The sequence below is a fragment of the Thermogutta terrifontis genome (assembly GCF_002277955.1).
Taxonomy (GTDB): domain Bacteria; phylum Planctomycetota; class Planctomycetia; order Pirellulales; family Thermoguttaceae; genus Thermogutta; species Thermogutta terrifontis.
In genome coordinates, this window is the sequence record NZ_CP018477.1 from 288,357 (window position 1) to 346,027 (window position 57,671).

General features: G+C 59.2%; 39 protein-coding genes (2 of these 39 cut by a window edge). 16 read left to right on the forward strand and 23 right to left on the reverse strand.

The window, feature by feature from the left end:
- The 4 genes from feoB to THTE_RS01105 form a co-directional block, all read left to right on the forward strand.
- Positions 1 to 1,443, forward strand: partial view of a ferrous iron transport protein B gene (gene feoB / locus THTE_RS01090; RefSeq protein WP_095413692.1) — the 3' portion only. 864 nt of this gene lie to the left of the window's left edge; 1,443 of the gene's 2,307 nt are visible here — the last part of the coding sequence; its start codon lies beyond the left edge, outside the window; it ends in the stop codon at positions 1,441 to 1,443.
- Between the two features lie 41 nt (positions 1,444 to 1,484).
- Positions 1,485 to 1,658, forward strand: coding sequence for a hypothetical protein (locus THTE_RS17790; protein WP_157731586.1), 174 nt, complete (start codon positions 1,485 to 1,487; stop codon positions 1,656 to 1,658).
- 612 nt (positions 1,659 to 2,270) lie between these two features.
- Positions 2,271 to 3,962: a HEAT repeat domain-containing protein gene (locus tag THTE_RS01100; protein ID WP_095413694.1), complete on the forward strand. Its 1,692-nt coding sequence runs from the start codon at positions 2,271 to 2,273 to the stop codon at positions 3,960 to 3,962.
- A 10-nt stretch (positions 3,963 to 3,972) separates the two neighbouring features.
- Positions 3,973 to 4,584, forward strand: coding sequence for a hypothetical protein (locus THTE_RS01105; RefSeq protein ID WP_157731588.1), 612 nt, complete (start codon positions 3,973 to 3,975; stop codon positions 4,582 to 4,584).
- Positions 4,585 to 4,638: 54 nt separating this feature from the next.
- On the opposite strand, the gene THTE_RS01110 is transcribed toward THTE_RS01105, so the two are convergent.
- On the reverse strand, positions 4,639 to 5,964 hold the full coding sequence (locus THTE_RS01110; protein WP_095413696.1) for a Gfo/Idh/MocA family protein: 1,326 nt from the start codon (positions 5,962 to 5,964) through the stop codon (positions 4,639 to 4,641).
- A gap of 484 nt (positions 5,965 to 6,448) precedes the next feature.
- Here THTE_RS01110 and THTE_RS01115 point away from each other — a divergent pair, with 484 nt between their 5' ends.
- A complete protein-coding gene (locus THTE_RS01115) occupies positions 6,449 to 7,303 on the forward strand; it encodes a coiled-coil domain-containing protein (protein ID WP_095413697.1) in 855 nt (284 codons plus the stop codon).
- A gap of 33 nt (positions 7,304 to 7,336) precedes the next feature.
- On the opposite strand, the gene scpB is transcribed toward THTE_RS01115, so the two are convergent.
- The 10 genes from scpB to THTE_RS01165 form a co-directional block, all read right to left on the reverse strand.
- Entirely contained in the window at positions 7,337 to 8,101 is a 765-nt protein-coding gene (gene scpB, locus THTE_RS01120; protein ID WP_157731590.1) for an SMC-Scp complex subunit ScpB, read from the reverse strand.
- Between the two features lie 43 nt (positions 8,102 to 8,144).
- Positions 8,145 to 13,586, reverse strand: a complete 5,442-nt coding sequence (locus THTE_RS01125; protein WP_095413699.1) for a hypothetical protein — start codon at positions 13,584 to 13,586, stop codon at positions 8,145 to 8,147.
- Between the two features lie 187 nt (positions 13,587 to 13,773).
- Complete coding sequence (locus THTE_RS01130; protein WP_095413700.1) at positions 13,774 to 15,015, reverse strand: type IV pilus modification PilV family protein; 1,242 nt, start codon at positions 15,013 to 15,015, stop codon at positions 13,774 to 13,776.
- 1 nt (position 15,016) lies between these two features.
- On the reverse strand, positions 15,017 to 16,231 hold the full coding sequence (locus THTE_RS01135; RefSeq protein WP_095413701.1) for a pilus assembly FimT family protein: 1,215 nt from the start codon (positions 16,229 to 16,231) through the stop codon (positions 15,017 to 15,019).
- Positions 16,228 to 17,388: a prepilin-type N-terminal cleavage/methylation domain-containing protein gene (locus THTE_RS01140; protein ID WP_095413702.1), complete on the reverse strand. Its 1,161-nt coding sequence runs from the start codon at positions 17,386 to 17,388 to the stop codon at positions 16,228 to 16,230. Before THTE_RS01140 ends, THTE_RS01135 begins: the two co-directional genes overlap by 4 nt.
- Positions 17,385 to 18,335 (reverse strand): type II secretion system protein, encoded by a 951-nt coding sequence (locus THTE_RS01145; RefSeq protein ID WP_237260177.1) that lies wholly within the window; start codon positions 18,333 to 18,335, stop codon positions 17,385 to 17,387. The genes THTE_RS01140 and THTE_RS01145 overlap by 4 nt, the downstream gene beginning before the upstream one ends.
- 357 nt (positions 18,336 to 18,692) lie before the next feature.
- The gene (locus THTE_RS01150) at positions 18,693 to 20,027 is read right to left on the reverse strand and encodes a type II secretion system F family protein (protein ID WP_095413704.1); all 1,335 of its coding nucleotides are present in this window, start codon (positions 20,025 to 20,027) and stop codon (positions 18,693 to 18,695) included.
- Between the two features lie 143 nt (positions 20,028 to 20,170).
- Positions 20,171 to 21,886, reverse strand: a complete 1,716-nt coding sequence (locus tag THTE_RS01155; protein WP_095413705.1) for a GspE/PulE family protein — start codon at positions 21,884 to 21,886, stop codon at positions 20,171 to 20,173.
- 145 nt (positions 21,887 to 22,031) lie between these two features.
- Entirely contained in the window at positions 22,032 to 23,171 is a 1,140-nt protein-coding gene (locus tag THTE_RS01160) for a type IV pilus twitching motility protein PilT (protein WP_095413706.1), read from the reverse strand.
- Positions 23,172 to 23,327: 156 nt separating this feature from the next.
- On the reverse strand, positions 23,328 to 25,046 hold the full coding sequence (locus THTE_RS01165; RefSeq protein ID WP_095413707.1) for a GspE/PulE family protein: 1,719 nt from the start codon (positions 25,044 to 25,046) through the stop codon (positions 23,328 to 23,330).
- Between the two features lie 1,171 nt (positions 25,047 to 26,217).
- Here THTE_RS01165 and rpmG point away from each other — a divergent pair.
- From rpmG to THTE_RS01185, 4 genes are all read left to right on the forward strand, one after another.
- On the forward strand, positions 26,218 to 26,388 hold the full coding sequence (gene rpmG / locus THTE_RS01170) for a 50S ribosomal protein L33 (RefSeq protein WP_095413708.1): 171 nt from the start codon (positions 26,218 to 26,220) through the stop codon (positions 26,386 to 26,388).
- A gap of 79 nt (positions 26,389 to 26,467) precedes the next feature.
- Positions 26,468 to 28,216: a single-stranded-DNA-specific exonuclease RecJ gene (gene recJ / locus THTE_RS01175; RefSeq protein WP_095413709.1), complete on the forward strand. Its 1,749-nt coding sequence runs from the start codon at positions 26,468 to 26,470 to the stop codon at positions 28,214 to 28,216.
- A 550-nt stretch (positions 28,217 to 28,766) separates the two neighbouring features.
- Complete coding sequence (locus tag THTE_RS01180) at positions 28,767 to 29,258, forward strand: ATP-binding protein (RefSeq protein WP_095413710.1); 492 nt, start codon at positions 28,767 to 28,769, stop codon at positions 29,256 to 29,258.
- 1,060 nt (positions 29,259 to 30,318) lie between these two features.
- Positions 30,319 to 30,660 carry a tetratricopeptide repeat protein gene (locus THTE_RS01185; RefSeq protein ID WP_237260178.1) on the forward strand — a complete coding sequence of 114 codons (342 nt, stop codon included), beginning with the start codon at positions 30,319 to 30,321 and terminating at the stop codon, positions 30,658 to 30,660.
- 57 nt (positions 30,661 to 30,717) lie between these two features.
- Here THTE_RS01185 and metG read toward each other — a convergent pair whose 3' ends face one another.
- From metG to THTE_RS01210, 5 genes are all read right to left on the reverse strand, one after another.
- Positions 30,718 to 32,781: a methionine--tRNA ligase gene (metG, locus tag THTE_RS01190; protein ID WP_095413712.1), complete on the reverse strand. Its 2,064-nt coding sequence runs from the start codon at positions 32,779 to 32,781 to the stop codon at positions 30,718 to 30,720.
- A gap of 242 nt (positions 32,782 to 33,023) precedes the next feature.
- Positions 33,024 to 34,232 carry a cobalamin-independent methionine synthase II family protein gene (locus THTE_RS01195; protein ID WP_157731592.1) on the reverse strand — a complete coding sequence of 403 codons (1,209 nt, stop codon included), beginning with the start codon at positions 34,230 to 34,232 and terminating at the stop codon, positions 33,024 to 33,026.
- Positions 34,233 to 34,550: 318 nt separating this feature from the next.
- Positions 34,551 to 35,015: a type II secretion system protein gene (locus THTE_RS01200; protein ID WP_095413714.1), complete on the reverse strand. Its 465-nt coding sequence runs from the start codon at positions 35,013 to 35,015 to the stop codon at positions 34,551 to 34,553.
- Positions 35,016 to 35,390: 375 nt separating this feature from the next.
- Complete coding sequence (locus tag THTE_RS01205) at positions 35,391 to 36,794, reverse strand: hypothetical protein (protein WP_157731594.1); 1,404 nt, start codon at positions 36,792 to 36,794, stop codon at positions 35,391 to 35,393.
- Between the two features lie 105 nt (positions 36,795 to 36,899).
- Positions 36,900 to 37,349, reverse strand: a complete 450-nt coding sequence (locus THTE_RS01210) for a hypothetical protein (RefSeq protein ID WP_095413716.1) — start codon at positions 37,347 to 37,349, stop codon at positions 36,900 to 36,902.
- A gap of 241 nt (positions 37,350 to 37,590) precedes the next feature.
- Here THTE_RS01210 and THTE_RS01215 point away from each other — a divergent pair, with 241 nt between their 5' ends.
- Together THTE_RS01215 and THTE_RS01220 are read left to right on the forward strand one after the other, a co-directional pair.
- Positions 37,591 to 38,409: a tetratricopeptide repeat protein gene (locus THTE_RS01215; protein WP_168175766.1), complete on the forward strand. Its 819-nt coding sequence runs from the start codon at positions 37,591 to 37,593 to the stop codon at positions 38,407 to 38,409.
- Positions 38,410 to 38,562: 153 nt separating this feature from the next.
- The gene (locus THTE_RS01220) at positions 38,563 to 40,302 is read left to right on the forward strand and encodes a prenyltransferase/squalene oxidase repeat-containing protein (RefSeq protein WP_095413718.1); all 1,740 of its coding nucleotides are present in this window, start codon (positions 38,563 to 38,565) and stop codon (positions 40,300 to 40,302) included.
- Positions 40,303 to 40,360: 58 nt separating this feature from the next.
- Here the strand turns inward: THTE_RS01220 and THTE_RS01225 are convergent, their stop codons facing one another.
- From THTE_RS01225 to THTE_RS01250, 6 genes are all read right to left on the reverse strand, one after another.
- Positions 40,361 to 41,446: a D-alanine--D-alanine ligase family protein gene (locus THTE_RS01225; protein WP_157731596.1), complete on the reverse strand. Its 1,086-nt coding sequence runs from the start codon at positions 41,444 to 41,446 to the stop codon at positions 40,361 to 40,363.
- A 19-nt stretch (positions 41,447 to 41,465) separates the two neighbouring features.
- A complete protein-coding gene (locus THTE_RS01230) occupies positions 41,466 to 42,479 on the reverse strand; it encodes a D-alanine--D-alanine ligase family protein (RefSeq protein WP_095413720.1) in 1,014 nt (337 codons plus the stop codon).
- A gap of 547 nt (positions 42,480 to 43,026) precedes the next feature.
- Complete coding sequence (locus THTE_RS01235) at positions 43,027 to 43,725, reverse strand: YkgJ family cysteine cluster protein (protein WP_095413721.1); 699 nt, start codon at positions 43,723 to 43,725, stop codon at positions 43,027 to 43,029.
- 18 nt (positions 43,726 to 43,743) lie between these two features.
- Entirely contained in the window at positions 43,744 to 45,069 is a 1,326-nt protein-coding gene (locus THTE_RS01240) for a KamA family radical SAM protein (protein WP_095413722.1), read from the reverse strand.
- A 547-nt stretch (positions 45,070 to 45,616) separates the two neighbouring features.
- The gene (gene asnS / locus THTE_RS01245) at positions 45,617 to 46,999 is read right to left on the reverse strand and encodes an asparagine--tRNA ligase (protein ID WP_095413723.1); all 1,383 of its coding nucleotides are present in this window, start codon (positions 46,997 to 46,999) and stop codon (positions 45,617 to 45,619) included.
- A 158-nt stretch (positions 47,000 to 47,157) separates the two neighbouring features.
- Positions 47,158 to 48,216 carry a thioredoxin-disulfide reductase gene (locus tag THTE_RS01250; protein WP_095413724.1) on the reverse strand — a complete coding sequence of 353 codons (1,059 nt, stop codon included), beginning with the start codon at positions 48,214 to 48,216 and terminating at the stop codon, positions 47,158 to 47,160.
- A gap of 743 nt (positions 48,217 to 48,959) precedes the next feature.
- Here THTE_RS01250 and THTE_RS01255 point away from each other — a divergent pair.
- The 5 genes from THTE_RS01255 to speB all read left to right on the forward strand — a co-directional run bounded on the left by THTE_RS01255 (position 48,960) and on the right by speB (position 56,565).
- Positions 48,960 to 51,152, forward strand: coding sequence for an arylsulfatase (locus THTE_RS01255; protein ID WP_095413725.1), 2,193 nt, complete (start codon positions 48,960 to 48,962; stop codon positions 51,150 to 51,152).
- A gap of 145 nt (positions 51,153 to 51,297) precedes the next feature.
- Positions 51,298 to 52,602, forward strand: coding sequence for an outer membrane protein assembly factor BamB family protein (locus THTE_RS01260; RefSeq protein ID WP_095413726.1), 1,305 nt, complete (start codon positions 51,298 to 51,300; stop codon positions 52,600 to 52,602).
- A gap of 17 nt (positions 52,603 to 52,619) precedes the next feature.
- Entirely contained in the window at positions 52,620 to 53,912 is a 1,293-nt protein-coding gene (gene aroA / locus THTE_RS01265; protein WP_095413727.1) for a 3-phosphoshikimate 1-carboxyvinyltransferase, read from the forward strand.
- 286 nt (positions 53,913 to 54,198) lie between these two features.
- Positions 54,199 to 55,101 carry an OmpA family protein gene (locus THTE_RS01270; RefSeq protein ID WP_157731598.1) on the forward strand — a complete coding sequence of 301 codons (903 nt, stop codon included), beginning with the start codon at positions 54,199 to 54,201 and terminating at the stop codon, positions 55,099 to 55,101.
- A gap of 537 nt (positions 55,102 to 55,638) precedes the next feature.
- The gene (speB, locus tag THTE_RS01275) at positions 55,639 to 56,565 is read left to right on the forward strand and encodes an agmatinase (protein ID WP_095413729.1); all 927 of its coding nucleotides are present in this window, start codon (positions 55,639 to 55,641) and stop codon (positions 56,563 to 56,565) included.
- A 50-nt stretch (positions 56,566 to 56,615) separates the two neighbouring features.
- Here speB and THTE_RS01280 read toward each other — a convergent pair whose 3' ends face one another.
- A protein-coding gene (locus THTE_RS01280) for a glutaminase family protein (protein WP_095416717.1) crosses the window boundary here: on the reverse strand, positions 56,616 to 57,671 show its 3' portion. It continues 1,074 nt past the right edge of the window; only the last 1,056 of its 2,130 coding nucleotides appear in the window; its start codon lies beyond the right edge, outside the window — the gene reads right to left on this strand; the stop codon is at positions 56,616 to 56,618.

Consider the following 57,671-nt stretch of genomic DNA (forward strand, 5'->3'; position numbering starts at 1 on the left):
CGTCAATTGCTTGAGGGAGTCGTCAAAGCACCGGAGCAGCCCCGCATAACGTTGACGGACCGCCTGGACGCCGTGCTCACCCATCGTGTTTGGGGGCTGATGATTTTTGCCGCCGTCATGCTGCTCATGTTCCAGGCGGTGTTTCGGCTGGCAGAGCCGTTCAATCGGGTCATTGATTTCGGGGTGCAAAGCTGCGCTGCTCTGGTAAGATCGCAGCTCCAGCCGGGGGCTTTCCGGGATCTGCTGGTGGACGGGGTCATCAGTGGGGTGGGAGCGGTGCTCACCTTCATCCCTCAAATTGCGATCCTGTTTATCTTTATTGCCATCCTGGAGGATTGCGGTTACGTGGCGCGGGCGGCGGTACTCATGGACCGTTTCATGTCCCGCATCGGCCTGAGCGGCAAATCGTTCATCCCAATGCTTTCCAGCTTTGCATGTGCGGTGCCCGGCATCATGGCCACGCGGACCATCGATAACGAGCGCGACCGCCTGACGACGATTCTCGTCACGCCGCTTTTGACGTGTTCTGCTCGATTGCCGGTGTATGCCCTGTTGATAGCCGTCTTTATTCCGGATTATCGATATCTGGGTGGTGTCGTGGGTTTGCAGGGGCTGGTTCTGGCGAGCCTGTACGTGCTGGGGGTGGCGACTGCGGTGACAGTGGCTCTGCTCCTTAAGCGAACAATCTTCCGCGGTCGGTCGCCCACCTTCGTGATCGAACTTCCCAGCTATAAATGGCCGTCTCCGCGGACGGTTATTTTGCGGGTATGGGAGCGGGTGGTCGTCTTCCTGCGCAATGCCGGGACGATCATCGCGGCGATTTCGGTGCTGGTTTGGGCAGCGCTGTATTACCCGCATGATTCCGCAAGTATCGATAGGAATCTGCTCAACCGCCAGGCTGAATTGCGGGTCTTGATCGAGACGCTTCCCCCGGAATCACCACAACGTGAGGCCTGGGAGAAGGAACTCGATCAAGTCGGTGCGGAAATCGCGGCAGCCTACCAGCGCAATAGCATCCTGGGACGAATGGGACGGGCGATTGAGCCGATCTTCCGTCCGTTGGGTTGGGACTGGCGAATTGGGACGGCGGTTCTGGCCTCGTTTCCCGCCAGGGAAGTGGTGGTTGCGACTTTGGGGGTGATGTTTAATTTGGGAGATATTTCCTCGGACGATGTCACGTCCAGCCAGGAACTCCATGCTCGGCTGCGCTCCGCTACTCGGGAGGGAAGCAATGAGCCGGTATTCAATATCCCTGTGGCCCTGTCCCTGATGGTCTTTTACGCTTTGTGTGCCCAGTGTGCTGCCACTTTGGCGGTTATCCGCCGGGAAACGAATAGCTGGCGCTGGCCGGTTTTCACATTTGCCTACATGACCACGCTGGCCTATCTCGGAGCACTTGTCACATATCAATTGGCCAGTAGAATTTTAACAGGTGGAGCCTGACAAATTTGCGGCATCCTCCTTTGCGGTGGAGGTCCCGAATTGTGAGCGAGTTGGGTACTCATCTGAACATCATGTGGCAGGACGTGGCGGCCTGGCTGACGGTCGTCGTGGCGGCTGTGTATGTCATTTGGTATTTCCGCCGCGGCGAAGGTGGCCATTCAGTGGGGTGCAGCGGTTGCAGCCACTGCCCGATGCTGAGCGAGATCCAGCGCTGAGCGCGCTGAAGCGAGCTTGTCTTCGATGCCAGCGAAGCCTCTTTGGTTGCTTCTCCCATTCGGAGGGACCCGCCTGTCTCCGTTTTTCGACGTTGGATCATCTATTCCCTTGCACCGGGCACGACAAGCGTGCCCCTCCGTTCCGAAGGAACGTCATTCGGAGGGACCTGCTTGTCAGGTCCGGTTCCCAAGCTTGGATCATCCGCTTGACCAATCAAGCCCCGACGGCTCAGTTCGGTTGCGGGTTAAACGGTAGGGGCAATTCATGAATTGCCCCTACGATCTCGGAGGGACCTTTTCCGGAGGGACCCGCTTGTCGGGTCCGTTTTTCGACGTTGGATCATCCATTTCCTTGCCTCGGGCACGACAAGCGTGTTCCTCCGACCTTTCGGAGGAACCTGCCTGTCGCGTCCGCCTGGTGCGAGAGCCGGCTGGCGGATGTGTGATCTGTACGGAATTTGCGGAGGCGGCGAGCCTTTCCTTTTCGCGGAACAAGGCCAATGAAGCAGCATGGGCAGGCAGGATGTTCTAAACTCTTTTGGATCGCCTTCCCGCACGGGGGAGGGACACAAACCAACCAGCGGAACTGGCCCGAGGTCTGCCTGAAGCCGAATGCATCCTCCGTGGGAAAAAACTTTTGATTGGCTGGGAACGACTGGAAACCGCGCGGCGGTTGAGCTCCTCCTTCGCGCACTGAAGTCCGAAACCCTGGGGATCCGCCGGGCGGCTCTGCTGGCCCTGATGCGCAGGCCCGAGAAAGACGCCCACCTCGTGGTGCTCCAGGAGATCGACCGCACCGACGACGGCTGGCGGGATTGTTTCAAGACGCTTCCCAGCGCTTTCCAGGAATTCCTCCGCGACCAACTGGTTCACGGAGATCCCAATCGGCGGCGAGAAGTCTGCCAGTTTCTCGTGGATACAGATCAATTTGACTTCGTCCCGCTACTCGCTCATCTGCTCGAAAACCGCAAGGTGGAGCCACGGGATGCACTTGCCAGCACACTTCACGCCCTGTGCCGCAAACTGGGGACGCTGGTGGAAACCTCGCCGGCGGGGAATGAAGCAACGCACATCATGCGGACCGCCGAGCAGGTTCGTCGGGCTCTCAATATTGCGGCGGATCGCTATGCCAAGCATGAAGCCCCCGAAATCCTGGAGAGTTTGCTCTTGCTTTCGACGGGCTATTCTCGCCTGTTTTTGGAAATCATTCGGCAGCCGGGCCATGCCGCGCGGGGTGTGTTACTGCATCTGCTGACGACCGACACGTCCTCGGCAACGCTGAAAGTGCTGTGCGATTTTCTCAACCAGCCGGACGCCCCCCAGGAAGTATTGCGGATTATTTCGCGGCGGGCAGATCTGCCGTTCCTCCGCCATTGGCTCCACACGGTAAGCAGACCTTTGCCCGCCACAGTTCGACGGCACCTGAAGTCTTTGCGGTCTTTGAAGTTGCTGGAAAACCTGGAGGGCTTGCTGCCAATTCTTGACGAAACGGAGCAGAGTGCGCTGGTGGAAATAGTCGTCCATTCTGGAGTGTCGCGACAGGAGGCCCTTCGCGTTGTTGGCAAGGTTTTGACCGAGGGCCTGCCAGGGGCACGTCGCGCCGCGGCCGAGGCGCTGGCGGATTTCCACGGTGCCGAGGCCAATGAACTGGCATTGCGGGCGATGTCAGATCCCGATCCGCTGGTGCAGGCGGCCATTCTGCCTCAGTTGCGCCAGCGCGGGGTGGTGGGGGCTTTGCCGCACATCATTCGGCTTCTGGAAAGTCCGCACCCTGCCGTTAGGAAGGCCGCCCGAAAATGTCTCCGCGAATTCAGCTTCTCGCGATTTCTTCAGGTCTGGGACCTTCTGCCTGCCGATATTCGGCAGAACACGGGGATGCTGGTGAAGCGGGTGGACGGCCGAACCTCGCTCCTGTTGAGGGCGGAGTTGCTTTCGCCGTTCCGGTTGCGGCGGTTGCGGGCGCTTTCTGTCGCCCAGGAACTCAATTTGGTGCCGCGGGTGGAGTCTGCGATCATCCCGCTGCTGAAAGACGAGGACCACGCCGTGCGGGCGGAGGCAGCGGCTGCCCTCGCCCAAAGCGACTCCGTTTGGAGTTACCAAGCCCTGGTGGATGCCCTAGAGGACCCCAATGCGGTGGTTCGGGCAATCGCTCAGCGGAGCCTGGAGCTGCGGCGACAGCGACAGGAATCGGCAGAGCGGTCTGCCAAGGAAACGGAAAAACCCTCCCCTTCTCAACCCACGGCGACAGCTCCCTCCTCAATGGATGCCGCCAGAGTTGCCCCGGAGAACGCTCCCAGTCCATAGGGTGGTCACCATGTTGTGGAAGCACAAACTCTTGTCATCGAGAATTTGCCGCCTGAATAGCGTGATGCGGCGCTGTGCTGCTCTCCTGTGGCATGGCGTTTTAGCGCTTCTTTGCGCACTCTGGGTGTTTGAACCCGCTGCGTGGGGTCAACGGACGGCCCCCCTGGAATTCCTGCGGCGGGAGTTCCAGCGGCGGCAAACGGGAGAGGTGCTGCCCACAAGCCATTGGAGATGGTACATCCTGGGAGCTCTGGCGTTGGTTGCCGTGCTGGGTGTTGCCGTGTGGATGGTGGAGCGGTTTCGCAGTCGCCGCCCCTACACCAGCCGCTGGCTCCTCTTTCTGGAACTTTGCTGGGTTCACCGATTGCGATGGCGCGAGATTTGGGAGTTGTGGGGTTGGATTCGGCGGGAAAAAATCCATCCTCCCGCCCGAATTTTCTGTGAACCCGAACTGTGGGAGGACCGTGTCGATTTTATGACCCTGGCCGCTGGTGGTCGGGATGGTTCCCCGTGGACGGCGCTCTACGAGCGGTGTTTTGGGCGGCTTACCCCGACGGCGCGAACTCTTGCCCAGGCCAGCCCGGGCAGCGCGGAACCACCGCCGAGGACTGAGGGAAACTGAGCGCGCAGGTGCAGGTCCAGCTCCCGCAGGACGCGCGGCAATCCAGGGACGATGTTAAAAGGCTTTCGTCTGGCCAGGCATCGCGCAGGGATAGATCCCATCTGGCCCTGGTTTGGGTTGGGGCACGCTGTCCCACGTGTAGCCGGACGGTGACAGATCCACCTTTGAATTGATCGCCTCGTCCCAGGTGACGATCTGGCCGGAGTACGTCGCCATGCGCCCCAGGATGGCGGTCATGGTTCCCAGGACGGTGTGATCCACTTCGTTGTAGGGCTGTCCCGCTTGAAATGCGGCGAGAAAGTCGTCCCATTCCAATTGATGTCCATCTGGCCCGCGCTCCACTCTCACAGGTTCCTTGCCTTCCACGTGGATGATGGCGTGGCCGTGGCCTTCAATACTGACGTAACCCTTCGTGCCGTGAGCGTGCTCGGAGAAGCTGTCCCAGCAGCCGGGAATGTGGCGGCAGTAACTGTAGGCGCGGGTGCCGTCTTCATAGGTGAATTCGACGGCGTGATGATCGTAGATTTCGCCGTAATCTTTCCCGATTCGGAACTGGCGGCCGCCCATCCCCTGCGCCGAGACTGGATGCTTGTTGCCCATCATCCAGTTGAGGACGTCCAGATCATGGACATGCTGTTCCACGATGTGGTCACCGGAGAGCCAGGTGAAGTAGTACCAGTTGTTGACCTGGTACTGCATCTCGGTCTGCCCTGGTTTGCGTGGGCGCACCCAGACACCGCTGGAGTTGAAGTAGGCCCGCATGTACTTGATGCGTCCGATTTCGCCATCCCAGATACGGCGGATCATTTCCTTGTGTTTGATTTCGTGTCGGAGGTGGTGTCCCACTGCCACGCGGAGACCTTTTTTCTTGGCTTCTTCGTTGGTGGCGATGATGCGGCGGACTCCCGGGGCATCCACCGCCAGGGGCTTTTCCATGAACACATGTTTTCCGGCCTTAACGGCGGCCTCGTAATGCATCGGCCGAAATCCCGGCGGACTGCACAGAAGGACGATGTCGGCATCGGTTTCCATGAGCTTTTGATAGCCGTCCAGGTCGGTGAAGCGGCGCTCGGGTGGGACATCGACCCGATCGCCGAACCGGCCTTTGAGGGCCTGATAGCTCGCTTCCAGGCGTTCGGGAAAGGCGTCATGGAGGGCGATCAGCCGCACCTGGACGCCCACTTTGTTCGACATCGCGTCCGCCGCCGCGCCTGTTCCTCGGCCGCCGCATCCGGAGAGGGCAATCTTGATCACATCGCTCCCCGCGGCATGAACCGCCGGTATGTGCTGCGATAACAAAACCAAACCCGTGGCAAGCGAGCCCTTCTTCAGAAAATTCCGCCGCGTGTCGTGTTTGCCCAGGGTGGGAAACTCGTTCATGGGTACGCCTCCTCAACATGTTGGAAACGGTGGGTCATAAGGCTGGCACAGCACAGGATGTGCTGGTAGTTTTAACACTCCCACGGGAGAAAATCAAACGGCCCGCATTTGCCGTGCCATCTTTTGTGACCTAGATTACTCATAGCGAGTGGTGCGGTCCTCGAATTTATGGGGAACCAAAAACCCGCACGCGGATCCCGCATGTTCGATGCGAATATGATCCCTTCAATTTGCCGGGTTTGCCGTGGCATTTTGAGCGCGACCCGTTAGGACTGCGCCTGAGAGAAAGCTGAGGGTTAGCAACAATTCGGCCGAAAGGTCTTTTCCAACGGGAGGTTGCAGCGACCGGGTAGTCACACAGTTCTGTCCATTGTGGCCATCCTGAAGGCCAGAACAGATGGCGTCCAATTCCCTCAAGCGGTTTCGCCACCTGTAAAACAACGTCCGATTTCCCATGGAATCCCCTCGGCACACCCCTGGCAGCATGGAGCCCCGCGAGGCGGTGGACCGCTGGCTCAACGAAATGCTCGCCGGCCAGCGGGAGCTCCAAACCGTCCTGGAGGACGCCTTTCGAGAACTGGGGACAGCGGTCGAGGACTGGCTGAAAATCCAGGCGGCGTGCGACGCAGAGCTGCGGGACCGCGAATCGGCACTGGTTCGCCGGGAGCAAGAACTTGCGGCGGCGCTGGCACGTCACCGGGAAACAGAGGAGCAACTTGCGCGTCTGCGGGAGCAGATTGAAAGTCGGGCGGCCGAAGTCGATCGCCGTGCCCGGGAATTGCAGGCGCGGGAGGAAGAGTGGCAGCGGCGTCTCGCCCAGTCCGAGGACCGCGACAAGGAACTTGCCAGGCTCCGCGAGTTGATCGGCGAGCTCCGCGCTTCCCTACAACCGGTGACCACCACGTCCTCCTCCGAACAAACAGTCTCGCGGCAGGAACTGGTTCACTGGCAGCAGAGAGCGGAAGATCTTGAAAACCAACTGGCCGAGGCCGAGCGTCAGAAAGAGCTTTTGGAGGCAGAGGTCAACGTCCTCCGGCATCGCGCGATGGAGTGGCTGGAGATGCTGGCCGATCAGCGGCGTCAGCTTCTTGAAGAACGAAACCGCTGGGCCGGTGAGATCCGTCAGTTCCGTCGCCTCATCGAACTGCTGCTCGACCGTCACCTGGAGCCCGTGCCGGAGGGACACGATGAACACGAGTCCACGACACCACGGGTCATTCCCTACGAACCGCTGGAGGCCCGTTTAACAGGGACCGGCGACGCCTTTCTGGATTCCCTTTCCGCACAATTTGAGCAGCTTCGCAAGGAGTTTGATCACCGTCGCGGAAAAGAGGGGTGACGCGTCGTCGCGGGAGGGTGCGGCAGACGACGGTCATTCACGGCTTTCCCCGCCTGACCAGTCGGCCTCTCCAAGTTGCGGCAAGTCTTCCAGGCTCTGCAGTTTGAAAAGCTCCAGAAACCGCTGCGTGGTGCGGTACTGCGCGGTGCTTTTTCGGGCATCGCCGTCGGGATAGGTGACGGAAATGAGATCCCGCCGGACAAGCTGCGCGAGGATCGCTCCGCTCGGTTTTCCCCGCAGCCGGTTCACCTCTTTCACGGTGATTGGCTGACGATAGGCCACGATCGCCAGAACTTCCAGGGCTTGCTGAGAAAGTCGGACCTGCCGAACTTTGCAGAAAAAACCCTCCCGCAGGCCGTCGAACTCTGGCAGAAGCTTCATTCGGTAACCGCTCTGCTCGAAGACGATTCGATAGGGCCGACCACTCGCCTCGTACTGGGCATTGAGCTCAGAAACAAGGCGTGCGATCTCATCGGGGCGGACACCGCGCATGATTTCAGCGGCCTGGGCGGGGGACAGCGGCTCGTTACGCGGATGGCCCACGAAAAGGAGGGCTTCCAGAATGCTTTTGGGATTGACCGGAATGGAGGACGGGGCCGGTGCGCCGACCGATTGGTCGTCGGAAGGCGTGGACGCGGATTCGGTATGAGGAGGACCAGCTTCGGCAGATGGAGATTGGTTGCTCAGAGGCTGGCCGGTGGCCTCGGCGAACGCCCGAGCGAGGTCCTCCAGCGTCACCGCTTCTTCCGGAAGGGATTCGTCGGAGGGAGGATGAAAATCGCCCGCCTGTGCCACCACCAATCGGCCTCCTTTCCCTTGCAGCCCATCAGGGTGCGGTCTGCTATTCGATAATTCGCTTGATCAACAGCCCCTGATCGACGTTGAGGTCGTAGCCCCGGCGGAAACCGACCGGGATCGAACGGTCAAAGAGGAAGAACCCGCGATGCCGTTTGATGTCCCCGGTGTCACTGCCCAGCTCCTGACCTAGCATGTAACCGTCAGGATAGATGTCGAGGATCTCCTGCGGGGACAGGCTCACACCATTCACCAGGAAGTTGCCCGGTGTCTGTGGATCCGGTTGCATGACCTCAGCCACCGGTTGCACTTCGAAGTAACCGATGGTTACCCAAATGGCATACACATTGGATCGCGTGGTCACAAGGTTGCCGAGTCGCATGAGGTCTCGATAGCGGAAGAAGGGGTTGCGATTGATGTCGCAGTACTCGTATTCATGATTTTGCGAGGGATTCTGCGGATTGGTACTGGGTGCCTGGAAAAGGGGCACGTGGGTAAACTCCATCTGTCCCGTGTTGGGATTTGGGACGACCTTTTCACGCAGCAGGGTGGCGTTGACCTCCCGGCCGATAACGTCCTGAAGAGTGGGGTTGGTGGGATTAACCGGGCTTGTGGGCGGGACGTTACTGAACCCACCGAAGCTGCGGAAGGGATTGCCAAACCGCGTTGGATAGTCTGGATTGTTCACCAGAAGTCGGGTGTACGAGTCAGGCAGGAGGGGCGGGGTATTGGGCACCGTGGGGGGCAGGCTGGGGAAGCCCTGATTGGGCGGCACATAGAATCCCCGACGGCTGTCCAGAAATTCGTGCCACAGTGCCACATAGGGATTGGTGGTGTCAAACCAGTTGGCAGGTGGATTGAGGATAAGCTCGGGTCGGTTCATCAGCCCCGCCCAAACCTGGGGCGCATAGATGGTGTTCAAGTTGATTCGACCCGGCTCACGGAAGTACGAAATCATGTGGTTGGGCGGAGTGAAACGGTGCGGCGGGGAACCCGGCGGGGCCGGAGGCGAGATGCGCTGCGCGGTCTCTGGATTCAACTGCAGTTCCGTATCCACAAACGGGGACGGCACCCGCACAAATTCCAGAACGCGGTGGAACTCAGGGGCCGTCGGACTGTTGCCCGCTCCCGCACCAACAGACCAGAAGTAATTGGTCAGGTGGGGATAGGGTTCGACTTTGTTCGGCTCAAAATACTGGTCCGGTTGATCAGATCGATCGGGCTCGTACGGGTTGGGTTCTGGTTCACTCGCTGTCGGATCGGTGAGGGGCACGCGGTAGTACTTGTAGTAATTGTTGGCATCGTAAGCGAGCAATCGCGAACTGGGCAATGCCGGTACCAGGAGAAGTTCTGTCGCGCTGGTGTACGGCCGGTTCAGCCACGTGAGCCACGGGAAGGGACGCTGTGGATCACCGTTATACGGCACCGGGCCTTGCCGTGGTGCGCCGAAAGGTTCACTCAGGTAACCCAGCGTATGCTTGAGTCTGCGGTTGAAGATCCCCACAGGCACCGTGGCCCCGTCATTCTGCACCGGTTTGTCGAGCGGTTCCTGTTTCCAAAGAATGACGTCGTGGTAGGTGTCCTGGATAACCGCGTTATTGCTGTTGTCCAGGGCAGGCGGATCATCGTTTCGCTCGCCACGCTGCCGCGTGTGGAACATGATGGGATCGGTATGGCTGATCTGGGCCTGGCCATCGGCGGTGAAGTCTTCCTTATTGGTTCGGCTGTTGAAGCAGGTCAGATCCACCGGGGCGGAATCCACCGTCCGGTACGGGTTGAGAATCGGATCATAGGGCTGCGTGGGGTCGGCCAGCCGCTGCAGGTGAATGATGCGAAACCGTGTCCGCGTTGTGTTATGCCCGAAGAGGTGGTCCCAGTCTTCGTCGGCTTGGAGGTCCGTCCGCTGGGCATCGAGGGGCTTGTCGATAACCTGGGGCGATCCCGGAGGATTCTCGTACCGCCCGGTGGCAGGATTGTACTTGATGGCTTGACCGGCCTCGTCGGTTTGTGTGGCTTCCAGCTCATCGTAGCCGGTCGCGGGTTCGGAGACGCTCAGCCGCATTTCCTTGTCGCCGGCCAGAGTGCCGATTGTCACATAACCGCGATCGATGCGAATGCCCACAGGAGGGTTGATTCCCGTCGGCAGGGTGTCGAGGTTCTTATCGACGATCACCTGGTTTCTCAAGATGCGGATGTAACGATCGGTATTTGGATCACCCTGATCAAGTTGGAAGCCGATGTACGTGATGTCACCATCAGGTTGGCCGGCCGGACCGATGACCGCATAGCGGCCGGGCAGGATCTTGTCGATCTCCCCGGCGTACGTATTGCTGGGATAATAGCTGACCGGAATGTTGGCCTCTTCGGGGAAGCCATTGGCTGGACGCGGGACGAAGTAAACAGCCCGTTCAATCTGCGGGCGTTTGGCAGGATCAGGATTATCGGGGTCTTTGGCCAGACCCGGTTGATCGGGATCGGCTTCCGCCCGAGTGACGATGATTCGCCAGATCGGCTGCCCGGCAGGATTCAATTTCGCCAGATCGACCCCTGGCCGGGGTTCCGGCTGAGTCTTGGTGGGATCGTCAAATTCACCGGCGCTCGGTTCATTTTCAAACCAGGGGTTGTACAACTCAACGAAGAGGGAACCCTGTGGTCGATAACGCTGATCCAGGTCTCTAATCCCTTGCCCCTGGCTTGGATAATCTTCCTCTTTGGGATCGTTGGTGTTCGGTGGATAGGCATAACCGTAGGCCGACAGGTCCTCCGTTCGCCGGTCATGGAAGGCGAGCGTCTCGGTGATGAGGAGTTCGGGCCGTTCACAGCCCCACACCGTATGCTGCGGGTCGGGAGTGGGGTTCCAGCCGTCGAAGGGATTCTCGTCGAAGACGAAGCGCGTCATGATCGAATCGCGATCGCGGAAATCAACCGTATTGACGGCCCACTGGGCGATCATCCGGGCGGTGTTCAGACGGCTGCCGGTGACAGTATCGAGGAAATTCAAATCAGCCACCGACATCATGAGGACATAAAGATGCCTGGCCAGGGCCTGATGGGGATCTTCGGTGGCCCCGGGGAGACCATCGCCGTCGTAATCAAAGGGGATTGCGCTGGTCGTACCAGTGGCCGTGCGATAGGCCCATTGATCCTGACCGGAGAGGGCCTCGCCAGGTTCATCGACGACACCGTTATTGTTGTTATCAAGACCATCACCCAGCGGCCGATTAATGTTGAGTCGCAAACCGGCCAGGACGTCCGGCGGGAAAAGCACCCACAGGTCCTGCGGTGCGGTCAGATTGAACCGCTGAACGATGCTCTGAAGGAGCTGGTTTCCCAGTTGCTGGCGCCAGCGATAACTTCCGGCAACGGCGGCGACCGGGAGGTCCCAGCTCTCCGTCGTGATCATGTGCCGCACACGTACCAAGTCGGGAATGAGCTTGCGGAGTCGCTGCGGGAGATCCCAGCTGTCGCGGTCGAAGGGGCGCAGGATCGCTTCCAGTTCGGCCGGTGTGAACGGGGCATCTACCGCATCCTGTTGGCCGGATTGAATGAGGCCCTTTCCCCCACGGCGAGTCAGTTTGACCTTGTAGGGGTTGTCCGTGACGGCCGCCGTCCAGAGGTTCTGCGGCTGTACATAAATCGGTCGGCCGCGCAGATCAAGACCGACACACAGGGCGCCCATCATGTCAGGAGGACTGCCGTAGATCGTGGGATTGCCTGGACCGAACGGCTGAGGAAGTGTGGTCCGCCAGTCGATTGGATAGGTAAATAATTTGTTGGCCAGCAGTGCGTCGGGTTGTCCGGCCAGTCCTGCTGCCGGAAGAGGCGGTGGGGACACTAGACGGGTTCGCTCTCCATAACGGCCCATAATGGGGCCCAGGAGCGGATCGGTCCTTCCCACAAGCAGCATATCGTAGAGGTTCTGCCAGGGCCCGGGGGAGCCGCCACTATTGGTGAGCAATTCGAAAAGCGGCCCGAGGTTGATCTCCGCCGGGCCAAAGCCAAGGCCACGGAACCAGTGCCGTAGTGCGTTAGGCGCTAGGGCGGGATTAGGAAACAGCACGCTAGGATTTTCGCCATCCGGGAACGCGTCGCCGTTGGTGTCCGCACCCGCTGCGAGGATCCAGTTTGCTCCCAGCGGAGCGCCGTCAACGTTGAGCGTGTCCTGCTGATAATACCGCGGGTCGGCCTGGACCAGCGAGCCATGGGCGTTGAGATTCAGTCGGCCGTCCAGGTCCACGCAGAGGATGGCCGCCAGGGGCTTATAACGCCTTCCATCGGGCAGTTGACGGACAGGCAGACCCAGGTCCACCCAGATACTGTCGGGTGTCCCGTCCCCGTCATTATCCACATCCCAGCGCCACGAGTTGGGATTGATGCTCAAGAGAGAATCCGGTTGACCGTCGTTGTTGGTGTCGTCGAATCCCGGCTGGTAGGTCGGATTACTACCGTCGAAATTGGGGTGGAACACGCGAAGGGGCCGGAGAATGAATTTCCGCTCGAACAGGGCCACTTGACGCCTCACCTGGGGGTCGGGGATTGTTTCTGGACGCAGAAGGTAATTGAACCGCACGGCCGGATCGCTGATCGAGCCCCAGTTGATGATGTTGCCGTTGATCGCCTGGTTGAACCAGTAGGCGATGAGCGACACCCGGTGGAACGAGGGCTCCGGCACAAGCGTCTCTCCGGTGGCAGGATGCGGCAGCACCATTGCCAGAAACATATTCTGGTAGTCGGCCGCATCGTAATCTTCGTTGGCAGAAAGCAGTCCATCGTCTGCGGTGCCGGGCACGCCATCAGGTCCGGCATATTGCAGGAGAAACTCTCTCACCGCGGCATTCGGTGTCAGTGCGTACGGCATTCCCTGGGGATCAGTGGCGGCCAGCCGATCCGTGTTATTAAATCCCACCCCCGTGCCCGAGAACGCCCGACCATCGATGAGGTAATTGATGGCCTGGCCACTTTGCAGTTTGTTCTGGACGGCGGCAAGGGAAACGCTCTCGGGGGCCACCACGAGAAACCGATTGTTTACGGCATCGTAGTCCACGATTCGCGTCGTGATCCCCGCTACTGGAGGCGTGAGGAAGGTGAGCGGACAACCGACCCATCGTTCGGGATTCGGGAAATTGGGGGGAAAACCCCAGATCTGTCCGCCAGCCACGGGAACAAGGGTGGGAGGAGCCGGCGGGGAGAAGGGCGGGATCGCTCCCGCCACCCATTTCTCTCCGTAAACGTCCTCCAGAAGGCTGTGACACCAGATGGAGGAGTGGGGGTTATTGGAGCCGCGGATCACTTCCAATGCCACCTGCATGACCGTCTGGTCGGGCGGATCGTACTGCTCCTGGAAGCGTTTGGCGGCCTCCGCTCCCCGCCGGGTGTGTCCCGTCAGGACCACATACGCCAGCACAATCAGCCCAAACACCGAGAGGATCGCCAGCGTCAAGAGCAGGACAACGCCTTTTCGTGGGGTCGATTTTGCCTGGATCCTCATGTTCATGTACCTCAAATGTTGCTATCCGGTCCACCTGCCCTGGGCGACCGGGATCGCTGTCGTGCTATCGTTCAAACATCCGGGATGGGTTCGCCGTTTGACGTGCCCGTGCTGCTGTGCACGTTTTCCAGGTATTCTGACCGATGTCGTCCGGTCATCTCGACGGGGACCCACCCGCCGGGACGCTTCATCGAGCCGGGAACGACGAGCGGCTCAGCACCTCAGGATCGATCACTTCGGTGTACACGCCGTACACGTTGGTGCACAGCACGGCCTGAGTTTCCACAGGCACGCCATCCCCATCGGTATCGTTATTGGTGCGAAGACACCAAGCGATGTTCCAGTCCGGTCCGGCCACGGTGACTTCTCGGAAGTAATTCTGGTTCTGATTGATCACATCTCCCGCAGCCACCACGCGGTACCACAGAAACACGTTCTGCATCAGCGGCGGATTGTTGCTGATGACGGCACGCCCGGCCAGCAGAATGTACTGGCCTTCGGGGATCTTCAGGTATTCCTCGGCCTGAGCGGCATCCGTGACAAGGCTTGCGGGAATGGAGAGCCGCAGGTCGCCCCCGCCCAGGAAATTTGCCGTGGCCACTCGCTCTCCAGGGACTTCTGCTGTGGGATCATCGCGCCACAGGAAACTCCGATCGCGGAACACCACGGCAGAGACAAGATACTTTTGTGTCCCGGACGGGATTCTCGGCACCTGAGGCACCACCGTGACCATCCAGGAGTACATTCCCTGGTAATCGGCGTAGAGCGGGTTGCCGGACGCGGTGTCACCTGGCAACGTGGGCAGCGGGACCGCCGCCCCTGTGTCCGTTCGGAACAGCAACCGTGGGCGGGAGAGGCGGCTGGGATCGAACACCAGGTCGTCTTCTCCCACCACAAGACGCTGCCAGATCTGAGGGTTCATAAGGATCGCTTGGATGTTCGCCGGCAGTGCCGGATTGGCCGCAATGTTGACGCTGATCCGCACCATGCTCACAGCGGTACCGGGCGGATTGTAGGGGAATCGCCCCAGGTCTGCGGATCGGGCGTTCGGCACAGCTCCCTGCTGGTTGTTGATTTGGGCGATGTACAGGGGGTCGATGCAGAAGGCCTCGCCGAGCGGGAGGGGCTGGTCCCGACTGGAGACGACCGGTGCACCTTGAACGGTAAGCCAGCGCACCGGGTCCAGCCATTCGCGAACCCGGACTTCGGCAAGGGCGTTACGCCCGACGGTCGCCGTCCGATCTGCAATCAGCGCCCGCATCGCCGACATATTGCCGATCACCACCACGGCGGCAATCCCCAGCATCCCCACGGTAAGGATGAACATGGCGATGAGGACTTCCAGCAAACTGAAACCGCCCCGCTTCCCGGCAGGGGATAACCTCGGGCGGGTTACCGTTTGCATCAGGGTTGTCCCAGGATGAATCACCTCAGCGTCCTCCCACGCCTTTCATCTGTCGGGCATCATTGCGAGCAGTGTACAGATCGTTGGGAACCTTGACGTTATTGACCAGCGTGGTGCCGCTCACCGGGGCCGTGACGGCCAGGCCGGTGTTGGGATTGACCACCAGCCAGTAATTCGTCATGTCCTGCCAGTTGTAGAGGCCGTCCTCAGCGAGGGAAGGCCCTCGCTGAGTTGGTGGACTGCTTGCCATGGCAGGCATCCGCTCCCAGCGACCGACGAGGAGATAGATCGGCTCTGTGACCGCGGATTGTGTGTTCTGATAGAACACGCGCTGGACACGACCATCCGGGGCAAAGAGCACGATGACGGGTGTTGGGTCCTCAATTTCGGGAGTGCTCGGGTTGTGGTCCACGGGGACGAAACCGCTGGGGTTTCCCATCAGGGCCATGCTGTCGGTTCCCGAGGAATAAAGATCAATCACCGTTCCTGTCGGCAATCGCACAGGGGCCGCCGCGGTCGATTCGGGGCGGCGATAAATCTGGAATGTCACCGGACGCGAACCAATCCCGTTGGCAGGGTTTTCCGGCGGGAACGGGGCCGAGGGATTGTTCGTCACCGGCCAGGGTGTGTCCGCCACGTCCTCGAGTTTCACCAGAAGCACGGCGAATGGCGTGCTCTGAACCGGGAAGTTGGGATCACCGATGAGATTATCGGGATCCGCGTCGGGGTTACCATCTCCATTCAGATCCAGTCCTACAATCCGATAACGCACTCCCTGGGACTCGAACGTGATGACGTCTCCCACCGCCACCGGAAGCGTCTGGGTAAGCATGCTTGCGACCTCGGCTGTGTTGAGACGGACCTGAAAGAGCGGGCTGGTCCCCAGCCGCCGGACAATGGCCCGGGCACCGATCACATCTCCCGCGTAGGCCGGTGGTTCTTCTACCATCCGCAGAGTCACGGCGGCTTCGGGTTGGATTTTCAAACGTTCGATGGACACACCGACCGGCCGACCGATCTCCATCGCGCGATTGCGGGCGGCATAAAAGAACGCCGAAACCGTTCGCGATGCCTCACGAATTCGCCGCTGCTCCATCATCGGCCGCAGTCGCGGCACCATCACCGCAAGGAGAATCAGCAAAATCGTGATCACGACGAGCAGTTCGATGAGCGTCACACCGCGTCGCTCGTCGGGAATCGGCTTTTTGTGCATAAAAACCCTCGCCCACCAGCCGGTCATGGCATGGTCTCCGCACGGTGGTTGTGGATGTTGTCGAAATGCCCATTGGGGTAGTGCTCTGCCTCTTGGTCATCCAGCGGCGTGGCCCTGTATGGCGCCCCTGACAGGTTCCCGCCGGGAATAGTATTCAAGTTGAACCAGTCGTACTGGCGAAAGGCGGGTCCGAGCGCAGCCAGTTGCTCAATAGGCAGCACACGAGCTTTCCATTGCCGTGAAACTGCAAGAGAATAGTAATTGGCACTAAAGTCCTTATTGCCAAATGCGTCATACCCGGCACGTGACCCAAAAGACAGTCCGATGGCTCCATCAGGCCCGGGCGAAACAACGAGCGGAAACGTAGCGTAAGCATTCGGATCAACTCGAAGAGGATCGAAAGCGTCGTGATGATTTTCCGGGTCGGCGACCTGAATGTCCGAATCGGGGAATCCAACGGGACATCGGATGAAATAGATCGGATTTCCCCATCCATCCACGAAGACCGGAAGCTTAACAGTAATATCCTGCCCGTGTTGATCCAAACCGGGAAACGGTAACCACGCTATTTCACTGTCCGCAAAAAGCTCACGGTTCTGAGGATCCGACGCGCACACGATCATGTACAGTAACACCGCATTAAGCAATCTGCCATAACGATTGGCTTCCATGGGCGATAGTTGCCCTGAATGGATTTTCTGCGCGACTCCCTGCGCATTCAGACGGGCGAGAAAACGTCTGTACGTGTCCCATAACGCAGGCGCCCTGATTGTGCGGACGTACGTTTGGGAATTTTCCTCGATCTCCAAGGTGTAGGATGAAACAACTCCTGTGCTCGGATCAATCTCATCCCATTGATCCGGCATCTCCCAGGCCATGATGCAACGAATCGCCCAGAGGCGAAATCTGGCCGCCACCAGAGGAGGCAAACCGCGGGTGTCGATGGGAACCCGGCGGGTGCGGTACGAGTCGTAGCGCTCCATGATGATCTGGTTGATTTTGGCGATGGTGGCCTTGGTTTTCGCCACGCGACCCTGCTGCCGCACCCGCAGAATCGCTCCCCAGGTGATTCCCATCAGGATGGTGATGATCACGATGGTGACGATCAGCTCGGCCAGCGTGAAGGACCGTCGCCTTCGCCCGAGGAGAGACCGGATTGGGTTAGTGTACGTCTTCCCCATCATTTGATTTCATTCTCCAGCCGGGTGGCGAAATTCGTGATGTTATCGTAGTCGCCCTTGGTGAAGTTGACCCCGTTGTCGCTGATTGGCCAGGTGGTTGGATCAGGCTGCCGCGGATCGCCGTAATCCCCATCCAGCCCTGGATGGATGAGTTGGAACGAATCCGGATTCCGCCAGTTTTCGCTGGTGCTTACCCGATAGGGTACGCAGCCAAGAGGGATAAGATTGACTTTGGTTGCATATGTCCGGGTGCCGTCGGGGGCTCGCTCCGAGCGGAAATAGACTACACTCGGCGGCTGGTTGGAATCGGAGACGATGCGGGTGTCAGGAACGTAGGTCATGACGGAAATGGGTGATCCCGTCCAGGCGATTTTCGTTGGATCGAATTCGAAGAGGCTGCCTGTTCGCGGCTCGCCGCGCTGAACAGGATTGGCCTCATCCGCGTGGAATCCTACTGGCTTGTAGACGCTGCCCGGTTGCAGGAAGGGGTCGCCCGGCTTGATATCGGGCAAACCCCCCAGCCAGAAGACGAGGGCGCTTCGGGCGTCAAGAGCGTCCAGGTCGATGTTGTACTCGCTGGCGAGCCGGAGCTTCAGCGTGTCGTACAGCGGGGTGGGCGAATTGATGACGGAGGGATCCACCCTGAATCTCGGCCACCGCCGGCGGATGTGGCGCTCAATATCCAGATTACGGTTGGGGCCGGAAAAATCGGGTGGAAACTCACCGAACTGGTTCTTGTACTCCATCAGGGCGGTTTCCAGTTGTTTGATCTGGGTGTAGATGGCTGCCTCGCGGGCCCTGGCACGGGCAGTGATTGTGGCCGCCGAAATGAGCGCTATCAAAATCCCGATGATCACAATGACCGTGAGCAACTCGACCAGGGTGAAACCCCTGTTTTTCCGCCGATGCTCCGGCCGAGGGGGGATCCTCACCATTTCTACACCGTTCATAACCGATCTCCCGAGTTGTGCCTTTGTCGTCTCCACGATCATTGTAAGGGACACTGCTTTTTCAGGCCGTCTATCTCTCCAAAAACGCGCGATCGCGAGGTGTGATTGCTCCGGCTCTTTCTTGAGCGATTGAACAAGCGCGTAACCGCTGAACAATTCTGGTGGGAAATCGTCCTGTTACCTCGTGGCGTTCGGCAGACGCCAGAACTTTTACCCGTGCACCAGCGAGATCGCCGTGTTGCAAAGTTGAACACAATCTCCCGACCTGAAAGGTGCCCTTGCCCCGGCACCATCGGTTGCTGGCTGGCCCGATGAGTCGTCCCTCCGTGCCGGTCTTCCTTGGGAAGACCCTGTTTCTCAACCGGACAGTTTCTGAATCAGTGCGATCAACGGCAGGAAGAGGGCGATCACGATGAATCCCACCATGCATCCCAGCACGATGATCAGCACCGGTTCAAACAGGCTGAGGAGGCTTTCGGTGATGATCGCCACTTCCTCGTCGTAGTTGTCTGCAATTTTGTACAGCATTGTGTCGAGCTCACCGGTCTCCTCACCCACGTCCACCATGTTGATGGCGATATCCTCCATGATGGGGTTATTCCAGCGGGTGAGGTACAGGAGCAGGCCGATCGGTCCACCCAGGAAGAAAAAGAACCAGAACGCCGTAATGGGGTGGAAGCCAGGCCGCGCGTTGTCCTTCAGCGGCTTGGCAATGGTTTCTCCTTCCCGAATCGCGTCGAGCACCCGCTGGTACAACCGCTCAAACACCGCATTGGTGGCGGTGTCCCGGGTGATCGTCAGGGCCTCGAGGATGGGCACACCGCTGGCCACCAGGGTCCCCAGCGTTCGTGTGGTTCGCGCGATGATGTTCTTTTCCACAAGCTGACCGAAGATCGGCAGCCGCAATTTGAACAGGTCCCATCCGAAGCGACAGTACGGGAACATGTTCATCAGCTTGATAAATAACCAGATGCCGAGCGGAATCCCCGGCAGGAGGAACCACCAGTGGATGACGGTCTGAGACACGTTGATCAAAATCTGCGTGGGAACAGGAAGATCGGTCTCGAATTCCTCGAAGATCTTCTGGAACTGAGGCACGATCTTGATCATGATGAAGGTCAAAATGAGGCACGCGAACACGATCACGGCGATCGGGTACACGAGCGCGCCTTTGACCTTTCGCTTCAGCCAGAGTGAGCGTTCCTGAAACTCCGCGAGACGGCGGAGAATGACTTCCAAAGCACCACCAGCCTCACCGGCCTTCACCATGTTGACGTACAGCCGGTCGAACGCCTTGGGAGCCTTGGCCATGGCCTCGGAGAGCGTCGCCCCACCCTCGATCTCTTCGATGACGTCGATGAGGCAGTTTTTGAGGCTTCCAAAGAGGGAGGGCTTGGCCTGGGCCTCGAGAATCTTCAGACTTCGCAAAATCGGCAGGCCGGCGTCCTGAAGTACCGAAAGTTGCTTGGTGAACGTGGTCAGCGTCTTGGCATTGACCCGACCGATGGAGAACGTCTTGCGGGATTTGGCCTTGGCCGCCTTTTCCTTCTTTTCCTTCTGCGGGGCGATCCGCGTGATGTAATAGCCCATCTGGCGGATCGTCTGTTCGGCTTCCTCCTGGGTTGCCGCCTCGATGACGTCCCGGATCTCCTGTCCGGTGGCGTCCATTGCTTCGAACTGGAACTTCGGCATGGCCTGGTCCTCACACTGCAGGGCCGGGGACAAGCCGCCTGGCCCAACTCAGCCGATCCGACTCTTTCCCACTCGCGTGCCTTTCCTATTATTCGCTGCTGCTCGCTCAGATGATGCTCAAACCACAAAAAACCAATTTGCGATCACGCTTCGATCGTCGTTTCCCGAACAACCTCTTCCACCGTGGTAATGCCCTGGTAAATCTTTTCCAAACCGTCCTGCCGCAGCGTCTTCATGCCTGCGCGGATGGCGGCGTCTCGCAACTCTTCCGTGGAGGCTCCCCGGTGGATGAGCTCGCGAATTTCCTCGGTAATGGGCATCAGCTCAAAAATACCCGTGCGGCCTTTAAACCCCGTGTTGTTGCAGTTGGCGCAGCCGCGACCGCGGTAAAACGTTTTTCCTACCACGTCCTCGGGCGTCATTTCCAGGTCCGCCAGGGCCTCCGTACTGGGCACGGTCAGTTCCCGGCATTCTGGACAAATCTTGCGGACCAACCGCTGGGCGAGAATGGCTTCCACCGTGGCCGTGATGAGGAACGGCGGCACGCCCATGTCGCGGAGCCGGGCAATCGAACTGGGTGCGTCGTTGGTGTGCAGGGTGCTGAACACCATGTGCCCGGTCAACGCGGCCTGCACGGCAATCTCCGCCGTTTCCAGGTCCCGGATCTCACCCACCAGAATGATATCCGGATCGTGCCGCAAAATAGCGCGAAGCAGATTGGCAAAGGTGTTTCCAATCTCCGGATCGATCGGAATTTGCACAAGGCCATCGATCGTGTATTCCACCGGGTCCTCGGTGGTGATGATCTTGTCTTCGATGGTGTTCAGCTCGTTCAGCGCCGCGTAAAGCGTGGTTGTCTTTCCCGATCCGGTGGGGCCGGTCACCAGCACAATACCGTGCGGCCGGTGAATGACCTCCCGAAACTGGGCCAGCGTCGTCGGATCCATCCCCACCTGATTGAGGTCGAGCATCACCACGGATTTATCGAGAACCCGCAGCACGCAGCTCTCCCCAAACATGGTGGGCAGGACGCTCACCCGCAAATCGACGGGATGGCCACCCACTGTGAGACGGATTTTGCCGTCCTGCGGGAGGCGGCGTTCGGCAATGTCGAGGTTGGCCATCACTTTGATTCGCGTCGTGATGGCAAACGCCAAATGCCGGGGCGGGGGGACCATCTCGTAGAGCACGCCGTCGGAGCGGATGCGGATCCGGAACTCGTTCTCGAACGGCTCAAAATGCAGGTCGCTGGCGTGCTCCTTGATGGCCATGAGGAGCACCATGTTGAGAAGTCGCCGAACCGGGGCACTCTCCGCGAGGGCCTCCACACTGCTCAGGTCGATGGGCCCGTCCTGTTCCAAACTCTGCGCCGCCTTGACCAACTCGGTATCTTTTTCCAGTTCCTCGATGATTCCTTCAATACTTTCCGTGCCGGAATAATAACGCTGAAGAGCCTGATTGATCTGACGCTCGGTGGTGACCACCGGCCGAATCTCATACCCCAAAAAGCTCCGCAATTCGTCAATCACAGACAGCTTCTGGGGTTCGCACATTGCAATTGTCAATGTGTTGTCGTTAAAAGAGATAGGCACGATCTTGTAGAGCTGAGCCATCGGCTCGGTGATGCGGTTGAGGACCTCCGGAGGGATGGTGAGCTCGTTGAGCTGGACCACTGGCAGGTTGAACTGTTCCGCCAGCGCCTGGGCAAGCTGGTCCTCGTTAATCAGACCCATCCGAATGGCAATCTGACCGAGAAGTTCCCCTTTGTGCTGTTTTTGCTCCTCAAGGAGCATTTCTAGCTGGGACTCCGTGATGAAGCCCAGGTCCACGAGAATTTGACCGATCCGCCGAAGAGCCATCCGCTTGTCCTGCTATCCTGCTATGCGTTTTCAGTTGACCAAATCGCCGACGAAGACAATCCCTGATCGGCCGGAAAGACTTATCTTCCCGGTCCACACTCTATCTTAGCCAGCCGTCGGTATTTATCCAAATGCCGATAACTGCTTATTTTCGCCCGTTTTGGGCCATTTCCCGTTCCAGGCGCCGCCGGGCTTCCTCCTCGTCTTCGAGGATTCCCCGCTCGGCCGCCGCAATTCGCGCTGCCAGTTCATCCGGGCTGTTAGCCCGGAGGAGGACTTCTTTCTTCTCGCAGATTCCATCCCGCCACAGCCGGAAGAGGTGATCATCCAGAAGCTGCATCCCCAGCTTGTGGCCGGTTTGAATGGCCGAGTTGATTCGGTAAGTTTTATTCTCGCGGATGAGGTTTGCAATAGCGGGGGTCACCACGAGCATTTCGTAGGCCGCCACGCGTCCCCCACCAATCCGCGGCAGCAACTGCTGGGACAAAATGCCGATGATGGACGTCGAAAGCTGGGTTCGGATCTGCTCCTGCTGGTTGGTGGGAAAGACGTCAATGATTCGGTTGACCGTTCCCTGGGCCCCGGTCGTGTGCAAGGTGCCGAACACGATATGGCCTGTTTCGGCCGCTGTGATGGCGGCCTCGATGGTTTCCAGGTCACGCATTTCACCCACGAGGATGATGTCCGGGTCCTGTCGCAACGCCCGGCGGATGGCCTCTGCAAAGCTCGGCACGTCCACCCCCACTTCCCGCTGGTTCACCGTGCATCGCTTGTGGGTGTGATAAAACTCGATGGGGTCTTCGATGGTGATGATGTGGTGATCCACGTTGTTATTCAGATAGTCGATGGCCGCCGCAAGAGTCGTCGACTTACCGGAGCCGGTTGGGCCGGTCACCAGGATCAGGCCCCGCGGCCGCATGATAAGCTCCTTGAAGACCGGCGGCGTGCCCAACTCCTCAAAAGACATCAACCGGTTGGGGATCTGCCGAAGCACCATCCCCACATAGCCCTTTTGCTTAAAGACCGACACCCGGAACCGGCACTTATCGCCGAAGGCGAAGCCGAAGTCGGATCCTCCCACCTCCTGGAGTTCCCGCTGGCACCGTTCGGGGGTGATACTCTTCATGAGGGCGACCGTGTCCTCAGGTTCGAGGACCTTGGTTTCCAGCCGCACCAGTCGGCCGTCAATGCGAAGAACAGGCGGCTGCCCCACGGTAATGTGAAGGTCACTTGCCTTCCGAGTGACTACGGTGTTGAGAAGCTTGTCGATTTGAAGCTGTGACATACCCCGCCTCGATTCTTAAAAGGTACCTGGTAATTTGACTGGCCCTGTTGAACCACAGCACCGACACAACCCTCCCCCGACGAATTATTCTGCCGCCCGATACCACAGAATGCGGTAACACTCCAAACCAGCGGCGCTGTGAGCGCTGATGGGAAATCAGCGGAGTTCTTCCTCCGGACGAGCCACCGAGAGCAACTCTTCCAAGGTTGTCTTTCCCTTGAGAACTTTCTGGAGTCCGTCCATGTAGAGGGTCTTCATCCCCTCCTGGATGGCTACACGGCGGATTTCTGCTACGGGGGCGTTCTTAAACGTAAGTTCCCGAATCTTCGGGGACATGATCATCAATTCGAAGATGCCCATCCGACCGCGGTAGCCCGTGCCGTTACAGCGGCTGCATCCTTTGCCTCGGTAGAAGGTAGCGCCGGCCATCATTTCGGGGGTCACGCCAGCCATCTCCAGGACGGCATCGCTGGGCTGATAGGGTTGCTTGCACTGCTCGCACACGACCCGCACGAGCCGCTGCGCCATGATCGCCACAACGCTGCTTGCCACCAGATAGGCGGGGACCCCCATATCGATCAAGCGTGTAATGGAACTGGGCGCATCGTTCGTATGTAGCGTACTAAAAACGAGGTGTCCAGTCAAAGACGCCTGAATACCCATCTGGGCAGTCTCCAGGTCGCGCATCTCGCCGACCAGGATCACGTTCGGCGCCTGCCGCAGCATGGCGCGAATGACCCGCGCGAAATCCAGTCCAATCTCGTGCTTGATCTCCACCTGATTGATCCCCGGCAGGTAGTACTCCACGGGGTCCTCCGCGGTGATGATCTTGCGGTCGGGAGTATTCAGCTCGTTGAGGGCCGCATACAGGGTGGTCGTCTTCCCCGAACCGGTGGGTCCCGTCACCAAAATAATTCCGTTCGGCCGCTTGATGAGTTGTTTGAATTTGACGTAATCTTCTTCGGAAAATCCCAGTTGGCGCAAGCCAATTTTGATATTGTCTTTGTCCAAAATCCGCATAACCACAGCTTGACCCCACGTGCTGGGGAGGATGCTCACCCGCAGGTCAAGCTGCTTCTCGCCAATGTTCATCTTGATACGACCGTCCTGCGGCCGACGCCGCTCGGCGATGTCCATCTTGGCGAGAATTTTGATGCGTGACAGAATAGCACCGAGCAAACGGCGGGGGGCATTATCCCGCTCGACGAGGTATCCGTCAATCCGGTAGCGGATGCGAACGCGGTCCTCGAACGGTTCAATATGGATATCCGACGCCCGAAGCTGCACCGCCTCCGAAATAATCAGGTGTACCAACCGCACGACGGGAGCACTCGACTCGTCCACGTCCTGTACGGTCCCCACGTCGGTATCCACCTGAGTGAAGTCGATCGCCGTGTCTGTCACTTCGGTGATCATCGTGTCACGGCTCTCGCCTGACGTCTGGCCGTAATAGCGGTTGATCGCCTCCTGAATTGCTTCTCGGGGCGCCAGGCAAATCTCAATGCGCTTGTTGAGAATAAAGCGCAGCTTATCGAACGTGGCAAAGTCGTCGGGATCGCTGACCGCCACCTTGAGCTGGCCATCTTCCTCAGCCACGGGAATCACCACATTCTCACGGGCCACCGATTCCGGCACCTGCTCAATGACATGCGGCGGAATGGACGTACGAGACAGGTCGATGTACTGGAGGCCATGCTGTTCGGCGAGAACTTTCATAACCTCCTCGCCGCTGGCGTATCCCAGGCGGACGAGAGCATCCGGTAATTTCATGCCGGACTGGGCTGCCAATTCGCGGGCCTCTTCGAGCTGGTCGGCACTCACGATGCCCCGTTGGACGAGCAAGTCGGTGTAATCGGCACGGCGTTTCACGGCCATGGGACAAGCCTCCCAAATTGGAATAGGTCTGGACTATATTTTCAGAACTCCCCATTTCCACGGTACCCGTCGGCATTGTTCATGTCAACAACGAGACGTAACAAAATCCGCCAGGACATGCCGACTGACAATTGCCGCCAGGAAACGCAGTTGAACGGCCGACGTGAAAGTTGGCCGCTTCCACCGGACGCATGGGAGGAGCGGCTTCCACCCGGCCGGTCACACGTTTTCATCCGGATCGACGGCAGGGTTGTGAAGGCTAAAGCCTTCACCGAAAAGCGGCTATAAATCGCCGCACTCCAAGGAGTGCGGGGCTTTAGCCCCGCTTTCATCGCGGGACTTCAGTTCTGGCTAAACATCAATGAATGATCCAACGTCAAACGACGGACCTGACAGGCAGGTCCCTCCGACGGATCTTTCGGAGGGGCACGCTTGTCGTGCCCCATGAAGCGGCATGGTTTATCCAGCGTCGGAAAAGCGGACCGTGGAATGCGTCCTTCCATTGGATGGATTGGAGGAACGGCTTCCACCCGGCCGGTCGAACGTTTCCATTCGGATCGACGGCAGGATTGTGAAGGCTAAAGCCTTCACCGAAAAGCGGCGATAAATCGCCGCACTCCATGGAGTGCGGGGCTTTAGCCCCGCTTTCATCGCGGGACTTCAGTCCCCGGTGAAAGGCGATGGACGATCGAACATTGAACGACGGACCTGACAGGCAGGTCCCTCCGACGGATCTTTCGGAGTGGCACGCTTGTCGTGCCCGGTGAAGCGGCATGAGTCATCAATCGGTGTTCATCGGACCCGACAAGCGGGTCCCTCCGGAAAAGGGCGCTGCGATGGCGTAGGGGCGATTCATGAATCGCCCCGAAAATACATTCACCAGGGCCAAACGGCATGTCGGTCGGGGCAATTCATTAATTGCCCCTTCCGTCCAAGGTGCCGCCAAATACTCTCTAGAGCCGGGTCGGCCACCAAGGACCCGGCATTACTCAATTCGTCGCTGGCGGGTACAATAATCGTTTTCGAGCAACTCAGCAGTTTCGGCGGAGACCGACCAGCCGATCTGTCCACGGGCGTGGCACAGCCGAGTAGCGGTCACCGTACTGGCATTCGGGGTGCCCGGCTTCGAAAGGCTGGTGATGCGAACATCTTGAAAGCGAGAGGTTGAACGATGGCCAAAGGCGGAAAAAAGAAGAAAGCAGAGGTTGTCTTCTTGGTGTGTGAAGAGACGAACGACTACAATTACGCTCTGCGACGCAAGCCTGGTGGCGAAAAGCTCCGTCTTAAGAAATTTTGCCCTCGTTGCCGGCGGCACACCTGGCACGTTGAAAAGAAGAAGTGAAAATGGTGTGGCCTCGGACCCGCCGCTGTGATTGTCCCTTTCGTGGGGATTTCTCAGGCTGGAATGAGGAGCCGGGGCGATGAAAAAGCGTTGGCGGATTCAGCCGCACGACCAGGGGGCGGTTGCAGACCTTGCGCGTCGAGTTGGCGTCCCGGCCGTCATCGCCCAACTTCTTCTCTGCCGTGGTATCCGCGATCCGGAAGCCGCGGAGCGATTTCTCTCACCTACCCTGCACAGGTTGCGGCCTCCTGAGTTGTTGCCGGACTGCGAGAAGGCGGCCGATCTCCTTTGGGCGGATATTCAGGCGGGCCGCCGGATTGCTGTCTACGGCGATTACGATGCCGACGGCATCACGGGCACCGCGATCCTGTGGAAGTGTTTGAAACTCCTTGGGGCCGATGTGAAGTACTACGTCCCCAGCCGGTTGGAAGAGGGCTACGGGCTGAACACCGCTGCGCTGGAGCAGTTGGCTGGCCGGGGAGTGAAAACGGTTGTCACCGTGGACTGCGGGGTGACAGCACGGGAGGAAGTGGCCCACGCCCGTCGGCTGGGTATGGAAGTGATCATTACCGACCACCACGAACCCGGACCGGATTGGCCGGAGGCGGCCGCCATTGTCCATCCTCGGGCGGCGGGGGGTGCGTATCCGTTTCCCTGGCTAAGCGGGGCGGGCGTGGCCTTCAAGTTGGCCTGGGCTCTGGCTCGCAGGGCGGGAAATGGAAAGCGGGCGAGTGCCCCATTGAGGGACTTCCTTGTCGAAGCGGTGGGCCTGGGGGCCGTCGGAACTGTGGCCGATGTCGTGCCCCTCAATGATGAGAATCGGATCTTCGTCCATTACGGATGCACGACGAGTTTGCGGCAGCGGGTTCCCCTCGGGCTTTCGCTCCTTCAGCAAGTCACACCCGCGGGAAAGAATGGACGGACGGACAGCGAATGGATTGCCTTTCAGCTCGCGCCGCGGATCAACGCGGTGGGCCGACTGGGCCAGGCCGCCCTCGCCGTGGAACTGCTCATCACGGAGGAGCCCGCCCGTGCGGAGGAACTCGCCCGATATATCAACGGCCTCAATGACCAGCGAAAATCTATCGAGCAGAGCATCTATCTCAAAGCGCTGCGGCAGATTAAGGAGACGTGCGATCCCGAGAATGACCCGGCATTTGTCCTGGCAGATACCGACTGGCATCAGGGAGTGATCGGGATCGTGGCCGGGAGACTGGCCGAAAAATTTCATCGGCCGGTAATTCTCATTGCGCTCAACAAGACCCGCAGTAGACCTGCGGTGGGGTCCGGACGGAGCGTTCCCGGGCTGCATCTTCAGCAGGCTTTGGCGGCGTGTGCTCACCACCTGGAAAGATTTGGGGGGCATTCCCAGGCGGCGGGGCTCAGTATCGAAGAGGATCGCATCGCTGCCTTCCGACATGAATTCTGCCAGTATGTGGCCGAACATTTCGATGCCGCCAGCAATCCGCCCGAGATAGAAATCGATGGCCAGTTTCCTCTTGGGGTATTCACCCTCGATGTGGTGGAACAAATCGAGCGGCTGGCGCCATTCGGCGAAGGCAATCCCCGGCCGGTCCTGTGCTGCGAGAATGTCACGCTGGTGGAATCACCCCGGGCGGTGGGAAAAGGTGAGCAGCACCTTATCTTCCGCGTGGAGCACTGCGGGACGGTTATGCGGGCGGTGGCCTTTGGAGCAGGGGAGCGGATCGCCGAGTTGCCTGTCGGTCAGCCCTTTGATCTGGCGTTCCGCCCTGTCATCACCGAGTTTCAAGGTCAACGACGGGTCGAACTCCATGTGGTGGACTGGCGTCGGCCTGAGGAACGCTGATAGACGGGCCCATCTGTCTGGCAATTCGTCGAAACGGCCGTTGCCCGGCAAGGTGTCTGAAGTTTCGTCCGACCGACCATCCCCATTTTGCAAAAAACCATGACATGCCCACGAGCGCAGTGTTTTGTGGGGGCGATTCATGAATCGGCCCAAAATACCGTCATCAGTGCCAAACGGCATGTCGGTCGGTCATGTGGGCGACGTTTTTGGGCTGGTTGCCCCAGGCACACTCATGGTAGGATGACCGACAGTTCCACGCCACACGACAAAAAAGAGGTCGTTTTCTGAGACGTCCCCCAGGCAGAATCATCCGCTTTGGAGCTTGACGAGCGGGGTTTGGGATGTCGAATTGACAAGGTGGCACGCCGGGGAAACTCAAACCACGTGTGCATCGTGGTCGGGCACGTGGCCCAAGCAGCCGACCGCCGAACAGCCGATCGTTTGGATTCGCTCTGGCGGAGCCATGGTGCGTACACTATATTAGCGGAGTTTTAGGAGGTTGCGGCAAGATGGATAATCGCGATTTCGGTAACAAAAGAACGCGGCCCAAATGATGGCCTCCTCCGATACCCTCGATTGGAGCGAACAGATCGTGATCGCGAGCACATGCGAGGATGCACAGCGCGTGATCGGGCGGATTCTTGACGAACTGCGTCAGGCCGGCTGGCATCAGGACGACATCTTTGCTGTCCATCTTGCCCTGGAAGAATCCCTCAGCAACGCGATTAAACACGGCAATCGCGGGGATCCCCGCAAAAAGGTGACGATCAGTTACCGTTTGTATCCCCACAAGATAGACCTTCAGGTGGCAGACGAGGGCCAGGGGTTTGATCCTGCGGCTGTACCCGACCCCACCTTGCCGGAGAATATCAACTCCACGAGCGGCCGGGGGCTTTGCCTCATCCGCGGGTTTATGGATCGCGTGCTTTTCAAGGAAGGAGGCCGGGTGATTTGGATGGAGCGCTGTCGGCACCATGGAACAACCGAAGGGCCGGTAGCGGAGAACCGTCCACAGAGCAACCGGACTCGCCCGGCATGTTGAAACGCGGATACCCCGCGGTACCAAATCTTTTATGGATTGGCAGCATCTCGGGGGGACCTTTTCCGGAGAGTCGTGCTTGTCGGGTCCGCCTCTCGGAGGGACTTTCTTGTCGGGTCCAGCGAACACCGAATGATGACCCATTCCCCTTTCACCGGGCACGACGAGCGTGCCCCTCCGACCTATCGGAGGGACCAGCTTGTCAGGTCCGTTTGTCAACATTCGATGTTCCATTGGCCTTCGGCGGGGACTGAAGTCCCGCGCCGAAAGCGGGGCTAAAGCCCCGCACTTCATGGAGTGCGGCGATTCATCGCCGCTTTTCGGTGAAGGCTTTAGCCTTCACAATCTTGGCGTTTGCGGTGTTTTGCCGCAGCCACCGAAGCTCTCCCATGGTAGGGGCAATTCATGAATTGCCCCTACCGCATACGGAGGGACCTGCTTGTCGGGTCCAGCGAAACACCGATTGATGGCCCATCGCCTTTCACCGGGCACGACGAGCGTGCCCCTCCGACCTATCGGAGGGACGTGCTTGTCACGTCCGCCGTGCAACGTTCGATCATCCATTGCCTCTCATCGGGGACTGAAGTCCCGCGCCGAAAGCGGTGCTAAAGCCCCGCACTCCACAACTCGGAGGGACCTGCTTGTCGGGTCCAGCGAACACCGATTGATGGCCCATCGCCTTTCACCGGGCACGAGAAGCGTGCCCCTCCGACCTATCGGAGGGACCTGCTTGTCAGGTCCGTTCGTCAACGCTGGAAACATCCATTTCGTCTTCGTCATGTCGGATAGGACGAGCGTGCCCGGCCGACGTGGCCCTGGCCAAAAGGCTGGTCTGCCCATACACTTAAACGTTCGCGCACGTTTGGAAGTGGTTGATCAAAAAAGCTGCACCTGCCCAGGGATTATTGAGAATTCAACCACAGTCTCGAGACAGGGAACGCGGAAGCGACCCGGCGGTATACAATGGGAACAGACGTCCATGGACGCCGGGAGGAATTCGATTATCACAGGGCTTAAAAGATTTTTTCCGTTGGTTGGACACCGCACACAACTTTGGAGGACAATGATGGTCAGTGTGGATGAAATGTACGATCAGGCGATTGAGCTTCAGCAGAAAGGTGATCTGGACGGAGCCATTCAGAAGCTCCACGAACTGCTGGAGACGGACCCCAATTACGCGCTGGCGCATGCGGCCCTGAGTGTTTTCTACAGCAAACGCGAAGAGCATGAGAAGGCCGTGGAGCATGCCCGCAAAGTCTGCGAGCTGGAACCTGAAGACCCCTTCAGTTTTGTAGCGCTGAGTTTGATCTGCCAGAAGGCGGGCTTGATCGCAGAAGCAGAAGAAGCCATGTGGCATGCTCGACAGGCTCAGGTGGCCGCTATTCAAAAGCGGTACGCACAATGAGCGACGGACTGTGAAGTCGGTTCACGACGCCGATGGCACCACGGGCTGAGTGGGGAATCAGTGCACGCGATGGCCGGGCTTGGCCCCTTCATCGGGCGCGAGCAGGAAAACCTGGTCATCACCCGTTCCGGCCGCCAGGATCATCCCTTCACTCACGCCGAACCGCATCTTCCGTGGCGCGAGGTTGGCCACCAGGATCACCAACCGGCCCACGAGGCTCTCCGGCTTGTAAGCCTTTTTAATTCCTGCAAAAACGGTACGTTTGACGTCCCCGCCCAAACCCAGGGTGAGCTTGAGGAGCTTGTCCGCGCCGGGGACTTCTTCCGCAGCGAGGACGCGTGCCACGCGCAGGTCGATCTTTGTGAAATCGTCGATGGTGATCGTGTTCTCCAGCAGCGGCTCCTGCCGCAGGGGTTCATCGGAGTCCTGGCCGGTGGATGGCGAAACTTTTGTCCCCGCCGGTGTCTTGACACTCTCGTCTTCCTCGCGGCTTTCCTCGATCACCGCACTGAGCTTTTCCCGAGGCACCCGCTGCATCATGTGTTTGAAGGGCGCTACGATCCTGCCGAGCAAGGGTTGTTGGGCCTGGTCCCAGGATACGATCGGATCGCCGAATAACTCACCAGTCTGCCGCGCCAGCCGCGGCAACACCGGGGCAAGATAGATGACCAGTTGCCGGAAGAGGTTGAGGCCGATGGTGCAGACATCCTGAAGCTCTTTCTGCCGGGCGGGGTCTTTTTTGAGATTCCACGGCGCCATGCGATCGACGAATTGATTGGCCCGGTCACCGGCGGTGAGAATGATCCGTATAGCGCGGGCAAAGTCGCATGCTTCGTAGGCTTCCGCGATGGCTTCGCCGTCCGCGGCTGCCTGCGCGAAGAGGCCGCCATCCTCCGGATAGATGGCGGAGAGTGGGGAGCCTTCGATCAGCCGGGCACAGCGGCTGGCCAGGTTGACGATATTGCCCACCAGGTCCTTGTTCACCCGATTGACGAACTCTTCAAAGTTAAGGTCCAGGTCCTCCACCCGAGAAGTCAGTTTGGCCGCATAATAATACCGCAGATACGACGGGTCGAGATGGCGGAGATAGGTTTCCGCCTTAATGAACGTTCCCTTGGATTTGGACATCTTCTCACCATTGACGGTGAGAAAACCGTGGATGTGAATCTTCCGCGGGAGATTGAAACCGGCGACTTTGAGCATCGCCGGCCAGAAGAGACAGTGAAAATACGTGATATCTTTTCCGATGAAGTGGTGGATTTCTGTCTCGGGATTGCGCCACCAGGTCTCCAATTCCTCGCCCACCCGACGGCACCACTGTTTAGTGGATCCCACGTAACCGATCGGGGCATCAAACCACACGTACCAGTAGTTACCGGGGCTATCGGGAATCTCGAAGCCGAAGTAAGGGGCGGGGCGGGAAACATCCCAGTCGCGCAGTGGTTCGCTGAGGAAATGCGCTTTGAGATAGTTGGCGATTTCCGGCTGAAGGTGGTCCCCCGTCTGTGTCCACTCTTCCAGAAAATCGTGGAGTTTCTCAATCTGCACAAAAAGATGCCGGGCGGTTCTCAATTCCGGTTTGGCCCCGGAAATTGTGCTGACTGGATCGATGAGTTCCGTCGGGCTATGGGTGTGCCCGCACTTGTCGCAGCTATCGCCGTACTGATCGGGAGCACGACACGCCGGATTGGGACAGGTGCCTTTCACGAAGCGGTCGGCCAGAAAAACTCCTGCGACGGGGTCGAAGAGTTGGGTCACTTCTTTCTCGACCACCAGTCCGGCGGCCCGGAGTGCCTTCCAAAACACGTGGCACATCTCCCGATTTTCCGGACTGTGGGTACTGCCGTAGTTATCGAATTCGATATCGAAGCCTGCAAAATCTCGGACATGGGCGGTGTACATCCGCTGAATGAATTCTTCCTCGGGAATTCCTTCCCGGCGCGCGGAGATCATGATGGCAGTGCCATGTGTGTCATCAGCGCAGATGTAAATGCATCGATGACCGCGCAGCTTTTGAAAACGCACCCAGATGTCCGTCTGGATGTACTCCACCAGATGGCCGATGTGGATGGGCCCATTCGCGTAAGGTAAGGCGCTGGTTACAAGGATCCGTCGTGCCATTGCGTTCTCGCTTGTTTCCATCCCAGGAATGACGCAAATCGGTTGTTGCAGGCTTCACCGCAAACCCAAAACCCGCATTGTATCCCGCCTCCCGCCAGGGCGGGAGTGGGTTTTTGACCAAACGCGCCGCAGGCTGGGAAAGTGATTTTGTAAGAATGGAAGCAGCAAAACAGAAAAACCACCGCTGTGTCGGCGGTGGCCTGCCTGAAGGAGCGAATCCGGTCCAGGGAGACACGGCGGATTCAGGAAGTGGTGGCCGACTTTTTCGGGACGATGTCGATTTGCAGGGCGGGATCGGCGGCCGGAACGTAGGTGGTGGGCAACCCCAGTTCCCGCCGCACAATGTTGGTGCCCTGGGCAATCGCAGCGGCCTTATAGAAGGCGATCTCCCGATTGCATCCCTGTCGCCCAAAGCCACAGTCGCTGGTGATGACCAGTTTTTCTGGCGGGATGTATTTAAGGGCGCGACGGATCTCGGCGGCCACCTCCTCGGGGCGGTCGGCCTGCAGGGTGCGATGGCTCACCACGCCTACGGCGATTTTCTTGGGCAATCCCTTGCTCAGTGATCCGAACAGTTCGATATCCTTGAAATTGCGGTCCTTCATCTCGACCGTCCAGACATCTCCTTTCGCCTCATACAGGTACATTTCCAGAGATGCCGCGTAACTGGTGTCTTCCATGACCCTTTGCATGTTGGGATTTCCCCAGCACGTGTGGATCCAGATCTCCACGTCGTCGAGTCCTTCCACTTCGCGGTTGTAAGCTTCCAGCATGAAGCGGACATCGGGGTGGTCCTTGCCAAGCGAATTCGCCATGAAGTGGAAGCAGGGCTCCTCGACCTGAATGCATTTGCAGCCGGCATCGCGGAGGGCTCGCAACTCCTTGTTCATCGCCACCGCCAGATCCCAGATGAGTTCCCGTTTGTCCTTGTACTTATCCGTATGGATGTCCAGGAACAGGCTCATGACCTGAGAACAGCAGGTGCCGAAGCGGACGGGCTTGCGGGTCTTGGCCTGCGTGATCCGCCAGATCTTCGGATAATCCAAAGGACGATGCTCCACCTTGTCCACGACGATCGGCCAGCGCCAGCCTGTGTAAATTTCATGCAGCAGTGTTCCCGGAGGATAACGCAACCATGGAGAGCGTGTCTCCTCGGATTGGAGATAATCCCCTTCCAGGCCCTTCCACCGCTGCAGCGGATAATGATGCCAGGACCGTCCGGCGAAATCTTCGTCACAGTGGAAATCTCCGTGCGTGATGATGTCCAGACCGGCGCGCTCCTGGTCACTGACGACGACGGCCAGCGCGTCCTGAAACTTCTCCCGGAATCGCACGTCCATCATGCAGGTATCCAGCGGCCGCCCCCACATGCTGACGTCGAACCACCGTGGCCGGGGAAACGAACCTGTCGTCGTGCAGGGCAACATGATGTCTTTGGTGACGGTGAACATGGTGCGTGCTCCTCCCATCAAAAGGCACCCATTTGGGCCGACGCCTGTTAATCGGGCCAGCGTTTCAACAATTTCTGTCAATTGGTGCTGGCATTTTAGTCGTAAACTTGCCGATGTGCAACAGTGTGAGGCAGACGGCCGCTCTCGTGATGGCCCGGAACACGCAATCGTGCAAATGTGCGAGGTTCTCGCCGATCAACGAAAACCAACCCACCGAGGGTGGACGGCACTAAACAAGAAAAGAAACAGGTGGGGCGAAATTTTTCTTTCGCCCCACCCAGCGTGTGGCTCATGTCAAAGCTGCTCTGCGAAGGAGAATCACGGCGAGCTGTAATACTCGGGGTTGTTGGGCCAGATGGCGCCCGTTGTGGCGTCGTATTGCCATCCCGCGCCTCCGGCGACAACGCCTGTGGGCTTCTGGCCGGGGGTGCTCACCGGCACCACAGTGTTACTGTTGTTGTACGGATTGACGGGCAGTTGTCCAGTGATGTATGGGCCATAGGGGTAATTGGGACCCGGCGTGCCGATTTCACCCGCCGCGTTGGTGGCGTTATAAAGCTGGGGCAGATCGTTGTTAACAAGCTGGGGGTACGTTCCGTGATGCACGCGATAAAGCTCGATTTGCGAGCGCAGGGTGTGCATGTTGAATTCCAGGGCACTCCGCTTGGCATCTGCGGTGGACGATGCGAACTGGGGAATGATCACGGCCGCCAGAATGGCCATGATGACCACCACGATGAGAACCTCGATGAGCGTGAAAGCTTTTCGGAAACGTGGGGACATGTTTGAAACCTCCCAAATCGTCTTGAGGTTAACGCGTTAGTTCCGCTTGATTCACCGTGAAACGCGTTGTTCTGACAGTTTTGACTTGAACCTTCCCGGCCCTGCGTTTCAACTCTCTGGATGCCGGAGCCTTCAGCAGGTTTACTGCTCTGATTGACCATAGATTACGTTTTGCGCGGAGGCAAATAAGCAAGTCCAGGAAAAGGAAAATCAGCGAAAAACTCCCACGTGGGAAAACGGATAAATCGGTCAAAGCGGATATTGCGGCCGATCCCTAACCGCTATCTGGGGGATAACGTCCGGCAAGCGTGGCAAGGGCAGGGAAGGTTGGCTTTTCGGCGGTGGGATGAAAATCGCCGACGGGGCAGGCGCTGATCAGGGAAGAGGGAGAACCTTGACGAGAATATCCCCGGAATTGTCGCTCAGCTCAGCCGCGCTATCGTTGATTCGGAGAAAAAGCGTCCCGGTTCGTTCGGCGGTCAGCACATAGCCTCGCCCCACAGCGATTGGCTGAAAGAAACTCCCGCGGGTATTGAGCTCCGCGCCGGGTCGTGGTGGAGAATCCCCGACAGGCACAACGGCCGCCAGCAGTGTTCCCAGGGGATGACCGCGCACGTAGCGGATGGTCACGCCCTGAGGCTCGCACTCCCACGGGCCTCCGTCCTGGGCCACGATAAAACGCCCGGTGGCAGTCAGTTGGTAGCGCTTGCCGACCTCCAGTTGCAGCCCGGCGTTTTGCCATCCTTTTCCCGCTTCGACGCGGACCGCGCTTCCGCCGGTCAGGACCGGCGAGCCGGGTGTGAAGTCGGCGGCGGTCCGCTCGAAATCATATCCGTAATCGAGGTCCGCCAGGACGATCAGCCATTGATACTCCGCAGTCTTCCAGGTGGGGCCTAATAGTCTCAAAAAATTCTCGTTGAAGTTTTGAAGGTTTCCCCGCTGGATAAATGGCGGTAGTTTTTTAAAGGCGGGTTGAAAGCGGGGATCGTGCGCAAAAAGCGCCGTGGCAGCCCAGCACCAGCCGTAAGGCTCCAGATCGCGATGGGCCGTCGGCCCAAAGTTCAGAATGTCGGTCAACGACAAGGGCCGTTTCTGGGCCACTGCGTCCCGGACGATCCTGATTCGGCCCCACATTGGCACCTCATCGCGGGATTTGGGAACAACGCCCAACTGGAGCGTGCGGCCGTCCCAAAAGTGCGTTCCCAGCAATTCGGCGATTCCCTCGTTGTACCAGGGAGGAATCCAATCGCCAAAATGCGCTCGCAGAAATCCGTGTGTGCCCTCGTGGATCAGCAGATGACGGCGATAATACGCACTGGGTTGTTCGTAAATCCACAGCACATTGCCCACAGAAAATCCGTTGGTAAACGGCGGGAGCCAGGAAGGTAGCACGCCCAGTTCGCGAAAAGGTCGTGGATCTCTCATCAAAAAGCCGGTCATCTTCCAGGGGCGGCTATCGGGTGCAATGGCGAAAAACGCACACCACTGCGGGTAAGCGGCATCGAAAACCCGTCCCAATTCGTCGATTTCTGGAGTGACGGGCAGATCCGTGTAAAGCGTCAATCGAGAGGACGCGATTTTGTGAAGACCGGCCTGGAGCAGTCGCCCGTCGTCGATGGGAAACCCTGGGTATCGCCGGCCGGAGACGTCCGCACCGGGACCCTGGGCCGATATCTCGCCCGCACTCAGGAGCAACCAAACAGCCGAAAGACCCGCCAGAAAACAGCTTGCCCAATTTGCGGGAGGCACACGCTGGGGCTTTTCACTGCAACGATCCATCTGAACTTTGCCGGTTGAGGACTGACCCGTCTGGACGCCGTTTGAGGGACAACGCGGCGTCACACGCTTGGACACCCTCCCACCTTCCACCAGAACTGAAAGATTTCAATCCCAATACGACAGTTTTTTCACATAACTCAGGCAGCTCGTGGTCATGGCCTGAAAGACGGCGGCATACTTTTCGAACTCGCGATCCCAGCCCTGGGCGAAAAACACGTAGGTCCCCTGTTCGGTGCGGACACAATGGACCTGAGCCGTGCAGATGAGATCGAGATGGAAGAAGTTCATCTCGTAACCGATCAGTTGCCGGTTTCCGATAGTCACGGGCGATGACTCCACCTCCAGGGTGTCGTACTCCTGCCGCATCGCCTGAACAGCAGCATCGGCGAGTTTATGCGGATCGGTATCCCGCGGATGAACACTGACAGACCAGAAGGCCCCTTCCGGGCTATAGACCGTGACGGAATGGCGGCCGGTCCACAAATCGTCTTCTTCCACCCGCCAATTCTCTGGATACTGAAAACGAATCCCCCGATTGTTGTACTCGGCTGGCATGGTTCTGATCCAGTTTTCCTGCTCTTCCCAATTATCCTGGTTTGTATGGTGAGTTTGCTCCAAGATGGCCTATGGCCGGTGGACAACAATTGGTAACATCGCCAGGACGGTTATCCGAATCTCCGGAGACGCTCACAGTCCGCCAACCCTTATGCATTATTGTACCCGGTGCGCGAAACTGGTGGTTATCGCCTCGGCCTTGCTTGCGGGGTCGGGGTGCCGCTTGATGCATCGGGAGTTGATGGCCACCCGATTGCTTGAGCAAAGTCGCCTGCTTAGCCAGCAAGCGCACTATGCCCTGCAGCGGGGAGACCTTCAAGAGGCCGACCGGCTCCTCGTCCAGGCATTGCGTACCTGCCCCAATGATGTGGAGGCCCGGGCACGTTATGCCCGCGTCCTTTGGCAATGCGGCAAACGGGAAGAGGCCCTCCAGCAGCTCCAGATGGCTTTGAGCACCGCCCCGCAGAATCCCGATCTCCATGTCCAGATGGCGGAATTTCTGGTGGAACTGGGCCGACTGAATCAGGCCGAACGGCACGCCCAATCTGCCATCGCGGTGGCCCCGAAAAGTTCCACGGCGTGGCTGATCCAGGGGCGAATCGCTCTCATGCGGAATCGCCCCGACGAAGCCCTGGCCGCATTTTATCGGGCGCTGGGAGTTCGCCCTGACGATCGTGACGCTCTCCACTGGATTGCTCAGGCCTATCGTGCCAAGGGAGACTGGGAGCAGGTTCTGGCCGTCCAGCAACGAATTCTCCAGGGATACTCACCGGGCGATGAACCCCCCGAGCAACTGGCTGCCCTTGGCGAGGCTTATCGGATGCTGGGCCGCTACGCGGATGCCGCTGCGACGTACCTTCAAGCAGCTCAGAGAGCGGGAGAATCGAACCCGTATCTTGCGTTGGCGGCCGAGTGCTACGCCCAGGCGGGCAATGAGGCCGAGGCCCAGCGGCTGATGGCCCAAATTCAGCCTCAACAATCGCCCCGTGCGGTGGCCCCGCAGCCTCTTTCCCAGGGAGAAATGACCCGCATGGCGGGACAGGAAATGTTGCGACGGTAGGTGGCGTTGCCGGGTTCGCGCAAGGGGGGTCTGCCCGTGGAAACTGCTCCCAAAAGAGTCGTGCCTACCTCTCCGGGGGAGCCGCCCAATCCCGTGATATAATTTCTCGAAGTATCCCAGGTTTTCTATCTTTTGCAGGCTTGAGTGCGCGTCATGGGCGAGGAAAAGGTGCGACGACAGCCGGAGGGTGATGCTCAGCCAGCCGGTTGCCCCTCGCCTGAAGAGTCCGCCCTACTATCAAAACAATCGCCAGAGTCGACTCAGGTGGTTTTTCCAGAAGGGCAGGCTCAGTCCCATCAATCTGCACAATCGGCCGGGCAAGATCAGTCGCCAGAGCATCGCTGGACCGCCGTTCGCGTCCCGCTTGCCAAACCCGCCCGCCTTGTCGAATCCCAACAAATTCAATCCATGCTGCCCGGGGAAGAAAGGGCGACGCTTCGAGAATTAATCCCCTCCAAACTCGAGTGGCGTCGCGGGCTGAGCAGTTTCCTCGTAAGTGCCGTCGTCCACGCCGTTCTTTTGGTCGTTTTCTCTCTCTGGATGATTCAAACACCACAGGGATTTAGCGGCATTAGTCTGCTGGCCACGGCAAATCTGCCGGTTAACTCGCCCTTGTTGGAAAGCGACCTCATCCTGGAGACACGGCCTGAGGAGCGCTCGTTCGTTACAGAACAGTCCTTCGCCCTGACCCCGGCGACGGTGAATATCCTGGGGGAGGAGGAAGGAAATGAGCAGAGCGTTACCACGGGCGAGCGAGACACCGGACCGCTTGATCCTGCTCGCCCCTGGGGTAACAAGGAGCCGGACTACTTATCGCATTTGGACCGTCCCAGCGGAGGTGGTCTGGAAGGCCGGACGCCGGAGATGCGGGCAAAACTAGCCATCCAGAGAGATGGCTCGACCGAAAGTGAAGAGGCGGTCGAACGTGGTCTGCGGTGGATCGCCGTCCATCAGGAGGAAGATGGATCCTGGCGATTTGATTTGAAGGTTCATTCCTGCCGGGGATACTGCCGCAATCCGGGAACGGAGCCGAGCACCACCGCTGCCACGGCACTCGCCCTGTTGCCTTTTCTCGGCGCCGGATACACCCACCGGACCGGGCCGTATATTGATACGGTTCACCGGGGCCTGTATTACCTCCTTCGCCGCGGGCGGCAGACCGACAAAGGACTCGACTTCCAGGAAGGTATGAAAAATGGCATGTATGCGCAGGGACTGGTGGCCATCGTCCTGTGCGAAGCATTCGCCATGACCAAAGACCCGGCTTTGCAGCAACCTGCCCAGGAGGCCATCCGATTCATCGAATACGCGCAGGATAAGACTGGCGGCGGATGGCGTTATCGGCCGGGAGAACCCGGCGACACGACAGTGACCGGGTGGCAGCTTATGGCCCTCAAAAGCGCCGAGATGGCAGGGCTGAAAGTCGATCGCTCCGTGCATTACGCGGCCCAGCGATTTCTGGATAGCGTGGCCAGCGAGGAAGGAGCCCTTTACGGGTATCAGGATCGCAATCCGCGGCACAGCACCACCGCCATCGGCCTCCTCTGCCGGATGTACGCGGGTTGGCCCCGGCAGCATCCGCCTCTCGCACGGGGCATTGCCCATCTGGCAGAATGGGGGCCTTCCGAAACCGATCTCTACTACGACTATTATGCCACCCAGGTAATGCGGCACTGGGGCGGTTCCGACTGGAAACGCTGGAACGAGACCATGCGGGAGTTTCTCATCAAGACTCAGGCCACTCAGGGACACGAGGCGGGAAGCTGGTATTTCGAAGACCCGCATTCCCGGGTGGGTGGTCGGCTTTACACCACCGCCATGGCCGTTATGATCCTCGAAGTCTATTACCGCTACATGCCCCTCTACGGCGAAGACGTATTTCCCGGTTTGTGAGCGAATCGGCTGGTCAACCAACCCGTGAGTAAACAATCTCGTAATTGGCCCCTTGCGCTCAGCCGCTTTTTTCGGCACGGGCGCGTGAAAGGGCGTCCTCGATTAACCGGGCAATGAGCTGGGGAAAAGACCAGCCCGCTTCGGCTGCGGCAGCCGGGAATCCTGCATCTGGACTGAGGCACGGGTTGGCGTTGATCTCAAGGACGTACGGTATGCCCTCGCGGTCGACTCGAAAGTCAACGCGGGCATAGCCCGTCAGGCCGAACAGTTGCCAGCACGCCAGGGCGGTCTGGCTCAGTCGCCGCAAAAGCGGCAAGTCGTCGGGTGGGAAGTTGAACCGCCGGGGAGTTGAGCGATACTCGAACGAATCAGGATCCCACTTGGCCCGATAACCCACGATCCGCAAGTCTTGCGGCGAGAAAGCGGAAAAATCGATTTCCGCCGGCGGCAACACCACCGGGCCACTGGTTGTACCCACCAAGGAAAGGTTGAACTCCCGGCCGTCGATGTATTCCTCAGCGAACCATGGTTCTCCGGTGGCGGCCGTGCGTTCGGCAATCGCGGTCTGGATTCTTTGCCGTTGTTCGACCGTGCTCGCTTCCCACAGGCTTTCCACCAGACCGGCGGAGGCATGGGCCCAGGCCGACTTGAGCAAAAAAAATGCTCCAAGGGGAAAATTCTCCGCCGGCTGCCCCAACGCGTGAAATTCCTCCAGGCATCTGGCAAGCCAAGCGTCTCCCGGCGTACCTGTGTCTTGGGGAAGCTCGGAGTTACAGATCCACCGAGGTGTGGGCACGCCTGCCCTTGCCTGGAAGATTTTGGTCAGCCGCTTGTCACCCGTGAGAAACAGGGCCTGGGAACCGTTGCCAGTGAAGGGTATTCGCAGCTCTTCCAGCACCCGGGCAGCCAGATACTGGAAGCGGTCGCTGCCAAAAAGGGATTCCACAAGATTGAACACCACCTCGGGACGGAGTTCCCTCATCCGGGCCCGCAGCTCCGCGGGGGTGGTGCCGGCCGAAACGACGACGGCCTCGTGTCCAAGCTCACGAAGGGCCTCTGCCACCGCCTGCGCTTGGGTGAGAACGTCCCGCTCGTCTTCCGGGGCTGACGAGGCCACCTCCTGATGGACGACCACCACCCGCATGCGTGGCCTCTCAATCGGTTTATGGAATGGCATGGACAGGGGCACGATCGGGCGCGACGCGCTGTAAGGCCGATTCAATGATGGCTCCGATAAGATCGTGATAGCTCATGCCGGCGGCGGTGGCAATCATGGGAAGATCGGAATGGGTCGGGTGGAGTCCGGCGAGAGGGTTGATTTCCAGGAATTGCGGCCGACCTTCCGCATCGCAGCGGAGGTCCACGCGACCGGCATCCCGCCCATCAAGAACCCGCCATGCCTCCAGGGCGATTTGCTCGGCTTCGGCAACCTGGGGATCGCCTTTTCCGGAAACAAATCGATATTCCACCAATTCTTCGCAACGCTCTTTGTTGACGTAAGAATAGGCGTGGGCTTCCGCCTGGGGCCTGAGAATGACCTCGAGAGTCCCCAGCACCCGGGCATGTTCGCCGGTGCCCAGCAGGCCCACTGTGAACTCCCGACCCGGCAGATAACACTCTACCAGGACGGGCTGCCGAAATTGGGTGAGAAGCCGGTGACAAACCTCCCTGAGTTGCGTACCGTCGCCGATGAACGAACTCTCGGAGATCCCCTTGCCTGTGCCCTCAGCGAGCGGTTTGGCAAATAGCGGATAGGGCAGATCGACACGGGAAACATCGGCGGGGGAGCGAATCACGGCAAAGGGGGGCGTGGGCAAACCTGCTTCTCGCACGAGTGTCTTGGCCAGGGATTTGTCCAGGCTGATGATAAGGGCCCGCGGGTCGGCGAAGGTGTAGGGGATTCGGTAAGCCTCCAACAGGGCCGGCACCTGAGCTTCTCGTGCTAAACCGTAAAGTCCCTCCGCGATGTTGAAAACGAGATCCCACCGATCGCCGCTTGCGAGCCGCCGAACGAGGGAGGTGATCCGTCCGATACGATCCGGCTCGTGTCCATTGGCCCGAATGGCCTCTTCAATCGCGGCGACCGTCTCCTCGCGATCAAATTCCGCCGTTTCTTCTTCGGAATAACCCTCGGCCAGGTATTCGCTCCGCAGGTCGTAGGTCAGACCAATCCGCATGGAAAAGTCCCTCGGTGATTGGGTGGAAATGAATGTTACTGATCGACACTCTCAAGAAAAAGCTACACCCCGGCCTGGAAAGACGTACTTGCCAGGTCCGCCTCTCGGAGAGACCCGCTTGCCGGGTCGGCTTCTCCGACGATGGATGATCCATTGCGATTCACCGCGCACGACAAGCGTGCCCCTCCGGCCTTTCGGAGGGACCTGCTCGTCAGGTCCATCTTTTCGGAGGGACGTGCTTGTCACGTCCGCCGTTTGACGTCGGATCGTCCATTCCCTTTCGGCGGGGACTGAAGTCCCGCGCCGAAAGCGGGGCTAAAGCCCCGCGCTCCATGGAGTGCGGCGATTTATCGCCGCTTTTTGGTGAAGGCTTTAGCCTTCATCGCCTTGTCATTTGCGGTGTTTTGCCGCAACCACGAAAGCGACCCACCGGTAGGGGCGATTCACGAATCGCCCCTACCGCGCATTCATCGTTTGGCGCTCCCATAGCTCCAAACCGAAAGTGGGAATGAGCCAGGTCTCATTTGGTTGGTCCGCCTTCATCACTCTAGGGCGCTTTGGTGACGGGATAAGGGGGGCGTTCTCCCTGCGTTCCCGCCAGGGAAGCAGTGCTGCCAGCAATAGGGCGCTCGGTGGCCGGCGTCGGTGCCGCATCAGTCGGGGCTGCCTTGTCGGACGGGGTCGGCCCATCCAGCCGCCATTGTCGTGTCTGATCGGTTGCCGGGGCCGACGACGTCGCTCCTGCTACCACAAGGCGGGCATGGGGCTCCAGCCGGATCTCCGCATAGAGCTGCCGGTGCCACACTTCCGCCTGGGCCCAGCTCATATCCAGGGCTTCCAACAGCCCGACGCCCGGTGGCAAAAGCTGGACAGGACAACCCTTTGCCAGCTCCTGCTCCAGGCCCCGCGCCGTGTAATTGATCGGATAGAGCCGGCAGACCAGGGGCCGAACTTCTAAAGGAAGCTGACAGCCCCGGGGTCCTAAGAACACGCAATCGCCGTTGGCTTTCCGTTTGAGCACACGGCGCGAACCGTCGGGACGAAACACGCACGCGGCCCACTCGGGGTCGTCGTCCTGATCGAGGTACACCGGGTTATCCGGGATACGAAATTCGTGGAACCCCGTCTGCCCGGTAAACGCCTCGATGCGTGCCACATCGCCGGGCGTCACGTAGATTTCGCACGTCTGGCAGCAGGTCTTCCCGAGCCGCGCACACCGTGCGCAGAGCGACTCCGTTTCTTGCATGATCCAGTCCTCCTCATCTCACTTTGCCGGTGAATCAAGGGGATCTGGATAGCGGAAGACCCGCCCTTCGTAATTACGAATGAGTAAGTCATCGCCGTCACGACCTACCACATAGTTGGGTTGCAGCGGGACCTTGCCCCCACCACCGGGAGCGTCAATGACGTACGTGGGAACGGCGTAGCCCGTCGTGAATCCCCGCAATCCCTCGATGATCTCCAAACCCTTGGAGACCGGCGTGCGGAAGTGCGCCGAGCCACTGATCGGGTCGCACTGGTACAAATAGTACGGTCGTACCCGCATCTTCAGCAGCTCGTGAACGAGCCGTTTCATCGTTTCCACGTTGTCGTTGATCCCGCGCAACAGGACCGTTTGGGAACCCAAGGGAATTCCGGCGTCTGCCAGCCGCGTGCACGCCGTGAAAACTTCCGGAGTGCATTCATCCGGATGGGTGAAGTGGATGCTCATCCACAGGGGATGATAACGCCTGAGCATGCGACAGAGCTGGGGCGTGATCCGTTGCGGCAGGACAACGGGGACTTTGGTCCCGATGCGCACAAATTCCACATGGGGAATTTTCCGCAACTCCCGCAGGATCCACTCCAGTTTTTCGTCGCTCAAAGTCAGGGGATCACCACCGGAAAGCAGCACATCCCGGATCGCCGGCGTGCGGCGAATGTAGTCCAGCCCCATCTGGATTCGTTCTGGAGTGGACTTGATTTCGCCGTGACCGACGACTCGGCTCCGCGTGCAGTAGCGGCAGTACGTCGAGCAAAAGTCGTGCACCAGGAAGAGCACCCGATCAGGATAGCGGTGGACAATTCCCGGCACCGGGCTGTCCTCATCCTCGCCCAGGGGATCGTCCGCTTCACCGGCCGAGCGAACAAATTCGGCCGTGCGGGGAATGACCGTTTTCCTTAACGGGTCTTCCGGGTTATGCGGCGAAATGAGCGCCATATAGTACGGCGTGATGCCCACAGGGAGCTTGGCACCGGCTTTTTCCAGTGCCTCGCGCTCGTCGGGCAGGAGCAGCAGCATCCGCTCGATGTCCACAAGCGTCCGAATCCGATGGCTGATCTGCCAGTGCCAGTCGTTCCAGAGCTTGTCAGGCACATCGCGGAAGAAGGTTCGACGAAACTGTCGAACACGGGGATCGGTCTTCAGCCGCCGTGTGACAACCGGCGGTTCTGCCGATTCCAGAGACGACTCTGCACCCAAGATTTTCAGGTAAGGCAGGTGACCAAGGCGATTGGTCGGAAGAGTGGGGGAAATTTGGAGCGCCGTCTGGGAACTCGGAGGTTCCTCTTCGACGGCCCCCAGCGACGACTCAGCGTCAAAGGTGGCCATAGGGTTGCGATCCTTCTCTGTGACTGCGGCAAGGCGGAAACCCCAACTACGTTGCCCGTGCTCCGACTCGCGGGACGGCCTTTTGCGACCGCAGTCACTTTCCAATTCAATCCTTTAAAGAATTATCGTCCCCCCGTTTTTTGTCAAGTGAGGAACTTTCTTGAACTTTGCCCAGGGGACTACCTCCACGTCTCCCCGCCGATAGGTGCGCGGACGTCCACACAGGCTTGGTTCAACCCGGAGGGGCACGCCTGTCGTGCCCGGCTGCACATATGGAGTGCGGGGCTTTAGCCCCGCTTTCGGCGCGGGACTTCAGTCCCCGCTGAAACGGAATGGACAATCGAACGTTGAAAAGCGGACCCGACAAGCGGGTTCCTCCGAGAAATCATTCGGAGGGGCACGCCTGTCGTGCCCGGTAAAAGCGGAGGGGTCATCAATAGGTGTTCCTCGGACCCGACAAGCGGGTCCCTCCGAAGGCGGACGTGACAAGCACGTCCCTCCGAAAAGACGGACCCGACGAGCGGGTCCCTCCGACGTTGTCCGGCAATCAAAATTCCGCGTTGCCGGGAAATCTTGGGAACGGGATGACATCCCGAATGTTACCCATGCCTGTGACGAATTGGAGGGCCCGTTCCAAACCGAGGCCGAACCCGCTATGGGGAACCGTGCCAAATCGTCGCAGGTCCAGGTACCACCAGTAATTTTCTTTGTTGAGCCCCAGTTCTTCCATCCGCTGTTCGAGGACGTCCAGTCGCTCCTCGCGCTGGCTGCCGCCAATGATTTCACCCACGCGGGGCAGCAGCACGTCCATCGCGCGAACGGTTTTCCCATCATCATTGACGCGCATGTAGAACGGTTTGATCTGCCGGGGATAGTCTATGAGGATCACCGGTCGCCGGAAGTGCTTTTCCGTGAGGTAGCGTTCGTGTTCCGCCTGGAGATCGCGTCCCCATTCGACCGGGAACTCAAAAGTTTCCCCGGACTTCTGGAGGATGTCGATCGCTTCGGTATAGGTGAGGCGGACGAATTCGCTATCGATGATTTCCTGAAGCCGTTGAATCAGGCCGGGTTCCACCCAGCGATCAAAAAATTCCATATCTTCGGCACACTGTTCCAGCACATCGCGAAAAATGCGCTTGAGAAACCTTTCCGCCAGATCCATGTTGTCGGAAAGCTCGAAGAATGCGGCTTCCGGCTCGACCATCCAGAATTCGGCAAGGTGCCGGGTCGTGTTGGAGTTTTCTGCCCGGAAGGTCGGCCCAAACGTGTAGACCTTACCCAGTGCGCAGGCGTACGCCTCGGCTTCCAGTTGGCCGCTGACCGTCAAATAGGTGGGTTTGCCGAAGAAGTCTTGGCTGGGATTGCGTGGCTCTTTGGAGAGGGGGTCCAGAGTCGTTACGCGGAACATGGCCCCCGCCCCTTCGCAGTCGGAAGCTGTGATAATTGGCGTGTGAATGTAAAGGAAACCCTCCTCCTGAAAGAAACGATGGATGGAAAAGCTCATCGCGCTGCGGACCCTTGCCACGGCGCCGAAGGAATTCGTGCGGGGACGTAAATGCGCGATGGTTCGCAGAAATTCGTAGGAATGTCGTTTTTTCTGAAGGGGATATTTTTCCGGATCGGCCCAGCCGTACACGAAGATACGGCTGGCCAGCACCTCGGTGGCCTGTTCTCGACCGGGCGATGCCTGGACCACACCCTCCACAGCGATGCTGCAGCCGGTGGTCAGGCGTTTGACCTCGCTTTCGTAATTGAGAAGGCGATTGTCCGCGATGATCTGAATATTGCCCAGGCAGGAGCCGTCATTCAGTTCCAGGAAGCTGAATCCGCCTTTGGAGTCCCTTCGAGTGCGGACCCATCCCTGGAGGAGGACCTCTTTTCCGATTGCCTCTGGACGCCGTGCCTGAGCGACAGAAATTTTTTCCGCCATGATCGCGCCTCCGTGAATGTTTTGCTCGGCCCGATGGATCGGGTGATGCCACCGGACGCCCTCCGTTTATCAACTGCCTGGACACCGCCGGCTCCGCCCCGCCGTCCCCGAGACCAGGCGTCGCGAGTACTTTTTGCCCTATTCCCCGCACGAGCGACTCAACTCTCCTGCCCTGCCAGCCACCGCTCCGCATCGAGGGCTGCCATGCAACCGCTGGCGGCCGCCGTGACCGCCTGTCGGTAGTAGTCGTCGGCGACATCTCCCGCCGCGAACACTCCCTCCACACTTGTGTAGGTGCGGAAGGGCTTGGTGAGTTTGATGTACCCCTTGTCCGTCAGCTCGAGCTGACCTTTGAGAAATGCCGTGTTGGGGGTGTGGCCGATGGCCAGAAACATCCCACTCACCTCAATCGTCAGATCAGGTTCGCCCACCGTGCTCTTGAGGCGAATTCCTGTCACACCGTTTTCGTCGTCACCGAGGACTTCATCGACAACGCGGTTCCAGAGGATTTCGATCTTGGGATGAGAGAGTGCCCGCTGGGCCATGATCTTCGATGCCCGAAGCTGGTCCCGGCGATGAACCAGATAGACTTTCGATGCCCAGTGGGCCAGATAAGTGGCTTCCTCCACAGCGGAATCACCACCCCCGATGACGGCCACCGGCCGGTTCCGAAACCGCGGCAAAGCTCCGTCGCATACGGCACAGGCGCTGACTCCCTTGTTTTTGAACCGTTCTTCGGAGGGCAACCCCAGATAGTTGGCCCGGGCGCCCGTTGCCACGATCACCGCGCGACTCTCGTACGTCTCTCCGTTGGAAGCCTTCAAGCGAAACGGCCGGACGGAAAAATCAACGTCCACAATGTCTTCCGTGATGACCCGCGTACCAAAGTGGATGGCCTGCTGCCGCATGAGTTCCATCAACTCAGGGCCGGTGACCCCGTGTTTGTTATGCGGGGGTAGATAGGCACGGCGTTCCTCGGGCAGAGCTGTTTCCAGATATCCGGACAGGTCCCCCGGCGGAAATCCCGGAAAGTTTTCCACCTCGGTGGTGAGGGCCAGTTGCCCCAGGGGCAGCGTGCCGTTTCGGGCATTTTCTTCGTTGATCGCCCCCTCGAAAAGGAGCGGATTGAGGGCCGCACGTGCGGCATAGATGGCGGCCGTCCATCCCGCGGGCCCACTCCCGATGATGATTACCTTCTCAATCTGTTTGTCTGCCATTGGCTTCACCTGCGCTCCGGAACAAATACCTGATCAATCTGCTCGAGAATCACTTATTATATGGCAGATGAGAGCCTCCCGATAGGGAAAACTCCGCCGGGTGTGCCAAGCGCGTGCCTTTAATACGCGGACCTGACAAGTGGGTTCCTCCGAAAGGTCGGAGGGGCACGCTTGTCGTGCCCGGTTCCACATATGGAGTGCGGGGCTTCAGCACCGCTTTCGGCGCGGGACTTTAGTCCCCGCCAGAAGGCAATGGATGAACGAGCGTTAAACGGCGGCCCCGACAAGCGGGTCCGTCCATTCGCGGTAGGGGCGATTCATGAATCGCCCCGAAAATACGTTCATCAGGGCCAAACGGCATGTCGGTAGGGGCAATTCGTGAAGTGCACCTACCCCGAGCATGCTTTCGTGGTCGCGGTGAAACACGGTTAACGCCAAGGTTGTGAAGGCTAAAGCCTTCACCGAAAAGCGGCGATGAATCGCCGCACTCCATGGAGTGCGGGGCTTCAGAACCGCTTTCGGCGTGGGACTTTAGTCCCCGCTGAAACGGAATGGACAATCCAACGTTAAACGGCGGACCTGACAAGCAGGTCCCTCCGGAAGGGGCGGGGAAAAATGAAAATGAATCAGGGCTCGTCGGTGTTTGCACGCGGGTTGGGGAGGGCTTATCATGTTCGGAAAGCTGGCGCTTTTGTGGTGGTTGGCCAGGACCGACTTGTCAGAACTTTCGGGGAGGTTTTGAGATGATCAGACAGAGTTCGCGCAGCGGCTTATCGTCACCTGTTCGGCTGGTGCTGGGAGCGCTGGTGCTTTCGGTTTTCGGGGCCGGAAGTGCGCTCGCCAAAGACTCCCGGCCGAATATCATCATTATCCTGTCGGATGACATCGGATTTTCGGATATCGGCTGTTACGGCGGTGAAATTCTTACGCCCAATTTGGATCGCCTGGCGGCCCACGGTCTGCGCTTCACGCAGTTTTACAACACTGCGCGGTGCTGCCCCACGCGCGCAGCCCTGCTGACGGGAGTGTATCCCCATCAGGCAGGCGTGGGCTGGATGACGCAGGATCGCGGTTACGACGGCTATCGGGGGGATCTCAATCGCCATACGGTGACCATCGCCGAGGTGCTCCGAACGGCGGGCTATCGCACCTACGCGGTGGGAAAATGGCACGTCACCAAGGCCGTTCAGCCGGAAGGACCGAAAGACAACTGGCCGCTCCAGCGAGGATTTGACCGATACTACGGGACCATTCAGGGAGCGGGGAGTTATTTTGATCCGTCGGCCCTGGTGCGGGATAACACCATGATTACGGTGTTCATCGATCCCGAGTATAAGCCCGAGCGCTACTACTACACCGACGCCATCAGCGATCACGCGATCCGTTTCATTCGTGAGCACGTCGCCCAAAATAGCGAGCGACCGTTCTTCATGTACATCGCATACACTGCCGCGCACTGGCCCCTTCATGCTCTGGAAGAGGACATCGCCAAGTATCACGGGAAATACGACGGGGGTTATGAGCCGATTCGTCGGGCGCGGTTTGAACGGCTCAAAAAGATGGGCATCATCAATCCCAATTGGGAACTGAGCCCGCAGCACGGTGATTGGGAACAGGTGGAACATAAAGAATGGGAAGCCCGGTGCATGGAAGTGTATGCGGCTCAAATCGACCGCATGGACCAGGGAATTGGGCGGATTGTGGAGACGCTGGAGAAGACCGGGCAATTGGAAAACACGGTGATCTTCTACCTACAGGACAACGGTGCCTGTCAGGAGGCCATCGGCCGAACAGGAAACTGGCGGCGGCCGGTGGAACCGTCCCTCCCGCCCATTCCTCCCGATGTCATCCGGACAGAGAGCCGGCCTTCCCAGAATCGCCGCGGTGTTCCCACCCTCACCGGGCCGTACATCATGCCGGGTCCCGAAGATACCTACATCTCTTACGGCATCAACTGGGCGAATGTCTCCAACACGCCGTTCCGGGAATACAAGCACTTTGTGCATGAAGGCGGCATCGCGACGCCGCTCATCGTTCACTGGCCTGCGGGACTGAAGCGTCAGGGTGAGCTCGAGCATACGCCGGGCCACGTCATTGATCTGATGGCCACCTGCGCCGATCTGGCAAAAGCACAATATCCTACCGAATTCAACGGGAATAAGATCATTCCCATGGAAGGGGTAAGCCTTGTGCCGCTCTTTGAAGGTCGGCCTCTCGAGCGCAAAACGCCCATCTTCTGGGAGCACGAAGGCAATCGCGCTGTGCGCGATGGCAAATGGAAGCTTGTTGCCAAAGAGAATAAGCCCTGGGAACTGTACGACATGGAAGCCGACCGCACCGAAATGCATGACCTCTCCGCGGAGCATCCGGAAATTGTCGCGCGTTTGGCCGCTGCCTGGGAGGCCTGGGCTGCCCGCGCCAACGTCCTTCCTCTGGGAGCCTGGCGCGGTCGTGCTGAGGAAAGTTTTTCCCAGCAGAAAAATTTCGTCCTACGGAGCAACGCTCGGCTGGAGCGAAATCGGGCACCCTATGTGGTGGATAAAGGCCTTACAATTTCGGCTCGGATTACGCTGCCGGGTGACCGCGGCGTGCTCGTCGCCCAGGGCGGCTCTGCCTGGGGATACGCCCTGTATCTCGATGCTGGCCGAGCCTGCTTCGCTGTTCGCCGGAGTGGGCAACTGAAGACCATCCAGGCGGAAAAACCGTTGCCACAGGAGGCCGGAACCTTGAAAGTCGTCTGGTCGCGGTCCGGCGAAATCAGCGTGTGCTGGAACGATCAAATTCTTGCCCGGGCGGCCAATATCCCGCCGCTTTCCAGCATGCCGCAGGACGGTCTGGAGGTGGGCCGGGATGAGAAAGGATTGGTCGGTGACTATCCGGCCGACTTCCGCTTTAACGGCCGACTCGATCAGGTCACCATCACTTTGGAACCATAACCTTCCTACCTGCGTGCGGGGAGCAGGCCCCATCACAATTCGGCGAGGAAGCTCCCGTAACGGGCGGGCCTTTGGGCACGGAGGACGCATCGGCGCAGGCGAACGGAACGGGACGAGATAAGCGAACGGGCCGGGAGGGCAAACCATGCGCACCGCGACAAGCCGCTTTTATCCGATCCTGGTGACGGCGTTGCTGTTGACGGGGGTCGTTTGTTCCGATCACGCGCGAGGGGGCGAGGCCGCTTCTGAGGGCGTGGGCTGGACGCATTTTCGCGGTGGCGAGGCGTGTGGGGTCTTTCAGGGTGGGAAAGAGATTCCCGCAGTTCTCTCGTCGGACAAGCAACTTGCCTGGAAATCCGCGCTTCCTGGTCGAGGACCTTCATCGCCCATCGTGGTGGACGGTCACGTGGTGGTGACGGCAGCCTCCGGCTATCGTCAGGACGAGCTTCACATCCTCTCGTTTGCTGCAGATTCCGGGAAAAGGAACTGGCACGTTCGGCTTTTTGCCACAGGTTCCACGGTTTGCAATCCATTCGGCGGTGTGGCGGCGTCCACACCCGCCAGTGACGGTCGATTGATTGTGGCCCTTTTCTCCTCCAACGATCTCGTGTGTCTGGATCGCCAGGGTCGGCCAAGGTGGATGCGTCCCCTGGGGTGGGAGCGACCTCTCCTCCGCAACGACGTGGGAATGGCGTCCTCCCCGTTAATAGTGGGTGACGTGGTCGTTGTCCAGGCGGAGAGTCTCCTCGACGCCGTCCTGTTTGGAATCGACCTGAAAACCGGGCGGACCCTGTGGGAGAAGGAGCGAAACAAGGAAGCGATGTGGTCCTCGCCGGTTCCCATCCGGTTGCATTCGGCTGATGAAAAGAGCGCCGACGGCAGCGACAAACTCCCCCCTGTGGGGGTGCTCGTGCAATCGCGGGAGGATTTTGAAGTGCTCGATCCGCAGACTGGAACGACGATCGCCAGCTACGGGCACTGGTGCGACACGATTTCCTCGGCGGCAGTGTGCGGTCGATTCGTGGCCCTGCCCGCGGCGGGGATTCATGCTCTGGAGTGGGTTCCCCAGCCACCCGAATTGCGGCTTCTGTGGATTTCGGACCGGTTAAATTGTGGCAATACCAGCCCCGTCGTGTGGAAGGGTCGCGTGTACGTGGTGAAATCGCCCAATATCCTGGCGTGTGCGGATGCGGCGGATGGGAGGATCCTCCGGCAAATACGGATGCGGGGAAGTTTCTGGGCATCGCCGGTCATTGTGGGACGCCATCTCTACGCCGTAAACTACGAAGGAACGGTCTTTGTGTTTCGGTTGAACGAGGATGGCTTGCCGGAGCGCGTGGGGGAGTGGGACCTCGAATCAGGAGTGCTCGCTTCGCCCGCCGTTGACAACACCGGCCTGTACTTCCGCACCAATCGCTGGCTGTACAAGTTTGCCCTCACCCTGCCGTAGCTTGCCCTGGATGGTCCATGAAAGAAAATCCGGAGTTCGTGGAAATTCCTCTCAGTGGTCCGGTGGACGCAGTGGTCCAGCCGCCGGGTTCCAAAAGCATCACCAATCGGGCGCTCGTTTGTGCGGCGCTGGCGGAAGGTGAGTCCCTCCTCACCGGCGTCCTGGATAGTGAAGACACCCAGGTGATGATGGAGGCCCTGCGACGGCTGGGCGTTCGGGTGGAACACGACCCCGAAAGACGGGAAGCCCGGGTTGTCGGGTGTGGCGGGAAGATTCCTGCCCGTTCGGCCGACCTCTATTTGGCCAACAGCGGGACGAGTCTGCGTTTTCTGACGGCTGTCTGTTCACTCGGGCGGGGAAGATTCCGATTGGACGGCAATGCCCGAATGCGGGAACGCCCCATCCAGGATCTCGTTGAGGCGCTCAATTGTCTGGGGGTCAAAGCGTGGACGGAATATGGCAACGGTTGCCCCCCGGTCATTGTCGAGGCCGCCGGATTGTCGGGGGGAAGCACCGAAATTTCCGGCGAGATTTCCAGCCAGTTTGTGAGCGGACTGCTCATGGCCGCCCCCTACGCGGCAGCGGATGTGGAACTGGTCATTCGGGGAGATCTCGTCTCCAAGCCCTACGTGGATATGACCCTGGCAGTCATGCGGGCATTTGGCGTTACCGGCTCGAACAGCCATTATCAGCGCCTCCACGTTGCGGCGGGACAGCGCTATCAGGGTCGAGCGTATGCCATCGAGCCGGACGCCTCCGCAGCGACCTACTTTTTCGCCGCGGCTGCCGTGACGGGTGGGCGAGTCACCGTCACCGGCTTGAGCTGGAACAGCCTCCAGGGGGATGTTGCCTTTTGTCGCTGTCTGGAACAGATGGGCTGTGAGGTGACGGCAGCAGACGACCGATTAACGGTGACGGGCAAACCGCTCCGCGGAATTTCAGTGGATATGAACGCCATCAGCGACACCGTCCCCACCCTGGGGGTTGTTGCTCTGTTCGCACAGGGCCCCACCGAAATCCGCGGTGTGCGGCATATCCGCTTTAAGGAAACCGACCGCATTGCGGCGCTCGCCACGGAACTCCGTCGACTCGGCGCGGAGGTCGAAGAATTTGAAGACGGCCTCCGCATTGTGCCCCAGCCCGGTTATCAACCGGCTGCCATTCACACCTACAACGACCACCGCATGGCCATGAGTTTTGCCATCGCCGGTTTGCGGATTTCCGGCGTAAGAATCCTTGACCCGGGTTGCACAGCCAAGACCTATCCGCAGTTTTTTGAGGACCTCTTCGCGATTCTCCGGCCAGCGTAATCCAACCAAAAACCAGCGCAAGCAATCCCGAATACAGCGAGTTGCTCAATTGCCCGCACTTTCACCGTGTTGCTTCTCATCGGCAAATCTTAACATGCTGACATGCCCCGTTCCTGAATTGGTCTTGTCAATGGGGTTCCTTTTCTGCTAATCTACGTGGCCGCCGAAGGGTGGGCGAACAAGGTGAACAGTGCAGGACAGTGGGCGTCGGCATTGGTGGTGGGAATTAGCGGCTGGCTAAAGATCGGCTTGTGCAGCATCTTCCTAGTGATGATGGACAAAACTCTTGACCTGGCGGAGTGTGGCGACGGTGTTCGCGGAGGGAGATTCGCCCCAATGTAAGAACGAGCGATGGCTGAGTCCCCCTGCACTCGGGCTGATTGTGGGCCTGGCAGGGATGGGGCTATTTCTGGCCGGGTGCGCGAGCAATCCCGCAACGGCTGCGGCCCAGGCGCAATCGGCCCAGCAGCAGGCCGCTCTCAATCGACAGATCGAAGAATATCAGACACGGATCACGGCACTGGACCGCGATAATCAGCAGCTTCAGGGATTGTTGGCCCAGGCCCAGCAGAAAAACAAACTCCTCGAAGATCAGCTCGCACTGCTCCGCAAGCAATTGAGCGATGCCAGCAGCCAGATCGCCCGCCTGCAACAGGAAAAGGAAGAGAAAGAAAAGCAGGTTCAAACGCTCACGGCGTCACTCCAGCGGTCGGGGACTGTGACCATCCAGCCCAACAATAGCCTGCTCCAAACACTCCCCGCTGTCAACATCCCAGGCGTTCAGGTGCGGAGGGATGGCGACGTCATTCGCGTGGAACTTCCCGCCGATCAACTCTTTGAAAGCGGCGCGTTTCAATTTCGACCGGGCGCGGTGCAGATGATCAGTTCCGTGGCGGCAGAAATCGCCCGACTCTATCCCGAACAGATGATCGGTGTGGAAGCCTTTACCGACAACGGTCCCTTGCCGCCTGGACCGTGGAAAAACCATACCCAGATGTCCGTCTCCTGGGCGGCGGCCGTCCATGATGTTTTGGTCAACCAAAGTAACCTCAAGCCGGAACAGCTCGTCGTGGTGGGGCATGGGGCCAGTTCACCCCTCATGTCCAATGGAACGCCCGCGGGACGGCAACGAAACCGTCGGGTGGAACTTGTCATTTATCCTGAAAAATACCGTGCCGCAGCGGGATGATCTGCCAAGGCGATTTTTCCGGAGGGGCACGCCTGTCGTGCCCGGCTTCAAATATGGAGTGCGGGGCTTTAGCCCCGCTTTCGGCGCGGGACTTCAGTCCCCGGTGAAACGGGATGGACGATCCAACGTTGAACGGCGGACCCGACAAGCGGGTCCCTCCGAAAGGTCGGAGGGGCACGCCTGTCGTGCCCGATGAGGAGGGATGGGTCGTCAATCGGTGTTCATCGGACCCGACGAGCGGATCCCTCCATTTGCGGTACGGGCGATTCATGAATCGCCCCGAAAATACGTTCATCAGGGCCAAACGGCATGTCGGTAGGGGCAATTCATGAATTGCCCCTACCGTTTCATCAGCGGAATGTAGCCCCGACAATCACATCCCGCCGAAGGCGGACGTGGCAAGCCATCCCGCCAAAAGACCTACCCTGGAAAATCGGTCCAACCCGGCAAGAATGATACTTTTCGGGCTTTTCCCAGCCAAAAATCAATCTCCGCATCGTGCTCACTCTACGAAAGGACCAGCGAGGGCGGTATCCGATGATTCCCCATGAATTGTGTCAGCCCAATTTGAATTTCCTGGGGTTGCCAGAGGAACTGGCCAACCCGGCGACGGCCAAGGTGTGGATTTTGCCTATCCCGTATGAAGCGACGACGACCTACGGGGCGGGCACCCGCAACGGACCGTTGGCCATCCTCATGGCTTCGCGGCAGGTGGAGCTCCATGACCATCGCCACGGATGCGAGCCTGCCGAAAGTCTGGGATTTGCCACTCTGCCCCCGATGGAGATCACGGTGAGCACTCCCGAAGCCATGATCAATCGGGTGGCCGCCGCCGTGGAAACAGTGTTTTCTCGGCCGCCTTCGCCCGAATTGCTTGTGGTCCTGGGCGGGGAGCACAGTATTTCCGCCGGAGTCGCGCGAGGCCTGGCACGCGTTGTGGAGACAGACGGCCTGGTGTGTGTCCAGGTCGATGCCCACGCCGATCTTCGCGATGAGTTTGAAGGCTCACCGTTTAATCACGCCTGTGCTGCCCGACGCATCAGCGAGCTGTGCCCTGTCTTTCAAATTGGCATCCGCAATATTTCCAAAGAAGAGGCGGAGTTTCACTCAACAGCCAACAACATTCAAACGTTCTTTCGGGAGCAGTGGGGACCATCCGGGGTGAACGCCCTGCGCGACTTTGTGCGCGGCAAGACAGTTTACCTGACCATTGATCTGGATGGACTGGATCCCTCCATCATGCCAGCGGTGGGAACCCCGGAACCGGGCGGGCTGTTCTGGGATGAGCTGCTGGAGATCATTCGCACCATTGGCGAAGCGGCCGCGCGGGTACCGGTGATGGATGTCGTGGAGCTGGCGCCCATTCCCGGGATGATCGCCCCGGACTTTCTCGCGGCAAAGCTGATCTACTGGGCAGCGGCTGATCTTCTGCTCCCCGGGGACGGCACCAACCGCGGTGGGTGATTAAAAGACGCTAACGGCTAACGTCACAAGGGTATGTCAGAAAGCCCAGCTTATTGCGCGGCGGCTGCGCTCCACTTTGTCCACAGCTCCGGGTACTCCAGAAACTTGATGAACACGCCACCGATCACCGGTCGGGCCCGAAATCCTCGCAGCCGGGCGTTATTCGTCCAGTACCAGTCGGTGAGCGGGACACGGTCCGGCGTTTCGTCGATAAAACGGTACAGAGGGTTCATGAGGGTGTCGAAATCCTCGCGCGAATCGGCGAGTGTTGCCGTCCACACCGTCCAATCCGTTTTGGTGAAGAGGGCCCGATTGTCCAGTGGCAAACCGTAGGGCTGGAGCTGCGTCTTGTAGAAGGCAATCTCTTTTTGGCGGACTTCCCCGGGAAAGACGTTGAGATTGAGGAGTTTATCCCACACAAGATTGTACTTCTGGCTCCAGGTGCCTGGTTTGTCAAACGCCAGACGGTAGTGATCACCGTCGTCGGCAGCCCGGATCCATTTGGCGGCAAAGTCTTCGGCCAGCTTGCGGTATTTCGTGGATTCCTCGGTTTTACCTGCCCGGTGACACATGTCGGCATAGCACGCCAAAGCGAGGATGGCCTTGACGGAAAGGTTGCAATTGTGTGCCAGCGGGCCGGTGAAATCGTCCGTACAGAGCTGATTTTCGGGATCGAAGCCTTTCTCTTCGAGATATTCCGCCCAGCGCTGGAGGAGGGGCCAGTATTTCTCGGCATAGCGGGTGTTTCCATCCAGGCGGGAAACAACACACGCAAGGATGAGGAGGTTGGCGGATTCCTCCACGGGCATCTGGTGCTCTTCACTCGTTTCACCTCCCCCATAGACCTGCCCGTTGGCCAGCGGATATGTTCCCAGATCGTGCGGTGCAAATGGGAATTTCCACCGTGGGCTGGCCGCGTATTCCAGAACCGGTGTGAGGGTTGCCTTGAGAAGCTCCTTATTGAACAGCATGAAAAACGGAGAGGCGGGATAGATGACATCCACGGTGGCGATGCAACCGTTGCTGAAGCATTCCTTGGAAAAGAGCATCGGTTCATCCTGAGGACCCAACGTCAGCTTATGGGCGCCCAGGGTGTGCCGATACGC

Bases quoted from the DNA above. Each gene is read 5' to 3' on its own strand.
- THTE_RS01100 (WP_095413694.1), top strand. From the start codon at position 2,271: ATGCATCCTCCGTGGGAAAAAACTTTTGATTGGCTGGGAACGACTGGA.
- THTE_RS01105 (WP_157731588.1), top strand. From the start codon at position 3,973: ATGTTGTGGAAGCACAAACTCTTGTCATCGAGAATTTGCCGCCTGAAT.
- THTE_RS01110 (WP_095413696.1), bottom strand. From the start codon at position 5,964: ATGAACGAGTTTCCCACCCTGGGCAAACACGACACGCGGCGGAATTTT.
- THTE_RS01115 (WP_095413697.1), top strand. From the start codon at position 6,449: ATGGAGCCCCGCGAGGCGGTGGACCGCTGGCTCAACGAAATGCTCGCC.
- THTE_RS01125 (WP_095413699.1), bottom strand. From the start codon at position 13,586: ATGAGGATCCAGGCAAAATCGACCCCACGAAAAGGCGTTGTCCTGCTC.
- THTE_RS01135 (WP_095413701.1), bottom strand. From the start codon at position 16,231: ATGACCGGCTGGTGGGCGAGGGTTTTTATGCACAAAAAGCCGATTCCC.
- THTE_RS01140 (WP_095413702.1), bottom strand. From the start codon at position 17,388: ATGATGGGGAAGACGTACACTAACCCAATCCGGTCTCTCCTCGGGCGA.
- THTE_RS01145 (WP_237260177.1), bottom strand. From the start codon at position 18,335: ATGAACGGTGTAGAAATGGTGAGGATCCCCCCTCGGCCGGAGCATCGG.
- THTE_RS01150 (WP_095413704.1), bottom strand. From the start codon at position 20,027: ATGCCGAAGTTCCAGTTCGAAGCAATGGACGCCACCGGACAGGAGATC.
- THTE_RS01155 (WP_095413705.1), bottom strand. From the start codon at position 21,886: ATGGCTCTTCGGCGGATCGGTCAAATTCTCGTGGACCTGGGCTTCATC.
- THTE_RS01160 (WP_095413706.1), bottom strand. From the start codon at position 23,171: ATGTCACAGCTTCAAATCGACAAGCTTCTCAACACCGTAGTCACTCGG.
- THTE_RS01165 (WP_095413707.1), bottom strand. From the start codon at position 25,046: ATGGCCGTGAAACGCCGTGCCGATTACACCGACTTGCTCGTCCAACGG.
- rpmG (WP_095413708.1), top strand. From the start codon at position 26,218: ATGGCCAAAGGCGGAAAAAAGAAGAAAGCAGAGGTTGTCTTCTTGGTG.
- recJ (WP_095413709.1), top strand. From the start codon at position 26,468: ATGAAAAAGCGTTGGCGGATTCAGCCGCACGACCAGGGGGCGGTTGCA.
- THTE_RS01180 (WP_095413710.1), top strand. From the start codon at position 28,767: ATGATGGCCTCCTCCGATACCCTCGATTGGAGCGAACAGATCGTGATC.
- THTE_RS01185 (WP_237260178.1), top strand. From the start codon at position 30,319: ATGATGGTCAGTGTGGATGAAATGTACGATCAGGCGATTGAGCTTCAG.
- metG (WP_095413712.1), bottom strand. From the start codon at position 32,781: ATGGCACGACGGATCCTTGTAACCAGCGCCTTACCTTACGCGAATGGG.
- THTE_RS01195 (WP_157731592.1), bottom strand. From the start codon at position 34,232: ATGTTCACCGTCACCAAAGACATCATGTTGCCCTGCACGACGACAGGT.
- THTE_RS01200 (WP_095413714.1), bottom strand. From the start codon at position 35,015: ATGTCCCCACGTTTCCGAAAAGCTTTCACGCTCATCGAGGTTCTCATC.
- THTE_RS01205 (WP_157731594.1), bottom strand. From the start codon at position 36,794: ATGGATCGTTGCAGTGAAAAGCCCCAGCGTGTGCCTCCCGCAAATTGG.
- THTE_RS01210 (WP_095413716.1), bottom strand. From the start codon at position 37,349: ATGCCAGCCGAGTACAACAATCGGGGGATTCGTTTTCAGTATCCAGAG.
- THTE_RS01215 (WP_168175766.1), top strand. From the start codon at position 37,591: ATGGCCACCCGATTGCTTGAGCAAAGTCGCCTGCTTAGCCAGCAAGCG.
- THTE_RS01220 (WP_095413718.1), top strand. From the start codon at position 38,563: ATGGGCGAGGAAAAGGTGCGACGACAGCCGGAGGGTGATGCTCAGCCA.
- THTE_RS01225 (WP_157731596.1), bottom strand. From the start codon at position 41,446: ATGCGGGTGGTGGTCGTCCATCAGGAGGTGGCCTCGTCAGCCCCGGAA.
- THTE_RS01230 (WP_095413720.1), bottom strand. From the start codon at position 42,479: ATGCGGATTGGTCTGACCTACGACCTGCGGAGCGAATACCTGGCCGAG.
- THTE_RS01235 (WP_095413721.1), bottom strand. From the start codon at position 43,725: ATGCAAGAAACGGAGTCGCTCTGCGCACGGTGTGCGCGGCTCGGGAAG.
- THTE_RS01240 (WP_095413722.1), bottom strand. From the start codon at position 45,069: ATGGCCACCTTTGACGCTGAGTCGTCGCTGGGGGCCGTCGAAGAGGAA.
- asnS (WP_095413723.1), bottom strand. From the start codon at position 46,999: ATGGCGGAAAAAATTTCTGTCGCTCAGGCACGGCGTCCAGAGGCAATC.
- THTE_RS01250 (WP_095413724.1), bottom strand. From the start codon at position 48,216: ATGGCAGACAAACAGATTGAGAAGGTAATCATCATCGGGAGTGGGCCC.
- THTE_RS01255 (WP_095413725.1), top strand. From the start codon at position 48,960: ATGATCAGACAGAGTTCGCGCAGCGGCTTATCGTCACCTGTTCGGCTG.
- THTE_RS01260 (WP_095413726.1), top strand. From the start codon at position 51,298: ATGCGCACCGCGACAAGCCGCTTTTATCCGATCCTGGTGACGGCGTTG.
- aroA (WP_095413727.1), top strand. From the start codon at position 52,620: ATGAAAGAAAATCCGGAGTTCGTGGAAATTCCTCTCAGTGGTCCGGTG.
- speB (WP_095413729.1), top strand. From the start codon at position 55,639: ATGATTCCCCATGAATTGTGTCAGCCCAATTTGAATTTCCTGGGGTTG.